Here is a 57147-nt window from a genome sequence, read left to right on the forward strand (position 1 = left end):
CCGAACTCAGCAGTGAAACGATGCATCGCCGATGGTAGTGTGGGGTTTCCCCATGTGAGAGTAGGTCATCGTCAAGATTCATTTCGCAAAACCCCTATCTGCGCGAGCAGGTAGGGGTTTTGTCTTTTAGTAGAGAGACCAGAGATTCGCTGGCACGTCCTCCACGACGGTCCGGCACACAGAATTTCTTGACGACCATAGAGCGTTGGCACCACCTGATCCCATCCCGAACTCAGCAGTGAAACGACGCATCGCCGATGGTAGTGTGGGGTTTCCCCATGTGAGAGTAGGTCATCGTCAAGATTCAAATCCAAAGCCCCTGTCCGCGATGCGGACAGGGGCTTTGTCTTTTCCGGCCCTACGCCATTGTCGCCTTGCGCGCTTTCCCGATCCGGCGTGCCTGCAACTTGCGCCACCAGATATAGACCCCGGTAAACGAGAGCACCGCTATCGCCACGCCCAGGATGGCGATCAGCACCTGGCCGGTCGTTCCGATGATCCGTCCACCATGGATGGGTAGCTGCAAGCGATAGAACTGTTCGCCCAAGGTCCCCTGGCCCGCTATCTCCTGGCCCAGCAAACGCCCATCGGTGCCGTGGAAGAACAGCCAAGACTTGCCGTGGGCATCGGTGTCATGCTGGCCGAAGCCGGCGCCATAGAAGTTGTACTCGAAGCTGTAGTAGAGCTCGCCGATCGGTGCGGACAACCCAAGCCTTGCCCCTTCCTCCTGGGCCCTCTGGTAGGCCTGTTGATAGGTCAGCAGGGTCACCCCCAGTTCGTCCTTGGGCATTGCTCCACGGGCCTCGTAGACGCTTGGCGCGACGGGTGAGAACAAGGATACGGCGGGCTTGAACACCTGTGCCGGCAGGTTCATCGCCACGCTGCTGATGGCGATGGGTAACAGCAGCAGCCACAGCCACAATCCGCCGGCCCTGTGGATATCCAGGTTCAGGCGATAGGCGTGCCCGCTCTTGATCTTCCAGGCGGTCGCCCATTTGCGCCAGAACGGCCGCCCGCGGGGCAGGGTGAGCAGCACGGCGATGAAGCAGTCCAGCACCCAGAGGATGGCCACCACTCCCATCAGCAGGATGCCCCAGTTGCCTGGCAGGGTCAGGCTGTAGTGCAGCTCCAGGATGAACGGCATGAAGTTCTCGCGAGAGAAGCAGCACTCGCCCCAGTAGCGCTGGCCGAGGGTCTCGCCGCTCACGGGGTCGAGATAGAACACCGTGTTCTTTTCGGCATAGGGCTGGTCAGTGCGCGGGTCGTTGCGCGGCACCATGGCCAGCAATGCGGAATGTCCGGCTTCCTGTGGATATTCCATGTACCAGACCTGCAGGCGCGGATGCTCGGCTTGCAACTTGTCCACAAGCGCGCCGGGTTGCTGCGGCGTGCCGAGCGCCGGCGCTTCATAGAAGCTGGGGTTGAGCCATTCGTCCAGCTCGTGGTGGAAAGCCAGCAGGCTGCCGGTGAGGCCAGCCAGGGCCAGGAACACAGCCGTCACCAGGCCCAGGTAGCGGTGCAACAAGACATAGCATTGACGCATCGGTCGGGACTCCAGGAAAAACGCCAGAAACGAAAAAGCCAGCACCTGGTTTCAGGCGCTGGCCTCGAGCACATGGAGGGAGTGGTCAGAACTGGTAGCTGACCGTGGCGCTGACATTGCGCTCCTCGCCCATATAGCAGTAGTTCAGGCTGGCACAGGAGGCGATGTAGCTCTCGTTGGTCAGGTTGTTGGCGTTCAGGCGCACATCCACGCCCTTGAGCCCGACCTTGCCCAGGTCGTAGCCGACCGAGGCATCGAACAGGGTGTAGGAGGGCACCTTCATGCTGTTCTCCGCATCCACCCAGCTGTAGCCGACATAGCGCACGCCGCCGCCCAGCCGCAGGCCGTCGAGCGGGCCCTGGCGAAAATCATAGTCGGCCCACAAGGAGAACATCTGCTTCGGCGCCTGGGTCGGCGAGTTGCCCTTGTTGTCGAGGTTGCCCGACACCAGACTGGGCATCGACTTGGCGTACTCGACATCGGTGAAGGTGTAGCCGCCCAGTACCCTGAGGTTGTCGGTCACCTGTACGTGGGCCTCCAGCTCCAGGCCCTGGGAGCGCACCTCGCCGACGGCGCGGTAGAACTCTTCGTCCGGTTGCTTGGACGCCAGGTTCTCTTGCTCGATGCGGAACACCGACGCCGTGAACAGGTTGTCGCTGCCCGGCGGCTGGTACTTGATGCCCGCCTCCCACTGGGTGCCCTCGGTCGGCGCCAAGGGGCGGCCGTCCTGGTCGGATACGGTGTTGGGGTTGAACGACTCGGAGTAGCTCACATACGGCGCGATGCCGTTTTCGAACAGGTAGAGCACCCCGGCGCGGGTGGTGAACTTGGAGCGATCATCGCTGACCCTGCTGTCGGTGTCGCGGTTTTCCTCGGACACCTTCACCCAGTCCTGGCGCAGGCCGAGGGAGAAGCGCCACTGGTCCAGTTCGACGAGGTCCTGCAGGTACACGCCGGTCTGCTGCAGGCGGCGCAGGTAGCGGTTTTCGCCGAGGACCTGCAAGTTGCCGTTGCCGTACTGCGGGTTGCCGGCATCCAGCGGATCGACAGTGCCATAGCGCCAGGCCACATCCGCCTTGCGCCGCTGATAGTCGGCACCGAGCAGCAGGGTGTGCTTGGCCGAGCCTGTGAAGAATTCCGCCTGGAGCATGTTGTCGACGATGAACGAATGCAGGCGCTCGTCACCGCCGGTATAGGCGCGGTTGAGGATCGTGCTGGTACTGTCTGCCCAGCCGGCCGAGTAGACCTGGTCCATCGACACGTCCGAGTCCTGGTAGCGGAAGTTCTGGCGGGCCGTGAAGACATCGTTGAAGCGATGCTCGAACTGGTAGCTGAACGACTGTTGGGTACGCTCGTAGTTGTCGATGTCCGGCTCGCCTTCGAAGAAGTGATCGGACAGGCGCAGGCCGTTACGCGGGTGCAACATGCCGTCCGCCGGGTTGCCGCCGTGATAGCCGCCATTGGGGTCGTGCTGCAGGTAGGCCTGCAAGGTCAGCGAGGTGTCCTCGCTGAAGTCGATGCTGACGGCCGGCGCGATGGCATAGCGCTCTTCCTTGTTGTGGTCGAACTGGGTGTCGGAGGCATCTGCCAGACCCGTCAGGCGGTAGGCGATGCGCTTGTCGTCGTCCAGCGGGCCGCTGAAGTCGAAGCCCATGCCGCGCTGGCCCTGGGTACCGACCGTGGCCTGGACCTGGCGATATGGGTCGAACAGCGGTTTCTTGGTGGTCAGTGCCACCAGGCCGCCGGGCGAGCTGCGGCCGTAGAGCACGGAGGAGGGACCCTTGAGGATGTCGATGCGCTCGAGGAAGTACGGGTCGACCTGCATGGTGCTGTAGGTGCCGTTGTCACCCATGGACTTCAGGCCATCGACGTAGATGTTGTCCACCGAACCATCGTTGAAGCCGCGCATGGCCACGTAGTCGTAGCGGTGGGTGGCGCCGTAGGGGTTGGTCAGGACGCCCGGCGTGTAGCGCATGGCCTGTGCCACGGTCTGCGCGCCCTGGTCGTCCATCTGTTGGCGGGTCACCACCGAGACCGACTGGGATGTCTCCAGCAGCGGCATGCTGGTCTTGGTGGCGACCTGGCTGTGGGTGGCGTTGTAGCCCTCCATACTGCCTAGCGCGTTACCCAGGGTGAAGCTGCGGATATCGGTGCTCGGCAACGATAGCGCCGCGTCTTCCGGCAAGGGATGCAGCACATAGCTGCGGCCATCCTGGCTGACAGCCTCGAGCCCTGTGCCATTGAGCAACTGGCGCAAGGCCTGGTCGGTGGAGTAATGCCCCTGCAGGCCGGGCGACTCTAGTGCGCCAGTCAGTTGCGGGGTGCTGGACAGGGTGATGCCAGCCTGGCGGGCGAACTGGTTGAGCACATCGTCGAGGTTGCCGGCAGGGATCGCATACTGCTGGCTGACCTCGGTCGGCTCCGCGGCCTGAACCAGCAGCGGCGCGCTGCCGAGGCCGAGGGCCGTGCCGAACAGCGCGGCGCGTACCGCCTTGCCAAGGCGAGCTGAATTGAGGACAGGTCGAAAATCATTCGTACTCGCGAGGGGCAGCGAGGGCAGAGCGTCAGGCATGGAGAATATCCGTCGGGTCGAAAGGGCTGGTAGGAGTCGCTTACTGTCCTAGCCGGACGCTCGAGAAAAACCCGCCAGAAAAATCTGCAAAAAAGAGCAGACTCACCCCATCCGCTCCACCCGGACCCACCAGCGGGTGCGTTGGTGGAGCCTGACCGGCAGTGTCTGTGGCAGCAACTCCAGCAGCCCGTCGGTGTCTTCCAGGCGGAACACACCAGACAGGCGCAGGTCGGCGACTGCCTCGCTGCAGCCGAGATAGCCGTGGCGATACCGGCCCACTTCGGCGAGGAAATCGGCCAGGCGCATGTCACGGGTGACGATCAGCCCTTCGGCCCAGGCGCTGGCATCCATGGCTTGCTGCTCGACCTGCTGCGCGCCCTGGGTATCCAGACGCCAAGCCTGGCCGCTGGTGATCCACTGCAACTGGCCATGGCCAGGGCGGTGGATGGCCACTTTCCCCTGGCTGACGCTGACCCGCGTGCAATCGGCGTCCTGGCGTACCACGAAGCGTCCGTCGAAACCCTCCAGCAAGGCATCGCGGGTTTCCACCAGCAGGGGACGTCCCTGGCCTTGCAAGGCATTGCAGGTGAGCATCAGCTCGCCCTGCCTGAGACGAATGAGCCGCTGCCGCTGGTCGAAGGCCAGGTCCGCGGCGCTGCGGGTATTGAGTTGCAGCAGCGAACCATCCGGCAGTTGGAAGCTGCGGCGCTCGCCCGTGCCGGTGGCGTAGTCCGAGGTCCAGGCGTGCAATGCATCGAGGTCCTTGCCCAGCCAGGCTGCGGAGCCCACTAGAGCGACCCCGCCCAGCAGCTTCAGGGCCTGGCGCCGGTGCAAGCGACGCTGGCTGGTCTCCAGGGTCCGCAGGGCCACACCGGCGGCGGGGAGGGCGCGCAGGTCAAGGTCCTGGTGCAGGCTGAGCACCCGTTGCCAGGCCAGTTCATGTTCATGGTGGGTGCTGCGCCATTGTTCGCATTGCTGCGCCAGCGCCGGGTCGTGACCGCTTTCGCGCAGCCTCAGCAGCCAGTGGATGGCCTGCTTGACGACCTGTGGCGGGGGATGTGCTGGGCCCATCGTCTCAGCAGCCGTCTTCGTAGCGCAGCAGGTAGCAGTGGTACAGCGCCTCTGCCACGTAGCGTTCCACGGAGCGCAGGGAGATGCCCATCTGTTCGGCGATCGCCTTGTGGCCCAGCCCTTCGCACTGGGCCAGCAGGAAGGCGCGGCGGACCTTGGGCTTGAGACCGTCGAGCATGTGCGCGATGCGTTCGAGCAACTCCAGCATCAGTTCGCGGGTTTGCGCTGACGGTACCTGGGCTTCCGGCAGGTGGGCCAGGGCCTCGAGATAGGCGCGTTGCAGCTCTTCGCGCCGCCAGTGATCGATCACCAGGCCCCGGGCGACCGTGCGCAGGAAGGCGCGTGGGGCGCTGAGTTCCAGCTGCTCGCGTTGTAGCAGGCGCACGAAGGTGTCCTGGGCCAGGTCCGCCGCGTCGGCGGCGTTGCCCAGTGTGCTGCGCAGCCAGTTGTATAGCCAGCCGTGATGATGGCTGTAGAGCGTGTGCACGGAGTCTCTGGAGGGCATGGAGAGGCGCTGGCGTCAAAGGGTATGAATGATAATTAGTCTCATTGTTTGCGGGCTGGCATTATTTTGCAACTGTCACTGATCGATATCGAGCCTGGGGAGACAGGGCTGCCTTGCAGCCCATCGCCGGCAAGCCGGCCGCCACAGATACTCCACCAGGCCCGAGGGCAGTGGTGAACCTGGGAGCCGGCTTGCCCGTGATAAGGCCGGTACAGACGCACCCCATCTGTCTCATGTGGCCTGTAGCCAGCCGAGCTGCATTCAGCTCAGCAGCGTGCGCACATTCCCCATCGCCTCATCGGCAAAACCCTGCAGGAATGCCTGGAACCCAGGCAGCGCCTCGGCGCCGCCCTCCCAGGGTTCGGCCTGGATGGTCCAGGTGGCCCGGCTGTGCTGGCCATCGAGCGCCTCGACCTGCATCGCCGCCCACAGGTTGCCGATGTTCAAGCTGGTGTAGATCAGGCTCCAGGTCATGGTCATGGCTTGCTCGTCGCGTGAATTCAACTGTTCGATGACCACGTTGCCATCCTTGAACAGCTTCTTGCGTACCGAGCGCACGCCACTGCCGGTCATGTCGATGTGCGACAGCGCTGGGATGAACACCGGGAAACCGGCGAAGTTGCCGACGATGTTCCACACGCTGGCGGCCGGGGCGGCGATTTCCACGCTGGAAACCACCTGGCAGCCATGCGGATTACGGATCAGGGTATCGGGTTCGAGAACGTGCATGTCGTGTTGCTCCTGTCGTGAATGAAGGGGGTCAGATGAAGCCGATGTCGCTCAGGTAGCGGCAGCCACGACGCAGCAGCTGCGGCGTCTTGGCCGGGTAGCTGGCGCCCATGCGCCGTACCCCCGCGCGGGCGTTGTGGTGCTCGATGGCGCTGATATCGCCGATGTCTTCCTCGAAGCCATCCAGGTAGAAGCCCAGGACCTCGAACAGCGCGTTGTCGCGATCGACATGGCCGAGTTGGCGCTGCCACTGTCGGATACCCACCAGCTCGAACACATGGCCCTGCGCGCGGAATGCCGCCAGGTAGTCGCGCCAGCGCAGCGGCTCGGGGTTGTGCAGGTTGAATACCCACTGCCGAGGCTGGTGGCCGCTGGCGTGGAAGGCGATGAAGCGGGCCAGGAAGTCGACCGGCATGAGGTCGAAGTCGATGTCCAGATCCGGCACCTGGCCCAGTTGCAGCGAGCCTTTGAGCATCAGCATCAGGCGATTGTGTTGGGGTTGGCAGACGCCGCTACGGCTGTCGAAGGTGATGTTGCCCGGGCGGAACAGGTTGACCCATACGCCCTGCTCACGCGCCCGTTGGAGGATCCGCTCGCCGACCCATTTGCCCAGGTTGTAGCCATTGCGGATGTAGACTGGCGGCGTCGCTGCCGGGCCTTGCTCCAGCACGCGGCCGTCACTGGACACCGCGCTGCAGGCCGAGAGGGTCGAGACGAAGTTGAAGACCTTCTTGCGCTTGCCTTCGCACAGGCGCAGGCACTCGAACAGCGGCTCGATGTTGTCGGCGGCCAGTGCCTGGTAGTCCAGCACGTGGTTGACCTGTGCGGCGTTGTGCAGCAGGGCGCCGTATTCGCGGTCCAGGTAGTCGTAGTCCTGCTGGCACAAACCCAGGCGCGGTTGGCGCAGGTCGGCCTCGAACACCCGTATGCGGCCCCGGTCCAGGGTCAGGCGATTGTCCGCCACGGCCTGGGCGAAACGTTCGGCGGCGCCCTGGCCATCGCGGCTGCGCACCAGGCAGGCCACCTCGCTGGCTCCCCAGTCGAGCAGCGCCTCGACCAGGTGCACGCCGAGGAAACTGTTGGCGCCGGTGACGATGACCTTGTGCACATCACCCAGGCACTCCACGGGTAGCACCTCCAGGCCCAGCTCGCGATTGGCGTCCTGCTCCAGGCGCACCAGGGGCGTTGCCTGGTCGCGCCCGGTACCGTCGAGCAAGGCGCCCAGGCGCTGCAGGGTCGGCTGTTCGATGAAGTGGTTGATCGCCACACCCTGGTCGAACTGCTCGCGTATCTCCAGCAGCAGGCGCGAGAGCAGGATCGAGTGGCCGCCGAGGTTGAAGAAGCTGTCGTCGATGGAAATGTCCGCCTCCGGCAGGTCCAGCAGGCCACTCCACAGGCTGCGCAGGCGTTGTTCGGTGGGCGTGCGCGGCACGACCCGATGGCTACCGGGCAGGGTGCGCGGCAATGCTTGCAGGGCGTGTCGGTCGACCTTGCCATTGGCCGTGTAGGGCATCCGCTCCAGCACCTGGTAGAACGTTGGGCACATGTAGTCGGGCAAGTGCTGCTCGGCATGGGCGCGCAGGGCCGTCTCGGCGTCTTCCCGGGCCGGTTGTGCGGTGAAGGCCAGGATCCGGCGCTGGGCGTCGATCACTACCGCGACCTGGGCGAACAGGTGACTTTCGCGCAGGCAGTGCTCGATCTCCTCCGGCTCGACCCGGAAGCCACGGATCTTCACCTGGTTGTCACGCCGGCCGCACAGTTCGATGCCATCCACGCCCCACTTGGCGATGTCCCCGGTGCGATAGGCGCGCAGGCACTGGCCGTCGGGCAAGGCCAGCTCGACGAAGCGCTGCGCGGTCAGGGCCGGGTTGTTCAGGTAGCCCAGGCCCACACCCGGGCCACTGATGTACAGCTCGCCCGGGGTCTGCTCGGGCACTGGGCGCAGGTCCTGGTCGAGGATCAGCACCTGGGTGTTGGCGATCGGTGTGCCGAGGTTGCGATTGCTGTCGCCAGCAGCGAACAGCCGGGTGGTCGCCAGTACCGTGGTTTCGGTCGGGCCGTAGATGTTGTGCATCCGGCACTGCGCGGCCAGGCGGGCGATGACCTCGGGTTCGCAGACATCGCCGCCGGTGACCAGGTGGCGCAGGCCCAGCTGCTCGTCACGGGGCAGGATGCTCAGCAGGGCCGGTGGCAGGAAGGCATGGCTGACCTCCTGGGCATGGATCAGCCGCACCAGCTGTTGCGGGTCGCGGCGCTGGTCGTCGCTGGGGATCACCAACTGCGCTCCGCAGGCGAAGGTCGGCAGGATGTCGAGCAACGAAGCGTCGAAGCCGATGGTCGAGAACTGCAGCACGCGACTGTGGGCGTCCAGCGATACGTGCTCGGCGTACCAGGTCATGAAGTGAGCAAGGTTGCGCTGGCTGAGCAGCACGCCCTTGGGCTGGCCGGTGGTGCCGGAGGTGTAGATGGCCACGCATGGCGCATCCGCCGAGGCCTTGCGCAACTGCAATGAGGGCAAGGGATGTCCGTGCGACTCGCCCAGCGTGCGTACATCCAGGCCGGGCAGCCCCGGCTGGTCCTGGCCGTCATGCAGCAGGACGCAGGCGCCGGCATCCTCGAGGATGCGCTGGCGCCGTTCGGGCGGGGTGGCCGGGTCCAGTGGCAGGTAGATGGCCGCGCAGCCGAGTACCGCCAGCAGGCTGGCATAGAGTTCGGGCGACTTGGCCATGCACACCGCGACCACTGCAGGCTGTCCATCGGCCTCCGGCAACAGGGGCAGCAAGGCGCGCTGGATACCGACGACGCGGGCATGCAACTGGTGATAGCTGTGATATTGGCCGTCACGGTTGAGGGCAGGGTGGTTGGCGAACTGGCGCAGGCGCTGTTCCAGGCCTTCCACCAGGCCTGCCCCGGCCTGCTCCAGCAGGTCGGCGCGCTGCGTGTGGTTGAACGGGTGCCGGTAGGCCAGCGATTCCAGCCACCCCAGGTCATGTTCGCGTTCTTGCAGGCCGGGGCCGACCGTGGGCGCCTGTTGCAGGTACTGGGGATTGCGGGCGAAGCGGGTGACCTGCAGGGCCAGTAGCTCGCGCAGCGCTTGCAGGGCGTCTTCACGCAGCTGCTGGCCATTGCCGGAGGCTGGCGGCTGCAGCGGCACCCACTCGATCAGGCGCTGGGTGCTGGCACTGGCGCACCAGCACAGCAGTTCCAGTCGCGGCAGTGGTTCGGCGCAACGGGCGCCCAGGCGCAGCCTGAGCAGCGGTGTGCCGCCCAAGGGCTGCCAGATGGCGCTGTCCAGCGCCAGGGTGCCGTCTTCTACCACCAGCAGTGACCTGGCCAGGGACAGGGCGTCCGGGATTTCGACCAGGGTCGCGCCGTGGCCGTGTTCGTCGAGCATCTTGGCAAGCTGGCGCAATGCGGGGCTGGTGCCCACCAGGAGTATGTCGAGGCGTCTCATGGCGGTCTCCTCAGGGCAGGTAGTCGCGCAGCGCGGTTTGCACGCAGGCCGACTCGAGCATCGAGCTGCTGCGCAAAAAGCGCAGGATGTTGCCCAGCAAGGGGTGCTGGTGGTTGATCGGGTAGGCCAGCGCCCGGGCCTCTTCGCGCAGGGCCTGGCGTACCGCCTGGCTAACCGGCAACGCATCGATCAGGCTGAAGTCGAAGGCCTGCTGGATGTCGCTGGTCAGGTACTGGCCGAGAAACACCGGCAAGACCTGCGCGATGGCCTCGCGATCGGCCTGCGGCGCGGCCTGCCAGTAGATACGCGCCAGGCGTGCCCAGAAGCTGGAGTGACGCCCTTCGTCGAGCAGATGGTCGGCCATCAGCCCCTTGACCGAAGGCTTGACCGTGTCATCGCGGGCGAAGGCGGCGACATCGTCGGTCAGGGTGTTCTCGGCGATGCCCACGCAGATCAATTCCATGGCATCGCGCAACACCACTGGCACCTGCGCCAGCGCCGCGGGGATGGCGCGGCTCAGCTCGATCTCCCGAGGCAGGTCGATCGGTTCGATGCCAGTCAGGGCGATGGTCTGCTGCAAGAAGTCCATGGCCACCAGGGCGTGGTAGTCCTCGTCCACCACCACGGTCATGGCGTCGTAGCGGCAGGCGAAGGGGAACGGCACGGCGAAGCGGTCCTTGGCGATGCGCCGGGCCGTGCGGTCGACGATCTCGGTTTCGAAGATCACCACGTCGTTGATGAACTTGTAGAGGCTCTGCACCAGCACGAAGTCGCGCAACTGCGGGCATTCGCGTTGGAAGGTGGCGCCGAGCACCAGGGGCTGGCGGTTCAGCGGATAGATGAGCCGTTTATCGTCTTCCACCCGCCGGCGTGGCCGGGTACGGATGGTCGCGCGTTCTTCCCAGGCCTCGGCGAAGGAGCGGTATTCGTGGGCTTTCATGGCGCGACCTCGGCGATTTCCGCCTGCAGGGCGGCACGCAGCCGGTCCCACAGGGCCATGCGGCTGTCCACGGCGGCGATGGCCGCCTCGTAGACCTCTTGCTGACGCTGCGGATCGTGCGCGACCAGTCGTGCCAGCAAGTGCTCGGCCGCCGGGCCGTGGTCCTCGGCGTCGACCTCGATGTGCCGTTGCAGGTAGTAGCGGAAGGTTGGCGCCTGGTCGCTGCCGATGCCCCAGGCGTCGAGGATCTGCTGGAACATCGTCGGGATCACGCTTTCCCGGCCATGCAGGAAGGCGGCGGCGACGCGATGGGCAGGCGCCTGCAAGGCGACCTGCAGGGTGTCGCTGACGAAACGCCGGGCCGCTTCGCTGGCGCCTGCGCGCTGCAAGGCCGTGGCAGGGTCGACGCCTTGTTGCTGCAGCTCGATGAAGCGTTCGATGGCCTGGGTGCTGGCGCCGACTTCGCGCATGGCGTCCAGGTACAGCTCGAAATGGCTGTAGTGGCCTTGGCCCAGACGGTCATCGGACTCCTCGCCCAGGACGATCTCGTTGATCAGCCTGGCAGCGGCCGGGTCGGCCGGCGGCAGCCAGGGCAGGCTGACGCAGGTCAGCTCCCGTTGCAGGCGCTTGGTCAGCGACATGAAGTCCCATACGGCGAATACATGGGTTTCCATGAAGCGGCGCAAGGTATCCAGCGAGTCGATTTCGGAAAATAGCGGGTGCCTGGAAAGTTCGGCTTTCTTGTTGGAAAGTGTGCTCTTCAATGTGCTCATGGCAAATGTCCATAACGAGGTGGCATCGGGTGGATTGTTCCTGCGTGTCGAGCGTCGACGTTTATTCAGGCGAGCGAATGCCTCGATTGAAGTTTCGATGCTGAGCGATATGCAGAAGGCCTGCAGGGCATGAGCGCCTTGGTTTCAGGGTGCATGGCTGCTGGCGTTTGAAAAGTTAGAGCAAACTTAAAGTTGTGCGCAATCGTTTTTTTGATATTTTTATTTTTTCAACTTTATTGGCGAAAAGAGCGTGTCGATAAAACTTCTGGAAAGTTTTATTGGGCACGAGTGTACTCCCTCCGATAAATAAGATCGGAAAAACTTAAAAGAGTGAATGCCTCACTCGGGAGCACTGGTGAACTGGGATATGGGGTATTCGACTATCGAGGGGGCGGCTGATGCTTTTCGGCGCGTGCCCCGGTGGCAGACTCCTTCTGCAGGTGGGAGAAAGGCGAACGATCCGGCCTGCCAGATGGCGATCAGCGACCGTTGCCGGCCCTAGAGTGTGCCGAAACGGCTGGGGGTGCCATGGTCAATGGCAGAAAGGCGGGGGAGTCGTAGGAGTGGGCAAGCGCCAATGCTGGTCGCAGCCATCATTCGGGGCTGCGAAGCGGCCCAGGAGGACAACGTGCCAAGCCCCACACCGGGGGCGTCCGTCAGTTGGCCGGCTGCTTGTCGAGGTAGTTCCTGATGGTGCGCGCCGCATTGTTCAGGTGGCGCTCCAGGACCCTGATGGCTTCGTCCACCAGTTTGTCGCTGGCCGCATCCGCCAGGGCGATATGGTCGTCCTGGGTCAGCTTGCCCAGCCCCATCGAGGACAGGTGGAAGCGCAGGAAGCGTTCCTCCTCGTTGAGTTCCACCTCGATCATGCGCAGCAGCTTCTGGTTCTTCGCCTTGCTGTAGAGCGCCATGTGGAACAGGCGATTGAGACGCCCGATCTCGGCATGACGGGTCTCATGTTCCAGCTGATGGATATAGCCACGGGCGAGGGCGATGTCGCTGGCATCGAGCAGCGGGATCGACTGACGCAGGGCCTCGGACTCCAGGAGCACGCGCAGCGCATAGGTGTCGACCGCATCCTCGCCGATCAGCGGCGCGACCACCGCTCCCTTGTGCATGACCACCTGCAGCAGCGATTGCGCCTCCAGTTGACGCAGCGCCTCACGCACCGGCATGCGGCTGACGCCGAACAGCGTGGCGATCTCCTGCTGGCGCAGGGCGGTGCCTGGCGGCAGACGGCCGTCGAGAATGGCGCTGCGCAAGCGTTCCTCGATCACGCTACGCGCCAGATGCGGTGGTACCTGTTCGCTGCCCAGCACAGTACTCAGGAGTCTGGTTTTCTCGGCCACGCGGGGTCTGCCTCGATGATGTCCAAGATTGGATCCAATTAAACTAGTTATTCGCGAGAGGGGTGTCAAACTGTCACGATGACAAGCACGCCACGTGCCAGGAACGTGCAGCTATCGTGAAGGAAGTCGTTGGTCAAAGGAAGCCGTACATTCCCTTCGATGGTTGGGAAATTCATCCCACCTCGTTCGTCGAGCAGTGATTGTACGGTGCCATTGTCTTTTCGTCCCCCAGGCAGCACCATCGCTGCTTTCGATTGGTCTGAGCAGGTCTTCGCAGTGGCGATACCCCGGATGCTCACACTGGCCGCACGGCGTCTCGGCCTGGCCCTGTTGCTGGGTGGCCTGCTGCTGGGCGGCCTGCGTGCGGAATGGGACTTTTCCCAGATCAGCCGGCGTGCGCAGGGGCTCTATGGCCCCCTTGGCCCTGGCCAGGCACGCATCGATGCCTGGCAGGCGCTGTTGTCCACCCACGGGCAGGGCAGCGAGATGGCGCGCCTGCAGGCGGTCAACCGCTTCTTCAATCAGCAGCTGCGCTACGTCGAAGACATCGACCTGTGGCGCGAAGTGGACTACTGGGCCACGCCCATCCAGGCGTTGCTCAAGGGGGCTGGCGATTGCGAGGACTACGCCATCGCCAAGTATTTCAGCCTGCGGCGCATGGGCATCCCCCGCGACAAGCTGCGCATCACCTACGTCAAGGCGCTGCAGCAGAACCGGGCGCACATGGTCCTGACCTATTATTCAAGCCCACAGGCCCAGCCGCTGGTCCTCGACAGCCTGATCGACGCCATCCGGCCGGCCAGCGAGCGTACCGACCTGTTGCCGGTGTATGCCTTCAACGGCGAGGGCCTGTGGCTGACCGGTGCCTCCGGCAACCGGAAGGTCGGCGACACCAAGCGCCTGTCCCGCTGGCAGGATGTGCTGAAGAAAATGCAGGCCGAAGGGTTCCCGGCCGAACCGGTCTACTGAAGGAGCACAGATGTCATTGTTCAAACAATTGCTGCTTGCCATTTGCCTGTTCCTGGTGGTCGCCTTCAGCGGCAGCTTCGTGGTCAGCCTGGAAAGCTCGCGCAGTCAATACGTCAACCAGTTGCGCTCCCATGCCCAGGACGCGGCGACCGCGCTGGCCTTGTCGCTGACGCCGAATATCGATGACCCGGCGATGGTCGAGCTGATGGTCAGTTCCATTTTCGACAGTGGCTACTACGCGAGCATCAGGGTCATCGACCTGGGCTCCAACGCCGTGCTGGTGGAGCGCCATGCCGAGCCTGACCGTGATGGCGTGCCGGCCTGGTTCGTCCGCTTGATCGGGCTGGAGGCGGCCGCTGGCGATGCCATCGTCAGCCGTGGCTGGCAGCAGGCGGCGCGGGTCGAGGTGATCAGCCACCCGATGTTCGCCCTGGCCAAGCTCTGGCAGGGTGCGCTGGGCAGCCTCGGCTGGCTGCTGCTGTGCGGTGCGCTCAGCGCAGCCCTCGGTGCCCTGTTGCTGCGTCGCCAATTGCGGCCGCTGGACTACATGGTCGCCCAGGCCCAGGCCATCGCCCGCCGCGAGTTCCTCAGTGCGCAGCAGCTGCCGCGCACGCCGGAGCTGCGCCGGGTGGTGCTGGCGATGAACCAGATGGTCAAGAAGCTCAAGGCGCTGTTCACCGAACAGGCCGAGCGCAGCGAGAAGCTGCACGCCGAGTCCTACCAGGACAGCCTCACGGGGCTCGCCAACCGGCGCTATTTCGAGATGCAACTCAATGCCCGGGTCAGCCATCCGGAGGAGGCGCGCGCCGGTTACCTGCTGTTGCTGCGTGTCCAGGACCTTACCGGCCTCAATGCCCGCCTGGGCGGCCCGCGCACCGACCAGTTGCTGCAGGCGGTGGGGGAACGACTGCTGAGCATCTGCGCGAGCTACCCACAGACCAACGACCTGATCACCCGCAGCCGAGGTGGCGAGTTCGCCGTGCTGGCGCCGGGCATGGTCCACGATGAAGCCGTGCAACTGGCCCAGGCCCTGGAGGCCAGCCTGCAGAGCCTGCACACGACTGGCGCCAGCGACGTCGACCCGGTGGCCTGCATCGGCCTTGCGCCCTATAGCCCCGGCGATGCGCCGCATGCCCTGCTCACGCTGGCCGACGAGGCCCTGGCGCGGGCCGAAAGCCAGCCGGAGCCAGGCTGGGTCTGCCTCGAGCAGGGCATCGCGGTCCAGGCCGCCGACAGTCATCATGCCTGGCATACGCGGCTCGACCAGGCCTTGGCCAAAGGGCAGTTCGAGCTGTTCTTCCAACCCGTGGTGGACAGCCAGGCGCCTGGGCGGGTGCTGCACTACAAGGTCGTCTCGCGGCTGCACGACGAGCACGGCGAGACGCAGGCCGCCGGCCGCTTCCTGCCCTGGCTGGAGCGCTTCGGCTGGATGCCACGCCTGGACCTGCTGGTGCTGGAAAAGGTGCTCGGGCACCTCCAGGGTCATGACCAAGCCTTGGCGTTGAACCTGTCGGCCGAGACCCTGGCCGACGACAAGGCGCTGCGGCGGGTCTATGAGCTGCTGGGCCAGAACGCCGCGCTGGGGCCTCGGCTGACCTTCGAGATTGGCGAAGAGCAATTGCCGGAGCAGGACTTCCTCGAACACCTGACCCGACGCCTGCGCAGCCTGGGCTTCGGCCTTGCATTGCAGCGCTTCGGTGGCCGCTTCAGCATGATCGGCAACCTCGCCCACCTGGGGCTTGCCTACCTGAAGATCGACGGCAGCTACATCCGCAACATCGACCGGGAGCAGCACAAGCGCCTGTTCATCGAGGCGATCCAGCGGGCGGCGCACAGCATCGACCTGCCGCTGATCGCCGAGCGGGTCGAAAGCGAAGGGGAGGTGCAGGTGCTGCGGGAGATGGGGGTGCAAGGTATCCAGGGGCAGTGGGTCGGCGAACCTGCGCCTTGGCGCTGACCGGGAGAAGGCCCTCTGCCTGGCAGCGCAGCCAGCGTTGTACGGACAAGCCCGCTCCTCCAGTCGTCAGATCAAGCCGCCTCCCTCATCTTCCTCGATCAGATTGTTCAGCCCACCCAGCGCCTTGCGCGCCGAGGAGCGGCTGAGCAGCTTGGCCTGGGCATCGGCGGGCAGGTCGGTGATGCTGATCACCCCCTTGGTGGTCAGTACCTCGATGAGGTCCTCGAGCACGCGGATCATGTCCAGGTCGCTCTGCTTGAGCTGCCGGAGGCTGTTTTCCACCACGTCGTCGGCGAACCACGCCTGGACCCGGGCATCGTCAGGCGGGAGGATTTCCGTGTACCCGGCATACGGGGCAGCCTCTACCCGCAGCAGCTGACCCGCGGCGTCGCGTTGCACGTAGAACATGGCGTCGATCCTCGTCTGGTTGCCCCTTCATCGTAGGCAGCATAGGCAAGGATCCCAAGACCTGTTGCGCTGGCCTAACAAATGTCATCTTGACATTATTTTTTCAGACTGCTGTAGAATTGACGTAATTCGCAAGATTCTTTCTTTTCTGATGTTTTTTTGACGTTTTTCTGCGTCAAAAATCTTGCCCCTTTGACCCTTCAGGCGAGCGACGCCTACCGCAATCGGTAGGCGTCGCTCCCGAATTTTTAGAGTCACGGTTTTGGCGAAAAATATTCTCTCTTCAGCCATACCCGGCCTTGATGCCGAGCATGGCCGGTTCCATGAACAGGGTGTGTACTGGCTGGCGTGCGATACGGCCGAAGATGCCGCCATGGTCTGCCGTCAGGTCGTCAACGCCATGGCAGAGGACGCCAAGGCCGCCTTCATCAGCGATGCGCGAGGCATGCGTGAAGTGCTGGATGCGCTCGATCCGGATCTCGGCCCGGGCGAAATGGCGTTGTATGAGGCCGACCGGCAAGCCGCCCTGCACCTGGCCGAGGACTTGTCCCGCATAGAGGCGTCCGGGCGGCTTGTTCTTGCCTTCCTGCCTGCGGCTGTCTGGGAGGGCGGGGACATAGGCCAGTGGTGCCACGAGGTCCGAGACCGCGTGCGCGACACTGGGGCAGTCCTGCTGGTGGTCAGCGAAGGCCAGAGTGTCTGGCTGGTCGAGCAATTGAGAGCGCACAACCAGAATCTCGATGGCATGGCGCAACTGTATCGCGGCCAGGGTGGCATGCGTTACCTGCTGCATTTCTGGAGCAATGCACTGGGTGTCGTCGGTACCGAGGATGTCGAACTCACCCATGATGCCGGTGGTTTCGCACTGGCTGGCCGTCCTCATTCGCTGGGCAGGACCGGGGGCGATGAACTGCTTTGCCTGGCGCAGCGCAAGGTTCTGGAGGGCGCACCGGCCTTCTCCGAGCATTGGCAGTTGTTCGACAGTGTTTCCGAACTTGGCGTCAGGGCCGGCGTGGCGGTATCGGCGACGGTGATCTTCGCCATGGAGGGTGGGCAGCGGCTCGACATCCTGGCCCAACAACTCCATACCCTGCGCCAGTTGCGCGGCAATGCGTTGAAATTGGTGGTCCGCGAGATGGCGCCCACCTTGCGATACCAGGACGAGCAACTGTTGCTGGCATGTGGCGCCAGCCTGATCGTACCCTTCGGTGCCAGCCTGTCGCGCTTCCTGACGCAGGTCGACAGCATTCAGGGTTATGCCTGGCGCCGACGCCTGCCCAGCGATTTCGAGGCACTGCTCACTCGGCTGAGGCCGCTACCGGTGTGTGGCCTTGTGGCGCCGCGGGTGTTCGCCGAGGCGGTACAGCAGATGTGGCAAGGCCGGCGCAATGGCGAGATCGTCCATCAGTTGCTGGTGTTGCGCCCTGCACCCGGCTTGTCGCCGTTGCAGGCCTGCTCGCGTAGCCTGTTCCGCCGCGATGGCGATATCGCGTGCATCGCCAATGGCGTGTTGTACCTGTTCCTGTTCGCCTGCCGGGCGGAGGGTGTCGAACAGGCGTTGGACTATATCTTCCAGTTGTCCTGGCGGGAGCTCTTCATCGGCCAGGAGCTGCTCGATGACCTCGGTGCCTTGGAAGCCCCTGCATTTCTCGACGAGACCGTGCCGGAATCGCCAAGCGTCGAGTCGGCCAGCATGCCGCTGTCGCAGGTACGCCCGGCGCTGAACCCCCGGCGGATATCGCTGCAGCAGTGGGAAGCTGCATGAATTTCTCGCAACTGCTGCAGGTCATGGCCATCACCGCGCTGGTCACATTGATCCTGGTGCTTTCCATCCTGCACCTGAAGACCCTGATCCAGGGTTGGCTCAAGCACCGCCTGGTGCCCCGACGCCTGAAGGCCCTGGGCGTGCGTAGGCGTGGGGAGAGCCGGCATGAATAGCCCGGCATCGATCGCCAACCCGCTGGCCCGTTGGCCGGGGCTGGGCCTCTGGAACCTGTATTTCCTGGCGAAGTTCCTCATGCTCGGTGCAGGCTTGCTGGATTTCCAGGCATTGCCCAACCTGCTCTTCGCCGCGTTCTTGCTGGTGCCGCTGCCATGGCGCTGGCTGCGCATCGGGCGACAGCTGCTGGCGGTGCCGATCGGGATCGTGCTGTTCTACCAGGACACCTGGCTCCCGCCGTTCCAGCGGCTGCTGGCACAGCCGGGTGTGTTCGACTTCACCGCAGACTACCTGCTGGAGCTGCTGGGCCGTTTCATCAACTGGAACCTGTTGGGCACCCTGCTGCTGTTGGTGGTGGCTTACTTTTACCTGCGTCACTGGTTGCGCCTGAGCACCCTGAGCCTGGCCGGGCTGTTGTGGCTGGCCGCGAGCGGGTTGTCATCGATCGCGCCGGTCGTCTCGCGGCAGGCGACGGCCGAGGTCACCACGCAACAGGCAACTGTTACGGTGGCCGACAATGCCACCCTCGATGCCAAGCTGAAAAGCTTCTTCGACAGCGAGCGCCAGCGTGCCACCCTGTTCCCGGCTGCAAGGCCCGACGAGCAGCCCTTCGACCTGTTGGTGATCAACGTCTGTTCGCTCGCCTGGGATGATCTCTCGACCGTAGGCCTGCACGACAACCCGCTGTTCGCACGCCTGGACGTGATCTTCGAGCAATTCAACTCGGCCACCTCGTACAGTGGGCCGGCGGCCATTCGCATGCTGCGCGCCAGCTGTGGCCAGGCCTCGCACGACATGCTGTACCAACCGGCGCCTGAGCAGTGCCTGCTGTTCGAGAACCTCGCCAGGCTGGGCTTCGAGCGCGAGACACTGCTCAACCACAGCGGGCATTTCGATGGCTTCCTGGGCGATATCGTCAACCAGCGCATGCCGCAGCCGGCGTTGACCAATGCCGACTTTCCCCGCGCGCTGGTCGGCTTCGATGGCTCGCCGATCGCCAGTGACCTGGCTGTCCTGCAGCGCTGGTGGGAGCGCCGCCTGGCTTCCGGTGAGGCGCATGTCTCGCTGTTTTATAACACCATCAGCCTGCATGACGGCAACCGGGTAGTGATGGCCGATGGGGGCACGCGTGCCGCCGACTACGGTAGCCGAGCGAACCGCCTGTTCGATGAGCTTGGCAAGTTCCTCGATGAGTTGCAGCGCAGCGGCCGGCGTGTCGTGGTGGCGATCGTGCCGGAGCATGGCGCGGCGCTGCATGGCGACCGCATGCAACTGCCCGGCATGCGCGAGATCCCTACGCCGTCGATCACCCACGTGCCGGTGGGCCTGAAGTTCATCGGCATGGACCAACCCGATCGCCGCGAGCCGCTTCGCGTTGCGGCGCCCTCCAGCTACCTGGCCCTGTCCGAGCTGGTGTCCCGGATCTACGCCAACCAAGGCGCCGGGCAAACGCTGGACGTGGCCGGCCTGCTCGAGGGCCTTCCCACCACCGAGCACGTGGCTGAGACCTCCGGTGCACAGGTAATGGATTTCCAGGGCAGCACCTACATGCGCCTGCAAGGGCAGCGTGACTGGCAGCCATTACCCAAGGAGAGCAATCGATGACGAGCAAAGCCGACCCGGCCAACCGTAGCGATGACATCACCCGGCTGCGTCAGCACCTAGGCCTGCCAGAGCTGCATTACCAGGACATCTCCATGATGGTTGGCGTGCGCCAGGCGCTGGAGCGTTGGCCACTGCTGGGCGAAAGCTGTACGCGGGCGCTGGGTGAACTCGGCAACCCAGCAGCGCCCGCTCCCAAGGCGACCGTGCCATGACCAGCCTTGCACTGCACGGGCTGCGTGGTGGCCTGGGTCGCAGCGCCCTGCTCGCTGCCCTGGGATATGCCCTGCGGGAACTGGGTGAGCGGGTGTTGCTGGTCGACCTGTGCCCGGACAACCTGCTGGGGCTGCACTTCAACCTGCCGCTCGCTGGCGGTGACGGCTGGGCGCGTGCCGAGTTGGATGGGCGACCGTTCGACGATCCGGTGTACGAAGTACTCGACGGCTTGTGCGTGATGCCATTCGGCGATCTCGACGAAACGGCCCACGCCAGCCTGGCAGGCAAGATCACGCCCGGTGCCTGGCGTCCACGCCAGGCACAATTGGCCCGGCACTTCGACTGGGTGCTGTTCGACCTGCCCATGGCTGGCCCGTTGAGTGCCCTCGAAACGGACGTGCGCGTGCTGGTCGCCGAGGCCGAGATGGCCAGCCACGTACTGCTGGGGCGTCGGGCGCTGGAGCGCTACGACTTGTTGCTGGTCAACCGTTTCGACCCGGCCAGCCGCTTGCAGAGTGATGTGCTGATGGTCTGGCGCAGGCTCTACCACCGCCGCCTGCCCTTGCAGGTGGTGCACCGTGACGAGGCCTTTGCCGAGGCATTCGCCAGCAAGGCGCCGGTCGGGCACTACGCGCCCCAGAGCCTGGCCACCCGTGACGTGCAGAGCCTGGCCGTGCGCTGCCTGACGAGGCGGCAGTCATGAAGCTGTCGCCTTCGAATCCCTACGGCTACTTCATCGCTCAAGGCGCAAGCTGGCCAACGGCCTTGCTGTTCACCTTGGGCACGTGGCTCGCTTTTCTCCTGTTGCGCCTGGAGTCGCCAGCCTGGCAGGCGCTGCTGGCTGACCGTCGGCGGCTGTTCCCGCAGGTGGCCGGCAAGCGGCCGACCCTGGGTGACCCGCTGCGCCTGCTGATCCAGGGTGCCTGGCTGCTCATCCGGCGTGAGCCGAGGCCACGCAGCCCAGGCCTCCTGGCGCGTGCCGGGCAGGCCCTGGGTGGCATCGCCGGTGGCTTGGCCAGACGTGTGCGTTCGTACCATGCGTGCCTGATCGAAGGATTGCAGCAAGTGCCCAGGCGCATGCGCACCAACGCCTTGCAACGCGAGGCGGCCCAAGGCCTGCAACGCCTGAGCGTTGGCGCCCGACGGCTGTTCTATACGGTGCTCACCTTGTGCGCACTGGCGTTGGCGCTGCTGTGCGTGACCGAGCCGTTCGGCTATCTGGCGCAGTTGGTGTTCATCTTGCTGCTATGGGGCATCGCCCTGCTGGTGCGCCACATGCCTGGCCGCTTTCCGACACTGATGCTGATCGTGCTGTCGACGATCATTTCCTGCCGCTACCTGTGGTGGCGCTATACCTCGACACTGAACTGGAACGACACCACGGACCTGGTCTGTGGGCTGATCCTGCTGGTTGCCGAGACCTATTCCTGGTTCGTGCTGATCCTGGGGTATATCCAGACCTGCTGGCCCCTGGAGCGCAAGCCGGCGGCCCTGCCGGCCGAGCCTTCGCACTGGCCGACGGTGGACCTGATGATCCCCACCTACAACGAGGACCTCGCGGTGGTGCGTACCACCGTGCTCGCGGCCCTGGGCCTGGACTGGCCGAGGGAGCGCCTGCGTATCCACCTGCTCGACGACGGACGCCGGGAAGCCTTCGCCGCCTTCGCCGCCGAGGTAGGCGTCGGCTACATCACCCGGCCAGACAACAAGCACGCCAAGGCCGGCAACCTCAACCATGCCCTGGGCGTCACCGATGGCGAACTGGTTGCGATCTTCGACTGCGACCATGTGCCGGTACGCTCCTTCCTGCAGATGACGGTCGGCTGGTTTCTCAAGGACCCGCGTCTGGCGCTGGTGCAGACGCCCCACCATTTCTTCTCGCCCGACCCGTTCGAGCGCAACCTGGGGACCTTCCGCCGCCGGCCCAACGAAGGCGAGCTGTTCTACGGCCTGATACAGGACGGCAACGACATGTGGAACGCCGCCTTCTTCTGCGGCTCCTGCGCCGTGCTGCGACGCAGCGCCCTGGAGAGCATCGGCGGTTTCGCCGTGGAGACCGTGACCGAGGACGCCCATACCGCCCTGCGCCTGCATCGCCAGGGCTGGAACTCAGCCTACCTGCGTATCCCACAGGCTGCCGGGCTGGCCACCGAAAGCCTGTCGGCGCATATCGGCCAGAGGATCCGCTGGGCACGCGGCATGGTGCAGATCTTCCGCACCGACAACCCGCTGTTCGGCCGTGGCCTGAGCCTGTTCCAACGGGTCTGCTACGCCAACGCCATGCTGCATTTTCTGGCGGGCCTGCCACGGCTGGTGTTCCTCACCGCGCCACTGGCATTCCTGTTCCTGCATGCCTACATCATCTACGCACCGGCGCTGATGATCCTGCTCTACGTACTGCCGCACATGATCCATGCCAGCCTGACCAACGCCCGCATGCAGGGCAAGTACCGGCAGACCTTCTGGGGCGAGGTCTACGAGACGGTACTGGCCTGGTATATCGCCCGGCCCACCACGGTCGCCCTGCTGGCGCCGAAGAAGGGCACGTTCAACGTCACAGCCAAAGGTGGGTTGATGGAGCAGAGCCAGTTCGACTGGCGTATCGCCCGGCCGTACCTGTTGTTGGCAGTGCTCAATTTCGCGGGCCTCGGTTTCGCCGCCTGGCGCTTGTTCACAGGCCCGGTCGATGAGATCGGCACGGTCATCGTCAGTTCGCTCTGGGTGATCTACAACCTGCTGATCATCGGCGCGGCGGTGGCCGTGGCGGCCGAGGTTCGCCAGGTGCGCCGCGCACATCGGGTACGGATGCACCTGCCGGCCGCCTTGGTCCTGGACAACGGGCACGCCTACCCGTGCACCTTGGTGGACTACTCCGATAGCGGCATCGGCCTGGAGCTGGGCGATGGCCTGGCACCCATGCCTGGCGAGCGGGTGCGCCTGCTGCTCAGCCGTGGCGAGCGTGAGTTTGCCTTCGGTGCACGGGTCAGCCGCCGTGTTGGCCGGCACCTGGGCCTGACCTTCGATGCGCTGGATGTGCAACAGCGCATCGACCTGGTGCACTGCACCTTCGCCCGCGCCGATGCCTGGCTGGGCTGGCAGGAGCAGCACCAGCCCGACCGCCCGCTGCGCAGCCTGGTCGATGTCCTGAAACTGGGCGGTGTCGGCTACCTGCAGTTGCTCGAGCACGTCCCGGCCCGCCTGCTGGGGCCCCTGCAACCCCTGGTCCTGCTGGTGCGCTGGCTGGCCAGTTTCATGCCGCGTACCCCGCGCCCACTCCCTTCCACGAACCTTCTGACCCGAGACGCATCATGACCCGTTACTGCGCACATGCCTGGGGCATGGCGATGGCGCTGCTCGCCTCCGTGTTCCAGGTAACCGCTGCCGCGACCCCGGCCACCCTCGATGCGCCTGCCGAGCCGGTGGTACCCAACTGGCCTGTGTCGAGGACGTTCGAGCAGCTTGGGCACCCAGCCGATACGTTGTTGCTCGGCGTGCGCAACAACGAGCAGGTCGAGTTCGGCGTGCGCCGCGATCGGCTGGCCACCGAGGCGCTCCTGCAACTGGACTACACCCCGTCGCCAGCACTGTTGCCGACCCTGTCGCACCTGCGGGTCTACCTCAATGACGAGCTGATGGGCGTGCTGCCAGTGGAGAAGGAGCAGCTTGGTCAGCGCGTGCAGCGCCAGTTGCCCCTCGACCCCAAGCTGATCGGCGATTTCAACCGGGTGCGCCTAGAGTTCGTGGGTCACTACACCGACATCTGCGAAGACCCTGCACACAGCGGCTTGTGGCTGAACCTCAACCGCAAGAGCGAGGTCCGCCTGCGCGAACAGGCGCTGGCGATGGAAAACGACCTGGCCTTCTTCCCGCTGCCGTTCTTCGATGCTAGGGATACCGGCAAGGTCGACCTGCCGGTGATCTTCGCCGCGACCCCGACCCTCGGCGAGCAGCGTGCCGCTGCGATCCTGTCTTCGTACTTCGGCAGCCAGGCCGGCTGGCGCAAGGCGACCTTCCCGGTGCTCTTCGATCGCCTGCCAGTCGCTGGCGAGCGGCCGAAACCGGCCATCGTCTTCGCCAGCAATGAACGCCGTCCCTCGTTCCTGGCCGATTACGAGCGGTTTCCACGCGTGGATGGCCCGGTGGTGCAGATGATCGACCACCCGCAAGACCCTTGGAGCAAGTTGCTGCTGGTACTGGGCCGCGACGACGCCGACCTGGTCAAGGCCGCCTCGGCGCTGGCGGTGGGCAACGAACTGTTCCGCGGCGCCCGGGTGGCGGTCGAGCAGATGAGCGAGTTGCAGCCACGCAAGCCCTACGATGCACCGAACTGGACCCGCACCGACCGCCCCGTTCGCTTCGCCGAATTGCTCGACTACCCCCAGCAACTGCAGGTCAGTGGCTTGCAGCCGAGGGCGATCACGCTCGATGTGAACCTGCCGCCGGACCTGTTCGTCTGGCGTAACCAGGGTATTGCGCTGCGCACCTTGTATCGCTATACACCGCCAGCGGTCACCGACGAGTCGCGCCTGAGCATCAGCGTCAACGACCAGTACATCACCAGCATGCCGCTGGTCGGTAACGATCGCCGTGGCGGCACGCTGGAAGAGCTGCGCCTGAGTGTCCTGTCCAGCGACAGCACCGCGCTGAGCGAGCAGGCGCTGGTACCTGCGCTGAAGATCGGCGACCGCAACCGCCTGCGTTTCGACTTCAGCTTCGCCAGCAAGCTCGGCAGTGCCCAGCGCGATCACTGCCAGACCTCCTTGCCGGTGGACGTGCGTGCAGCCATCGACGAGAACTCGACGATCGACCTCTCCGGCTACCACCACTACATCGCCATGCCCGACTTGCGTGCCTTCGCCCGCAGCGGCTTCCCTTTCAGCCGCATGGCCGACTTGTCCGAGACGCTGATCCTGATGCCCGCCAAGCCCACGCCGATGCAGGTGGGGACCTTGCTCGACGTGGTGGCGGGTGTGGCCGGCCATGTCGGTTATCCGGCCCTGGGCGTACGCATTGTCGATGACTGGAAGCAGGCCAGCACCGTGGATGCCGACCTGTTGGTGATCGGCACGTTGCCGCAGGCGCTGGGCCAGGAGCGCAACCTCGGCCTGCTGCTCGATGCCCAGCGTGATTGGCTGTTGCAAGGGCGTGCGTCGGGGCTCCCTGGCAGCTACCGCTTCGACACCGCATCGGTATTGCCCAGCAGCCGCGTGGACGTCAGTGCCCAGGCGCCGATCGCCGCGATCACCGGGCTCAAGTCACCGTTCCATGAGCAACGGAGCGTGGTCGCACTGTTGGCCAATACCGACGCCGACCATGCGCTGCTGCGTGATGTCCTTGGCGATGTCGGCAAGCTCGACGCCGTGGCGGGCTCGGTCACCCTGGCGCGCAGCAGTGGGGTGAGCAGCCAGTTCGTCGGCGAACATTATTTCGTCGGCCAGCTGCCCTGGTGGCTGCTGCTGTGGTTCCACCTGTCCGAGCACCCGGTGCTGCTTGCACTTGTCGCTGCCGTCAGCGTGGTGCTGTTCGCCTTCTTGCTGTGGCGCGCGCTGCGTTGGGCCGCCCGGCGCCGACTGGGCGAGGCAGGCTGAACATGCGGCGGCTTGTGCTACTGCTTTTGGCGCTTGCCCTGCCCACGGTCGCCGGTGCAGCGCCAACCTGCGCATGGCCGGCCTGGGAGCGCTTCAAGACGGCGCTGGTGAGCGGGGACGGGCGGGTCATCGACCCCAGTGACGCGCGCCTGATCACCACCTCGGAAGGGCAGAGCTACGGCCTGTTCTTCGCCCTGGTGAACAATGATCGGGCGACCTTCGCGCAGTTGCTGCGCTGGACCACCAACAACCTGGCCCAGGGTGACCTGGCCCGTCATCTGCCGGCCTGGTTGTGGGGACGCGACGCCCAGGGGCAATGGCAGGTGCTCGACGCCAACAATGCCAGCGATGCCGACCTGTGGATCGCCTACAGCCTGCTCGAAGCCGGCCGACTGTGGCAGGCGCCCGGCTATACCCAGCTCGGCCAGCACCTGCTCTGGCGCATCGCCGCCCAGACACTGCGCAAGCTGCCCGGCCTGGGGGTGATGCTGCTGCCGGCCGACCATGGCTTCGAGGATGCACAGGGCTGGCGCCTGAACCTGAGCTACCTGCCCCTGCAACTGCTCGACCGATTCGCCCAGGTCGACCCGCTGTGGGGCGAGCTCGCCGGCAATACCCGCCGCCTGCTGCGCGAGGCCTCTGCGAAAGGGTTTGCGCCGGACTGGTTGCTGTGGACCGCTGCCGGCACCATCGCGCCGGACCCGCAGCACGGCAATACCGGTGCCTATGACGCCATCCGCGTCTACCTGTGGCTCGGCATGCTCGCCAAGGATGCTGCGCAACGTGTCGAACTGCAGCACCACTTCGCGCCGATGGTCGCGCTGACGGTGCGAAACGGTCAGCCACCGGAAACCGTGGATGTGCGCAGTGGCCAGGCGAGCGGTGCCGGGCCGGGAGGCTTCTCGGCCGCGCTGCTGCCCTTGCTGGCCGTGGCGCCTGACGCCGGCCCAGGCCTGAGGGCCCAACGGCTGCGTCTGCAAGAGCAGGCGATCGAGCCCCGTGCCTACTACAACCAGGTGCTGGCGCTGTTCGGCCAGGGCTGGGATGAGGCGCGTTATCGCTTCGACAAAGCGGGGCGGCTGCTGCCGGCCTGGAGTGCGTCATGTACCGATTGATTGGCATCGTGTTGCTGGCAGGGCTTTCCAGCCAGGTCGCGGCGCAACCGAGCGACCGCAACGAGCAGCGTCAATGGCTGCTCGAGCAGATCCGCATGGGCGAGGCGTTGCACCGCGATGACTTGGTGCGCGATGCCTTGGGTCGCTTGCGTCTGCTTGAACCGGGCGATGCCGAGGTGTTGCTGGCGTCGTTGCGCCTGGCTCTGCGCGAGCGCGACGAGGCACAGGCCAGCCAGTTGCTGGCGCGTATCAGCCAGGTGGCGCCTGGCAGTGTGCAGGAACGCAATGCCAGGCGTCTGCTCGAGCTGCAGCAGCCTGAAGGCAACCGGCGCCTGCAGCAGGCTCGCCTGATGGCGATCACTGGCCGCAATGTGGAGGCGGCCGCTTTGTACGAGCAATTGTTCGCCGGTGATCCGCCGAGCCTGGACCTGGCGCTGGACTACTGGCGCGTGCGCAGCAACGTGCCCGGCCAGCGCCTGGAAGCGATCGACCGGCTGCAGGCGCTGGATCGCCAGTACCCAGGCAATGCCGCGTTGCGTCAGACGCTGGTGGGGTTGTTGTTCGCCGAGAACCGCGATACCGAGGCCCTGGCCGTGCTGGAGCAATTGTCCCGCGACCCAGGTGCACGCGATGCGGCTGCCCAGCGGGAGTTCGACTACCTGTCCGAGCAATCGGTGAGCCGTGACAGCGTTGCCGCCTGGCAAGCGTTCGTCCAGCGCTACCCGGCCTCACCGCTGCTGCCCAAGGCCGGTGAAGTACTGGCACAGCAGCGCCGCCTGGTCGCCGATCCCGCCTGGCAGGCGGGCCAGCATGGCCTGCGCCTGCTCGAGCAGGGACGCTACATCGAGGCCGAGGCCCAGTTGCGCCGGGCCCTGCGCCAGTATCCTGGCGATGCCAGGCTGCACGGCGCCTTGGGTTCGACGTTGATGGGGCAGCGCCGCTATGAGGACGCCAATGCTGCCTTCCGGCTGGCCGCCAGCAAGGAGCAGGACACCCACTGGATGAGCAAATGGAACGACCTGGAAGCGTCCAGTCGCTACTGGGGCCAGCTCAAGAAGGCCGACCTGGCCCTGGAGCAGGGCAATGTCCCGCTTGCCCGGTCGCTCTACCAGCAGGCGCGCAAGCAGCGCCCTGGGGATGAGTTCGCCGTGCTCGGGCTGGCCGATGTCGCCGTGGCCGAAGGCGACCAGGCCACGGCCGAACGCCTGTTCCTCCAGGCGCGGCGCCTGGCACCGGACAACGAGAGCGCCGTGCGTGGCCTGTTGCGGATCTACCAGGCGCAATCGCCGGACAAGGCCCGAGCCTACCTGGACGGGCTGCCGCCCCGGCAACAGGCAGCGTTCGCCGACCTGCGCCGTGGTCTGGAACTGGAGCGGTTGCGTGGCGAGGGTGACGCTGCCATGCAGCGGCAGGACTGGCTCGCGGCGAGCCAGGCCTTGGACCGGGCCGTCGAGCTCGCGCCCGATGAGCCGTGGCTCGTTTATTCGCTGGCCGGCAGCCTGCATCAACAGGGGCGCCTGAGCGAGGCCGATGCCGCATTCGCCAGGCTGCTGCGGCGTCACCCGGCTGCCCCGGCGGCCCGTTATGCCCATGGCCTGTTCCTGGAATCCACTGATCGCGATGCGCTGGCATTGGACAGCCTGGCTCGCGTACCGAAGGGCGCCTGGAGCGACGACATGCGCACGTTGGATCAGCGCGTGCGTCGCCGCGTGACCCTGGCCAAGGCCCGGCAGCTGCGCGACCAGGGGCGCGAAGCCGAGGCTACGGCACTGCTGGAGGCCAGCCTGGCCGGCGGCGAGGGCGACCCCGATGACCTGCTGACGTTGGCCGACTGGGCCATGACCCGCGGTGACCACAAGGCTACCCAGGCGTATTACGCGCGCGTGCTGGCGCGTCAGCCGGAGCAGCCCGAGGCGCGTCTTGGCCTGATCGAAAGCTGGATCGCCGAAGGCGACCTGCCGCGAGCTCGCCAGGCGCTTGAGCGACACCCGGTGCACTTCCCTGCTGGGCAGAATGACGCCCAGCGCCGCCTGGCCAATGCCTGGCTGGCGGTCGGCGAGCGAGACAAAGCCGCGACGCTGCTCGACCGGCTGCTGGCCGAGCAGACGCAACCTGACCCGCTGCTGCGCCGCGATGCCGCGCGCCTGGCGAGCGCGCAGGCGCCACAGCGGGCACTGGACGTGTACGCCGCGGCGATGGCCGATGCCGACCTGCTGGACCGCCACGCGGTGGCACCGCGTGACGACCGTGCCTTGACCTTCGCCAGCCGGGCGCGTGATGAGGACGACTGGCTGGCGCGCAGCCTGCGCAGCGATGTCGACGAACTGTATCGACGGCACAACCCCAGCATCACCCTGATGCACGACTATGGCTGGCGCAATGACAGCGGTACCGCCGGGATTTCCAGGCTGGCCACCCAATCCACCCTGCTGCATGCCGACGCACCTTGGCAGGACGGCAAGGCGTTCGTCCGGCTCGAGCGGATCGGCCTGGATGCCGGGCGCTTCGACCTGGATGACGATGGCCTGCATCGCGAGGCCTTCGGCACCTGTCAGGTCTCGGGCGAACAGCTCGAGTCGGGGTGTGTCGGCGGTAGGCAACGCGCCAATGGCCGGATCATGGCGCTGGGCTGGGAAGGTGAGCGCTGGGCCGCCGACCTGGGCACCACCGATGGCTTCGAGGTCGACAACTGGCTCGGCGGCGCTACGGTCAATGGTGACCTGGGGCAATACGGCTGGTCGCTGACCGCCTCGCGGCGGCCGATGAGCAACTCGCTGCTGTCCTTTGGCGGCGCCAAGGACCCGCGTACCGGCATACGCTGGGGGGGTGTCACTGCCAACGGCGCCACGTTTGGCCTGAGCTGGGACCAGGGTGGCGATGATGGCGTCTGGGCCAGCCTCGGCCATCACTGGCTGCGTGGCGAGAACGTTGCCGATAACCAGCGGACCCGGGCCATGGCGGGTTATTACTACCGCCTGGTGGAAAGGGCTGATGAGCGCATGCGCATCGGCCTTACCGTGATGCACTGGCGCCACGACAAGGACCTGGGCGACTACACCTTGGGCCAGGGTGGCTACTACAGCCCGGAGCGCTACAACTCCATCGGCGTGCCGTTCAGCTACGCCTGGCGCAACTACGATTGGTCGGTGCTGCTGGAGAGTTCGGTCAGTTGGTCCCAGGCCAGGAGCGGCAGCCGGCCGCGTTACCCGAAAGGTTCGCTGAACGCCAAGGCGCTGGATCGCTATGACATCGCCACCTCGAACATCGGCGACGTCAGCGAGGGGAGTACCAGCAATGGCCTGGGCTACCACCTCAGGGGGTTGTTCGAGCGGCGCTTGAGCGACCACTGGGCGCTTGGTGGCGGCTTCGACTGGCGATACAGCGACGACTATGCGCCGAGCCACGCCATGCTCTACGTGCGCTACCTCTTCGACCCGTGGCGCGGCAACCTTCTGCTGCCGGTGCAGCCCCTGGAGCCTTACAGCGAGTGGCGGTGAGTGTAGTGGGGCTGCGAAGCAGCCCAGAATCTGCTGCATGACACCTGCTCTGCGAACACCGCTGAGCCCGATCGGCATCTCGAAAGGCCATGAAACCCGCCATATCAATATTCTTTAAAGATATTTAAAGAATATTTCTTATGCTTTTATAGTTACTCCCACTGCGTACCTGCCGACCAATCGGCGCGCCGCACGACCTGAACCCACACGGGAAATCCCCGTGCGTTTCTAATCGTTGCGCGCCCTGAAGTCGCGCACTGCGTGGGAGTGAACAATGCCAGCCGCCTCGAACGCCTTGTCGTCCATCGACAGCGCCCAGCCGCAATCCTTTGAAATCCGCCCGTTCGCCGGTGCCGTCGGCGCCGAGATCGTCGGCCTCGACCTGGCCAGGCCGGTCAACACCGAGGATTTCAGCCGAATCCATCGCGCCCACCTCGGCCACCACGTCCTGGTGTTTCGCGACCAGCGCATCACTCCAGAGCAGCAGATCGCCTTCAGCCGCCGTTTCGGCGAGCTGCAGATCCACGTGCTCAAGCAGTTCCTGCTCGAAGGGCACCCTGAGATCCTCATCGTTTCCAACATCATCGAAGACGGCCGCAACATCGGCCTGGGCGATGCCGGCAAGTTCTGGCACTCGGACCTCTCCTACAAGGAGCTCCCAAGCCTTGGTTCCATGCTGCACGCCCAGGAGCTGCCCAGCGAAGGCGGCGACACCCTCTTCGCCGACATGCACAAGGCCTGGGAGGCGGTGCCCGAAGCGCTGCGCAAGGTGGTCGAGGGGCGCAGTGCGGCACACTCCTACACCGCGCGTTACGCCGAGACCCGGTTCGAGGGTAACTGGCGACCGACCCTGACCGCCGAGCAGCTCGCCCAGGTCAAGGAAGTCATCCACCCCATCGTGCGCACCCACCCGGAAAACGGCCGCAAGGCGTTGTTCGTCAGTGAAGGCTTCACCACGCGCATCGTCGGCCTGCCGGAGGACGAAAGCCGCGATGTGCTGCAGCAGCTCTACGCCCTGAGCGTGCTCGAAGCGAACATCTACCGCCATCAGTGGCAGCCCCATGACCTGGTGTTCTGGGACAACCGCTCGCTGATCCACCTGGCCACCGGCTGCCCCGCACACCTGCGGCGCAAGCTGTACCGCACCACCATCCAGGGCGATGCCCCGTTCTGACCTCATCAGGAGAGTTCCCATGCGCAAATCCATCAGCCGCCTGGCGGCGAGCATCGGCCTGGGCGCCAGCCTGGTCGTCGGCAGCCTGGCCGCCCCCAGCGTGGCCCAGGCCGAAGGCAAGATCCGCATCGCCGAGCAGTTCGGCATCGTCTACCTGCTGCTCAACGTGGTCCGCGACCAGCAGTTGATCGAGAAACACGGCAAGGAGCAGGGTATCGACATCCAGGTCGACTGGGCCCAGCTCTCCGGCGGCGCGGCGATCAACGACGCGCTGCTGTCCGGCTCGGTGGACATCGCCGGTGCCGGCGTCGGGCCGCTGCTCACGGTCTGGGACCGCACCCGCGGCCGGCAGAACGTCAAGGCCGTGGCGTCGCTCGGCAACTTCCCGTACTACCTGGTCAGCAGCAACCCCAACGTCAAGACCATCGCCGATATCAGCGACAAGGACCGTATCGCCGTGCCTGCCGTGGGCGTGTCGGTGCAGTCGCGTTTCCTCCAGTACGCCGCCGCCCAGCAGTGGGGCGACAAGGAGTACGCGCGCCTGGACAAATACACCCTGGCCGTGCCGCACCCGGACGCCACCGCGGCCCTGCTGGCCGGCGGCACCGAACTCAACGGGCACTTCTCCAACCCGCCGTTCCAGGACCAGGTCCTGGCCAACAAGGATGTGCATGTCGTGCTGAACAGCTACGACCTGCTCGGCCCCAACTCGCCGACCCTGTTATTCGCCACCGAGAAATTCCGCAAGGACAACCCCAAGACCTACAAGGCCTTCGTCGATGCCCTGGCCGAGGCAGCGGACTTCGCTCAGAAGGACAAGGCCGCCGCGGCCGACACCTACATCCGCGTGACCCAGGCCAAGATCGACCGCGACGCGTTGATTCGCCTGATCGACAACCCTCAGTACGAGTTCACCGTCACGCCGAAGAACACCTACAAGCTGGCCGATTTCCTCTACCGGGTCGGCGCCATCAAGCACAAGCCCGAGTCGTGGAAGGACTACTTCTTCCAGGACGAACGCCCGCTGCAGGGGAGCTGATCGCCCATGACCGCCCCATTGCCAGGCCACACGGCCAGCAACCTGAGCCATGTCGCCACACCACCGCTGCTGCAGGTGGACAACCTCAGCCTGGAGTACCGCACGGCGCAGCGCGTGGTGCGGGCCACCCACCAGGTCAGCTTCGAAGTCGACCGTGCCGACCGTTTCGTCCTGCTGGGGCCTTCCGGTTGCGGCAAGTCCACCTTGCTCAAGGCCGTGGCCGGCTTCATCGAACCGCGGGAGGGCCAGGTCCTGTTGCAGGGCCAGCCGGTGCGTGGCCCCGGTCCTGACCGCATCGTGGTGTTCCAGGAGTTCGACCAGTTGCCGCCCTGGAAGACGGTGAAACAGAACGTCATGTTCCCCCTGCTGGTGTCCGGGCAGCTCAAGCGCGTCGAGGCCGAGGCGCGGGCCCTGCACTACTTGGAGAAGGTCGGCCTGGCGGCGTTCGCCGATGCCTACCCGCATACCCTGTCCGGCGGCATGAAGGCGCGGGTGGCGATCGCCCGGGCCCTGGCCACCCAGCCGAAGATCCTGCTCATGGACGAGCCGTTCGCCGCGCTCGACGCCCTGACCCGACGCAAGATGCAGGAAGAGCTGTTACTGCTCTGGGAGGAGGTGCGTTTCACCCTGCTGTTCGTCACCCATTCCATCGAGGAAGCGCTGGTGGTGGGCAACCGCATCCTGCTGCTCTCGCCCCATCCCGGGCGGGTGCGTGCCGAGGTGCACAGCCACCAGTACGACCTGGGCAGCCTCGGTGGCGTCGACTTCCAGGCCAGCGCCCGGCGCATCCACCGCCTGTTGTTCGACGAGGCCAGCGAGCCTGAACAGGCGGGCGAGCTGGGTTTCAACGATATTCGCATCGCCTACTGACAGGAGCCTCAGCCATGACGACCACACCTGCACGGCAGGAATACGAGGTGCAACTGGCGCCGCTGCCAGGGGTAGCGCTCGAGCGCGAACTGCCCATCGTCCAGCGCTTGTGGCAGCAGGGCTGGCTGCGCAAGGCAGTGATCCTGGTGCTGCTGGCCGCTCTCTGGGAGGCAGCCGCCCACTACACCGGCAACGACTTGCTGCTGCCCAGCTTCCTGCAGACCGCTACGGCACTGTGGGATGGCCTGCTCAGTGGCGAATTGCTGGCCAAGGTCGGGGTTTCGCTGGTGGTGCTGCTCAAGGGCTATGTGTTGGGCATTGTCCTGGCCTTCGGCCTGACCAGCCTGGCGGTGTCGACCCAGCTCGGCCGCGACCTGCTGGGCACCCTGACGTCGATGTTCAACCCGCTGCCGGCGATCGCGCTGTTGCCGCTGGCCTTGCTGTGGTTCGGCCTGGGCGACAACAGCCTGATCTTCGTGCTGGTGCACTCGGTGCTCTGGGCCCTGGCGCTGAACACCTATGCGGGGTTCCTGGGGGTTTCCGAGACGCTGCGCATGGCCGGGCGCAACTATGGCCTGCGCGGCCTGCGGCTGGTGCTGCACATCCTGGTGCCGGCGGCGCTGCCGTCGATCCTCTCGGGGCTGAAGATCGGCTGGGCCTTCGCCTGGCGCACGCTGATCGCCGCCGAGCTGGTGTTCGGCGCCAGTAGCGGCAAGGGCGGGCTGGGCTGGTACATCTTCCAGAACCGCAACGAGTTGTACACCGACAAGGTGTTTGCCGGGCTGGCGGTGGTGATTCTCATCGGGCTGCTGGTGGAGGGGCTGGTGTTCAATACCCTGGAGCGGTTGACCGTGAGGCGTTGGGGGATGCAGCGGTAGCTGCCAGGTGGGGCCGCTTCGCGGCCCATCGCCGGCAAGGCAGCCCCTAGTCCCGATACAACGCCGCCGCCTTGGCCAACGTCCTGGCAATCTCCTCGCGCAACTCCCGCGGCTGCTCCACCACCAAGCCATCCCCCTGGCTCAGCAACCACCAGCGCAGCGGCCAGCCATCGCTGACCGTAGCCCGCAACCGGTGCCCCTGTTCCTGCGCGGTGAGCTGCATGTCGGCGGTCAGCGGCGCCTCCCGCAGTTGGCGTGCCAGGGCGTCGCTGATCCAGGCCTGCAGCTCCAGGCCTTCACCCTGGGGCGGCTGCAGTGTGTCGCTGCGCAGATACCCCTGCAGGTCGAAATTGCCCCGCAATTCGCCCACGGCACTGGCCGACCAGTGCCAGCCGAATGGAATGCTCTTGTCATTGCGCTCCAACGGGAAGATCAGCGACAGCTCATTGAGGTCGCGCTCGACCGTGCGCTTGCTGACGTTGAAGCCTACATCGCGCAGGCGCCATACCAGTTCGGCGCTGGTGATGCCTGGAGAGCGGCTGGGCAGTTGGCGCAACAGCGCCCACTGACGGCTGAGGGTGGCTCGAGTGGTGGCGAACGGCAAAAGGTAACGTCCTTGTCTAGGCTTGCCGCAATAGCATGGCGGCAATGATAGGGGCATGGCAATTAGCCATGCCGTGCTCAGATCAAGGAAGACGCAATTGGTTGCCCTGGATCGAATCGTTCGCGACAGGTTTTGTCGTGGCGTCGCGCAGAATCTCGCCTCATCAGGGTCGCAGCCGGGGCTGTGGGTCGTTCAATGAGGATGAACATGTCTGCTGCCAGCAACATCCACCCGCTGCTTGCTCGCCTGCTGCCCGAGCGGATCGCTTCGGCGCCAGCCTGTGCCGCTCGCCAGAGGTATTTCGCCAGCATCGGCCTGCCCAGCCAACAGGCATTGCCGGGCGAGCGCTTCAGCCTGGTCGATCGCCTGGATGAGGCTGTCGACCTGCAGGCGGTGTACGCCGACCTGCGTGGCCAGGCCCTGGAGGGCAGCGTGGCGGCGCTCAACGACCTCGGCTGGATCTGGCTCAACGGCAAGTATTGGCGCGCCGACCCGGTGCTGGCCGGGCACCTGCTGCGCATGGCCGCCCTGCAAGGCAGTGCCACGGCTTGGTTCAACCTGGGCCAGCAGCACTATTTCGGCAAGGGTATGGAAATCTCCTATACCCAGGCTGCCGAATGCTATCGCCAGGCGTTCGAGCGGGGTATGTCGCATGCCGCGGCGGCGCTGGGCGATCTCTACGAGGAGGAGGTCTGCGACGCGGCGCTGGGCTGGCAGGTCGACTCGCGGGCGGCTTACCAGTGGTTCCTGCGAGGAGCCCAGCACGGCGAGGCGCGCTGCCGCTTCGAGGTGGGCTATCGGCTGTTGCATGGGCTTTACGTGCAGGCTGATATCAAGGCCGCGTTGTACTGGCTCGAACTGGCCGCCGCCGCCGGGGTGATGCAGGCGGCCGAGGAGCTGGCGGTGCATTTCAGCAGCCGTGATGGTGCACGTTATCTGGCCTGGCGTGACCAGGCGATCCAGATGGGCAGCAGCCTGGCGTTGACCATGAAGCTGGAAGACCAGATCCAGCCCTGAATAACCAGACCACCACGCAGAGGCCAGCCCCCCCTTGGATGAACAACCTTTCATCCAATCTCTGCGTCACCTCCTGTTGACGACAGGGGGAGGGCAAGGCGTATATTGATAGTTAGCAAACTATGAATATCCTCGGTTCCTCACATGACGCTTGATGCACTGCACCTGAAAGTCAGCAGCGGCATGGTCGTGGCCGCTCGTCATTGGCGGCGCATCTGCCATGCGGCCTTGACCAGCTACGGTATCTCCGAGGCCTGCGCCGTGCCGTTGCTGATGATCGTGCGCCTGGGCGATGGTGTGCACCAGGTGGCGGTGGCCCAGGCCGCCGGCCTGGAGAGCCCATCGCTGGTGCGCCTGCTCGACCAGCTGTGCAAGGCCGGCCTGGTCTGCCGCAGCGAGGACCCGCTGGACCGCCGCGCCAAGGCCCTGAGCCTGACCGCCCAGGGTCGAACCCTGGCCGAGTCCATCGAAGGCGAGCTGGTACGCCTGCGCCGCGAAGTGCTGCACGGCATCGACCAGGCCGATCTGGAGGCCACCCTGCGGGTGATCCGCGCCTTCGAGGACGCTGGCCTCGGGACCTCAGGCGGGGTCGCATGAACGGTTTCTTCAGCTCGGTACCACCGGCCCGCGACTGGTTCTACGGCGTGCGTACCTTCGCCGCCTCCATGATCGCCCTGTACATCGCCCTGCTCATGCAGTTGCCTCGTCCGTACTGGGCCATGGCCACCGTGTACATCGTCTCCAGCCCCTTCGTCGGCCCGACCAGCTCCAAGGCCCTGTACCGCGCCCTGGGCACCCTGCTTGGCGCGGGTGGGGCCGTCCTGCTGGTGCCGCCCTTGGTACAGTCGCCCTTGCTGCTGTCCATCGCCATCGCCCTGTGGACCGGTACCTTGCTGTTCCTCTCGCTGAACCTGCGCACGGCCAACAACTATGTGCTGATGCTGGCCGGCTACACCCTGCCGATGATCGCCCTGGCGGTGGTCGACAACCCGCTGGCGGTGTTCGACGTGGCGTCCTCGCGCGCCCAGGAGATCTGCCTGGGCATCGTCTGCGCAGCGGTGGTCGGGGCGATCTTCTGGCCGCGTCGCCTGGCGCCGGTGGTGGTGGGCTCGACCAGCAACTGGTTCAACGAGGCGATCCGCTACAGCGACACCTACCTGGCCCGCGAGGTCGCGGCCGACAAGGTCGGCGGCCTGCGTGCCTCGATGGTCGCCACCTTCAACAGCCTGGAAATGATGATCGGCCAGCTCGGCCATGAAGGCGCCGGCCCGCATACGCTGAAGAACGCCCGCGAGTTGCGCGGGCGGATGATCCACCTGCTGCCGGTGATCGATGCCCTGGACGACGCCCTGGTCGCCCTGGAAGGCCGCGCCCCGGCCCAGTTCGCCCAGTTGCAGCCTGTGCTGGCCGAGGCTCGCGCGTGGCTTGAAGGCACCGCCGAGGATGCCTCGGTGGCGCGCTGGACCACCTTGCGCGAGCGGATCGACCGCCTGCAGCCCAGCGCCGCCGCGCTGGACCAGCGCCCCGAGCTGCTGCTGTCCAACGCCCTCTACCGCCTCACCGAGTGGATCGACCTCTGGCAGGACTGCTGCACCCTTCAGCACGCCCTGCGCAAGGACGACGCCACGCCCTGGCGCGCGGTCTATCGCCATTGGCGCCTGGGCCGCCTGACGCCATTCTTCGACCGTGGCCTGATGCTCTATTCGGTGTTCTCCACCGTCACCGCGATCGTCGTCGCCAGCGGCCTGTGGATCCTGCTCGGCTGGAACGATGGTGGCAGCGCGGTGATCCTCGCCGCCGTGGCCTGCAGCTTCTTCGCTGCCATGGACGACCCGGCGCCGCAGATCTACCGGTTCTTCTTCTGGACGCTGATGTCGGTGATCTTCTCCAGCGTCTACCTGTTCCTGGTGCTGCCCAACCTGCACGATTTCCCGATGCTGGTGCTGGCCTTCGCCGTGCCGTTCATCTGCGTCGGTACCCTGACCGTGCAGCCGCGTTTCTACCTCGGCACCTTGCTGACCATCGTCAACACCGCCACCTTCATCAGCATCCAGGGTGCCTACGACGCGGACTTCCTGACCTTCATCAACGCCAACATGGCTGGCCCGGTAGGCCTGCTGTTCGCCTTCATCTGGACCCTGCTGCTGCGCCCGTTCGGCGTGGAGCTGGCCGCCAAGCGCCTGACCCGTTTCAGCTGGCGCGACATCGTCGAGATGACCCAACCGGCGACCCTGGCCGAGCACCGTCAGGTCGGCGTGCAGATGCTCGACCGCCTGATGCAGCACCTGCCGCGCCTGTCGCAGACCGGCCAGGACAGTGGCGTGGCCCTGCGCGACCTGCGCGTGGGCCTGAACCTGCTCGACCTGCTGGCCTACCTGCCACGGGTCGGCCAGCAGGCCCGTGAGCGCCTGCAGACGGTGGTCGAGGAAGTCGGCGCGCATTACGCCGCCTGCCTGCGTGCCAATGAGCGTCTGCACGCGCCGGCGGCGCTGCTGCGCAACATGGAGCGTGCCCGCCAGGCCCTGGCCCTGGACGCGTTCCATGATCGTGGCGATGCCCGCGTTCACCTGCTGCATGCCCTGAGCGGCCTGCGCCTGGCCCTGTTGCCTGGGGTGGAGGTGATGCTCGAACCCGCTGACCAACCGCAACTGCCCCATGGCATCGATGGAGCGCCCCTGTGATCGGTGATCTGGATATCAGCGGGGTGTTCCTGCCTACGCTGCTGGTGATGATGGTGTTCACCTACCTGTTGTTCCTGGGCGTGCACGCCGTGCTGGTGCGCCTGCATTTCTACCGCCTGGTCTGGCACCGGGCGTTGTTCAACGTTGCTCTCTACGCCGTGCTGCTCGGTGCGGTGGATCACTTTTGCCGAAACCTGATGCTGACATGAAAAAACCTTGGTTGACCCTGGGCCGTGTGGTCCTGACATTGCTGGTGGTGACGTTCGCGGCCGTGCTGGTCTGGCAGATGGTCGTGTACTACCTGTTCGCGCCCTGGACCCGCGACGGCCACATCCGCGCCGACGTGATCCAGATCGCCCCGGATGTCTCCGGGCTGATCCAGAAGGTCGAAGTGCGCGACAACCAGATGATCAAGCGCGGCGACGTGCTGTTCACCATTGACCAGGACCGCTTCACCCTGGCCCTGCGCCAGGCCCAGGCGACCCTGGCCGAGCGCCAGGAGACCCTGGCCCAGGCCTCCCGCGAGGCCCGTCGTAACCGCAAGCTGGGCAACCTGGTGGCGGCCGAGCAGTTGGAAGAGAGCCAGTCCCGCGAGGCCCGTGCCCGCTCGGCGGTGAACGAGGCGCAAGTGGCGGTCGATACCGCCCAGCTCAACCTCGACCGCTCGGTGGTGCGCAGCCCCGTGGATGGCTACCTCAACGACCGCGCCCCACGTGCCCACGAGTTCGTCACCGCTGGCCGGCCGGTGCTGTCGGTGGTCGACAGCGCGTCCTATCACGTCGACGGCTACTTCGAGGAAACCAAGCTCAGCGGCATCCACATCGGCGATGCCGTGGACATCCGCGTGATGGGCGACAACACCCGCCTGCGCGGCCATGTGCAGAGCATGGCCGCCGGTATCGAGGACCGCGACCGCACCAGCGGCGCCAACCTGCTGCCCAACGTCAACCCGGCCTTCAGCTGGGTGCGCCTGGCCCAGCGCATCCCCGTGCGCATCGCCTTCGACGAGGTGCCCGAGGACTTTCGCATGATCGCCGGGCGTACCGCCACGGTGTCGATCATCGAGGGGCAGCACCCATGAAACGTCTGATGCTGGTGGGGCTGGCGCTGTCCCTCGGTGCCTGTGCGATGGTCGGCCCGGACTACGAGCTGCCGAAAGACGCAGCCGTACAGCGCAGCGACCTCAACGGCCCGCTGCGCCAGGATGCCGACAGCGTGGTTTCGGCGCCGGTGCCGGAGGACTGGTGGCAGCTGTACCAGGACCCGCGCCTGAACGAGCTGGTGCGCCAGGCCCTGGCCGCCAACACCGAGCTGCGCGTAGCCGCGGCCAACATCGCCAAGGCCCGTGCCCAGGTCGAGGTGGCCGAGTCCCAGGGGGGCTTCAGCGGCGGTGCCAAGGTGGCTGCCCAGCGCCTGCAGGAGTCTGGCGAAGCCTTCCTGTTGCCGGAGAAGGTACCGGTGGCCAATATCGGCGAAGCCATCCTCAGTGCCTCCTACCAGTTCGACCTGTGGGGCACCTTCAAGCGCGGCACCGAGGCGGCCCAGGCCAACGCCGATGCCGTGCAGGCCGCGGCCGACACCGCGCGCATCACCCTGGTGGCCGACGTGGTCAAGGCCTACACCCAGGTGTGCTCGGCCAACGAGGAGTACCACATCGCCCGCGAGTCCCTCGACCTGCAGGAGCAGAGCGTGCAACTGACCCAGCGCCTGCGCGATGCCGGCCGTGGCGACGAAACCCAGGTCACCCGCTCGCAGACCCAGTTCAAGTCGCTGCGTGCCGAGCTGCCGCGTTTCCAGGCCGAGCGCGAGGCGGGCCTGTATACCCTGGCCGCGCTGCTGGCCAAGCCGGTCGAGCGACTGCCGGCTGGTACTGCTGATTGCGCCGAGCTGCCACATATCGCCCAGTTGATCCCGATCGGCGACGGCGCCGCGTTGCTCAAGCGCCGCCCCGACGTGCGCCAGGCCGAACGCCAGCTGGCCGCTGCCACCGCGACCATCGGCGTGGCCACCGGCGCGCTGTACCCGAATATCAGCATCGGTGCCCAGGTCGGCACCATCGGTATCCTCGAGAACCTCGGCGAACCTTCGACCAACCGCTGGGGCTTCGGCCCGTTGGTGAGCTGGACCATCCCCACCAACGGCACCCGCGCCCGCATCCGCGAAGCCGAGGCCTCCACGCAGGCCGCCCTGGCGCATTTCGATGGGGTGGTGCTCAACGCCATCCGCGAGACCCAGACCCGCCTGGCGCAGTACAGCGCACTGCTGGAGCGGCGCGATGCCCTGGCCGAGGCCGAACGCTCGGCGAAGGAGGCGGCCGACCAAACCCATCGCTATTACCAGGCCGGGCGCGAGTCGTTCCTGGCGGACTTGCAGGCGACCCGGACCTATACCGACATGCGTGCGCAGTTGGCGGCGGCGAATAGCCAGGTGGCCATGGGGCAGATCGGGGTGTTCCTGGCGCTGGGTGGGGGGTGGAAGGAGGCTGCCCAGCCTTAGGCCTATCGACCAGCAAACCGGCCACAGCTAGCACTGCGTCAGTGTGGATGATCCTCCTCGCGGAGCTGGCGTCAGGTTTGCTCCTGATCGGTGTCGGCCCGTTGTACCGCGAGCATGCGCTGGGCCTGCTGTTCGATGAAATCGAACACTTCCGCTGGCACCGAGTACCGGTACTGCTTGCGTCGGTGTTTCGAGACGATGCCGTCGTTGGTCAGGCACATCATCACCAGGTTCGCCAGATCGCTTCCCCTGACATCGTATCGCTCATCCACCGCTGGCCCAGATTTTCCTCACTCTACAAGGAAAATTCTCATTTTTAGGCTTTTCACGCATTTTTTTCTCACGTCGGGTAAGGGTTTTCCGAACCTGAAACCAAAGGGTTCGGTTTCCGAGCGCTTGGGAAGTATCCTACGCATCTTGCGGAAGCTTCTGTGTTGTCGGGGAAATGCCTCACGGATAACGTCGTCGGGTCGCCTTCGGGCGATCGGGCGTGAGACACCCGAGACAATATGCGCCGCTCTATGGCAGCCGCGCGTGGGCAGGCTTCGGCCTGGCCGGGTTTTCCTATTGTCCCGGGTCTCACCCCGCGCGTGGCTGCCACCCAATTCCGTGAGACGAGGAGGAAGGCAGTTCCTGATGGCCTCTCAATAGGAACTTCACGATGAAAAAGCTCGTTCCCGACCCACACCATTTCAAGTCCCTCCTCCGAACCCACTTCTTCATCCATTCCGACCTGACCCTGCCATACGCCCATGTCGGTGCGCAGAACCGAATGTGAGTCGATCACGTCAAGGAGTGATGAAATGAATAATGATCCGAAAGCCTGCACCACCGCAGGCGTCGAAACCTTTCTGGAGCTGTTCCGGGTACAGCCTGGCGTCCCTCTGGACCGGGCCCTCGATGAGCTGTCGATGCTCCTGGGCTGTATTCGTCACCTGACCACCGAGGCGGAGATGGAAGGCGATTTGCTGGCCGGCAGTGCGGCGCGGGTGCTCAGCAGTATGGCCAAGGCATTGATCAATGACGTGGAGTTGGGGATGAACCGCGCTCGGTAGCCGGGAATGCCGGTCAGGTAAGGCATCCAGCCGCCATGTGGGGCGCTTCGCGTCCCACTTCCACAGGATCCTTCGTCAAACCGCATCAACGTCTGAGTCGACTTTTCTCTCTGTCGAACATGCGATTTACCCTGTTGCGGATCTCGAATTGGTATCGCCGAATATCTGCAACCTGTTGGCTCCAAGGTAATTGACCAATCTCATGCAGGAGCAGGATGTCGTCTCCAAGATCACGGATCCTTATCTGGTTATTCCGCCACTCTTGATAGCGGTAGGTGTCGGTGGGGTACTCAGCCCACTTGGCATGAAAGGCCCAGCCATCATATGTGTCTCGCCATGTTCTCTCCTGTAATGGAGGGAGCGAGATGTATTTCCAGCGTTGTTCAACCTGACCATCATCCCTGATGAACAGTGGCTCGGTGTATGTCCAGCTGTTTGAGCGTTGTCTGGTTGGAGAGGTGTCAGTCCGGGCGGGGGCTGAGGTGATTGCAGGCGCCGAGTTCCGTTTCGTATGCGTGATAGGTGGAGGAAGGGTGTCGAGCGTTTTCGAGATTTTCGGCTGAAACCGGGTCCTTCGGTAGTTCATGTCGTATTTCCAGCGCAAAGCCGAGCTGAGGGGGATATGGCCCGAAGGATCACCGTTGTTTACTGGATTTCCCAAGCAATAGGCGTAGCTGTTTATGCCGCCCCTGAAGAAGGGGCTCCAACTGTCGGGTGAACGAAATCGCATCAGGCTCGGGCTGTAGGCTCGATAGCCATTGCCGAGCAAGTAGCCGTCGGCCAGCCTGTCCCGGCGTTCTCCGTTAAAACCTGGCAAAAGACGGTTTGTCAGGGGGCTGTAGCCATAGGGGCTGTAGCTCAGGTCATGGGTGTTGTGAGGCTGAACGCTCAGTATCGAGCCCGATAAGTCTGTCGCAAAAAGGGTAGCAAGGCCTTCGCCTGGCTGCTGTTGTGCATGGACTCTGTTCTGATGGCGCAAGAGGATGTGGCTTTCACTGCCGATGAGCTCAAGGTACAGGTGGTTGTTCTGGTAGAAGAGCAATCTCCGTCCTTTGTTTTTTTTCATGATGAAAGTCTTTAGAAAGTGACTGAGCAGCGATGAGCATGCTGGCATCGGTGGACGTTGCCAACTGGTAGAAATGTCAGGTAGGGACAAATATTCAAGAGCGCTGAACCTCTGGAGGCTGGCTCGCCAGCGATCAAGAGCGAAGCCCTTGTGGGAATCAAATGACACACGAGGTGCCAATTCATCCCTGTCCGAACGAAGCCGCAGCCACTAGCCGGGCCTGCAAAAAGCAGGAGCTGGGCACATGGATCGTCCCCATTCCAATCAGTTGAGACTCGGCCGATTCTCCGAACCGGGCAGGTTGTACCTGCTGACCAGCACGACGCTATACAGAGCCCCGGTACTGGGAAATCTGCAGGTGGCTCGTCTGCTTATCACTCAGCTGCGCAAGGCGCATGAAGAAGGAGACGCCCGATCCCTGGCCTGGGTGGTAATGCCTGATCATTTCCACTGGCTGGTGGAGTTGGGTGCGGTGGATCTGAAGACCCTGATGCGACGGGTGAAGTCACGCAGTACCCAGGCAATCAATGCGCTTCAAGGGCGAAGCGGACGATTCTGGCAGCAGGGATTGCATGATCGGGCTTTGCGTCGGGAAGAGGATGTGCAGGCTGTGGCGCGCTATATCGTCATGAATCCGAAGCGGGCCGGCCTGGTTGAGAGGATTGGGGATTATCCGCACTGGGATGCTGTCTGGCTTTGATCGGTACCGTGCCCCTCTTGCGAGTGGCTCGGTATCGCAGGGGCCGCTTCGCGCCCCATCGCCGGCAAGCCGGCTCCCACAGTTTTCTCTGCATGACACATGATTTGTGAACCCCGCAGGACCCTGTGGGAGCTGGCTTGCCAGCGATTGGGCTGCAAAGCAGCCCCCAAGGCTCAGCGCAGAATTTGCGCCGGCTCATCAGGCGGCAGGTTGCCGCCGCCCGTTGGCCGCGTGGGTTGCCCAGGCAACGGGCCTCCCAGCTGCTCGGCCAACTGCTGCGCCACATCCAGGCCTAGCTCTTTCGACGCCTCCCGTACCACCCGCGGCCGGTTCAGGGTCACCCGCGCATCCTGGCTTTTCACCAGCTTGGTGTCCTGCCCCTCACCCATGGCGGTGAACGCCGAGGTGATCTCGTAGGTGCGGGTGTCGATCAGGCTGAAGTCCGCCACCACGCTCAGGCCCAGCACCGCCGAGTAGCTGTCGGTATGGTCCAGCGAGGTGATGTCGCGCTGGAAGTCGATGTCCGACAAGGTGCCGAACAGCACGTAGTCGGCCCCCTCGAAGGCACCGCTCCTGATCCGCGCGATCACATCGTAGACGTTCTCGCTGGACGAGGCGGTGTAGGGCGTGCCCTGCACCAGCTGGAACATCCCGCTCTTGAGGATCTCGCCTTTGATATCGCCACTGAACTTGCGCAGTTCGGTCTGCTCGATATAGCTCTCCAGGCTCACATGCTCGCTGTAGCTCGCCGAGCCGCTGGCGTGGTACAGGCCGGCCTGGTGGTTGCTCTGGGCGTTGATGGTGTGGATGTACTGCTCCACACGCTCCTGGTAGGCCAGGTCGGTGACCGCGACCTTCGGGGCCGCCTGCGCGCTGAACGCACAGGCCAGGCCGATCATTGCCATCCATGCACGCATCGGTCAGCGCTCCGTGGTCTTGCGGATTTCTTTTTCGTCCATCCACTCGGCCAGGCCGCTTTCCACGTCCACCAGCTGCAGGCTGAACTTGTAGAACACGTCCTTGTAGTCGCTGCTGCGCTTGACGATGGAGCTGATCGAGCCTTCCAGGCGGTACTGGGCGGCGATCATGTTGCCGGTCTTGGCCACGGTGTTCTTCTTGTACAGGCCGCTCTGGTTCTGCAGCTTGAGCTGGTCGACCTGGCTCTGCATGTCGGTGTTGTCGCTGGCGAAGCGCGCCACGCCGGACTTCATCAGCTGGGTCTTGATCGAGGTGGTGATTTCGCGGGTATCGATGTACTCGCTGGTCTTGTTCTTCACGTCGTACACCTGCACCACCGGGCGGCCGTGCAGCACGCCGGACTGGGCCAGGGAGCGGGTCATGCTCTCGGCGATCATCTGCAGGTCGGTGGAGCCGAACTCGTTGGTCACCAACTCAACGGCCTTGCTGTCGCCGTAGCTGATGTTCTTGCCGCCAAGAACCGGCGAGGTGGTGCTGCAGCCGCTGACCAGGGCGATAGAGAGGGCGGCGAGGGTAATGCGTGCAAACATCGAAAATGCTCCTGAAAGGGGTTACCGGGTGTGGACTTCGAGGCGGAAGTCAGTCGCCTGGGGCACCGGGGCGATGGCCGGCAGGAAGCTCGCCTGCTTGCCGTACAAGGTGAGGGTTTTCCAGCTTTCCTCGTCGGCCACCGGGAACCCGTCGTTGCCCAGCCAGGCGAAGCGGTAGTACAGGGTCTGGGTACTGCGGCTGGTGTTGTTCAGCCCCACTTTGACGGTGAGGAAGCCGTTCTCGCGGGCGACGCGCATCGGGCCGATGTCGAAGTCATCCAGCTGGCCCATGGTCACCACCTTGCTGGCGGCGCTGCCCGGGGCCGGGGGCGGGGTGGCGCAGCCGGCCAGGAGGGCGGCTGCGACCAGGGCGAGGCATGTTCTGCGCATGTTCGTTCCTTGAGGTTACTTGAGGCTGGCGATGGCCTGGTCCTGGGCTTGCGGCGCGACTTCCACGGCAGGGCCGCCGGCGAAGACCTGGTTGCCGACCACGCGCAGGCTGACCACCTGGTAGGGGCGCTCGATCTTCACCTTGATCTGGCTGCCGCCGAGGCTCGACGGCAGGCTCAGACGGTGTTCGCCCTGGGCCAGGCGCACGCGGGCGACCTGGGTTTGGTTGGGCAGGGTGCGCCAGGTGCGGGTGTCGGCACCCTCGACCACGGCCGAGGCGATACCCATGGCCAGACCGGCCAGCGGGTTGACTTCGTTCATCTTCTTCTGCGCGACGCCACGGGTGATGGCACGTACGCTGGTGCGCAGGATGATGCCGGGCATGTCGTCGCGCAGGGCGCGGCGGGACATGGCGCTGGTGCTGTTGAGGGCGGTCAGCGGCTGCGCCTTGTCGTTCAGGTAGATCTCGCTGAAGTGGGCGGTGGAGGTGTCTTCCTTCATCACCGGGAACGACAGCGGGGTGATCACCAGGTTGCCATCGATCGGCAGCGGCAACGGAATGCGCACGGAGTCACGCGCCGGGGCCAGGCCGCTCTGGACCACGATCAGCACGTCGCTGTCGGTGGTCTTGGCGTCGTGCTTGTCCAGGTCCAGCAGGGCCTGCTCCAGCAACGGGGTGTTCGGGCGCAGCTCGGCGGCCTTGCGGTAGCCTGGTGCGGCCAGGCCTTTTTCGCCCAGGGCCTCGTAGACGAAACCGGAGAGGTAGTGGCTGAAGGCGCTCTGGTAGCTGTTCTTGAGGTTGACCACTTCCGGGTCGTCGAGGCTGGCGACCGGGTAGCCCTGCAGCTCCTTGAACTCGGTCTTGACCCCTTCCTTCTCGGCCTCTTCCTCGCGCTTGAGGTATTCCTTGTCGCGCAACTCGGCGATCACCGCTTCGCGCTCGTGGGTTTTCTTGATTTCGGTGCGGGCCCCTTCGAAATCGTTCTGCGCCAGCAGGTTCAAGGCCATCTGGGTGGTCAGCATGACCTTTTCGTAGTCGTAGCCTTCGTAGCGGCGCACCTTGTCGTTGACCAGGTAGCTGCCGAACTGGCTGAGGTACTTCTCGGTGTCCAGTTTTACCGACTCTTCCCAGCGGAACACCACATCGTCGGCGGCACGCCAGGCATCCTGGCTGCCTTGCAGGTCGCCCTTGGAGCGCAGCAGTTCGCCTTTTTCGAAGTAGTAGAGCAGGTCCTTGTCCTCGCCCTTGTTATTGCTTTCCAGCACGGCCAGGGCGGCATCGACGTTGCCGGCCACCAGGTGCTGGTTGGTTTGCTGCAGTTCGCTGTCGTAGCTACGGAAGGCGGCGCAGCCAGTCAGCTGCAAGGCGGCGAGCAGGGTCGCCAAGGGGAGGGCGCGTACCATCGTTGATCTTCTTTCCCTGGAACAAATGAAGGCGCTGAGCGCCGTGATTTCAAATGGCTATCAAAAAGCGGCGGGATTATAACGAAGGTTATGGCTATATGATGGCCCGTTGATCTCATTTTTTACTCGAGTGCCATCACTCAGAGAATTGTCTCAAGATTTTTCATGAAATCTGCCCGGGAGCCTTGAGCCGGGGAAAGTGGAAGTGAACAATGTTCGCTTTCGTGTTTGCGTTGAGATTGGCCATGATTTCCCGTTCCCGACTGTTCGCCTGGCTGCTCTGGCCGGTGCTGGCGCTGTGCAGCACCCTGGTGCTGGCAGAAACCCCTGCCGAGGCGACCAAGGCCTTGCACCTGCTGGGCTACATCGGCGCCGACTACCCGCCGACGGTGCGCGACGGCAAGGTGCTGGACGAGGGGGAATACCGCGAGCAGCAGGAGTTCAGCGCGGTCCTGGCCGGCCTGGTCGACGGCCTCCCGGCCCATGCCGAGCGCGAGGCATTGGTGCAGGGCGTCCAGGCGCTGCGCGAGACCATCGACCAGCGCCAGGACGGGGCCAGCGTCGCCCGCCAGGCGCGTCAGCTGGGCGCCCGCCTGGCCGTGGCCTACGAGGTCAGCCAGGCCCCGGTGATCACGCCGGACCCGGCCCGCGGCGCGTCGCTGTATGCGCAGAACTGCGCGATCTGCCATGGCGACAGCGGTGCTGGCGACGGCCCGGCCGGTGTAGGCCTGGAGCCGCCGCCGGCCAACCTGCGCAGCACCGAGCGGCTCGACCAGCTGAGCCTGTTCGACCTCTACAACACCCTGGGGCTGGGCATCGATGGCACCGAGATGCCGTCGTTCGCCGACCAGCTCGACGAGCGCCAACGCTGGGACGTGGCGGCCTATATCGCCAGCTTCACTGCCGACCCCGAGGCGGCCAAAGGTGACCGGGCCTGGAACCTGGCCGACCTGACCCGCCAGACCCCAGCCGAGGTCGCCACCAACGAAGGTGCCGAGGCCGTGGCGGCGTTCCGCGCCCAGCGCGCCCAGCCGCCGCAGGTCAAGCGCGGCCCGGCGCAACTGCTCGAATACACCGCCAGCACCCTGGACAAGAGCCTGGCTGCCTACCGCGAGGGCGACCACGACCAGGCCTACGACCTGTCGGTGGCAGCCTACCTGGAAGGCTTCGAGCTGGTGGAGAGCTCCCTGGACAACATCGACACCCAGGCCCGCAAGGACACCGAGAAGGCGCTGATGGCCTACCGGCAGTCGCTGCAGGACGGCCTGCCGGTCGCCCAGGCCGAGCAACGCCTGGCCGAGGCCAAGGCCAAGCTCGACGAGGCGGCCAAGCGCCTGGGCAGCGATGGCTTGAGCTGGTCGCTCAGCTACATCTCCGGCCTGCTGATCCTGTTGCGCGAAGGGCTCGAGGCGATCCTGGTGCTGGCGGCGATCCTCGCCTTCCTGCGCAATACCGGGCAACAGTCGGCGGTGCGCAGCGTCAACGTCGGTTGGGGCCTGGCGCTGGTCGCCGGTTTCGCCACCTGGGCCCTGGCGGCCTACGTGATCGATGTCGGCGGCGCCCAGCGCGAGCTGCTCGAAGGCTGCACGGCGCTGTTCGCCAGCGTGATGGTGCTGTGGCTCGGCGTATGGATGCACGACCGGCGCCACGCCGCGGCCTGGCAAGACTACATCAAGAGCAGCCTGCTCAGCGGCGGTGGGCGCTTCGGCTTCGCGGTGCTGGCGTTCTTCTCGGTGTACCGCGAGTTGTTCGAGGTGATCCTGTTCTACGAAACCCTGTGGCTGCAGGCAGGGCCTGCCGGGCACCGGGCCGTGCTGGCCGGCGGCGCCACGGCGCTGGTGCTGCTGGTGGGCCTGGCCTGGGTGATCCTGCGGGGTTCGGCCAAGTTGCCGCTGGCATTGTTCTTCAGCATCAATGCGGCGCTGTTGTGCGCGCTGTCGGTGGTGTTCGCCGGGCATGGCGTCAAGGCCTTGCAGGAGGCCGGTGTGCTGGGCACGCGGCCGGTGGCGTTCTTCGAGTTCGACTGGCTGGGGATCCATGCCGATGCGTATTCGTTGGCGGCGCAGGTGGTGGCGTTGCTGGCGATCATGGTGCTCTATGGACGTAGTCGTCTGGCGCAGAAGCGGCGCGCGGCAGCCGGCTAGGAGTGGGCTTGCCCGCGAATGGGCCGGACCTGACACAATATCGGCAGTGGTCCCACCCGGGGGCCTGGCTGCATAGGAATCACAGAGATGCGTGTATGGATCGATGCCGACGCCTGCCCCAAGGCGGCCAAGGACCTGATCGTCAAGTTCGCCCTCAAGCGCAAGTTCGAGGTGGTACTGGTGGCCGGCCAGGCGCAGATCAAGCCGGCGTTCGCCTGCGTGCGGCTGATCGTGGTGCCCAGCGGCATGGATGCGGCCGACGACTATCTGGTCGAGCACGCCGTGCCGGGCGAGCTGGTGATCTGTAGCGACGTGCCCCTGGCCGATCGCCTGATCAAGAAGGGTGTGGCAGCCCTCGACCCGCGCGGGCGCGAGTTCGACGAGCGCAACATGGGCGAGCGGCTGGCGGTGCGTAATCTGTTCACCGAGCTACGGGAGCAGGGCCAGGTCGGTGGCGGGCAGGCACCCTACGGGGATCGGGAGAAGCAGGCGTTCGCCAATGCCTTGGACCGGATCCTGACCCGGTTGGCCAAGGTCTAGCCTGACTGGCGCATTGAACCCAAGCCGCTATTGGGGCGCGAAGCCGCCCCAATATTTGCAAGGCAGGCTGCGGGGGCTTACTGCTCACCCTCGTGAGTCAGCTCCAGCACCCGGTCCACCAGCTTGTAGATCCCGCTGGCCGCCTCGCTGATCGACTGGGCGAGCATGTACGCCGGGGTGGTCACCAGCTTGCGCTGGGTGTCCTCGACGATGTCGTGCACATCGCATTCCTCGTGGGTGGCGCCCATCTTCACCACGGCTGCGCTGGTGTCGGCATCGGTACCGATGGTGCAGACCACGCCTGGGCCATAGATCTTCGCCGCCAGGGCCGGCGAGATGCAGATCAGGCCGACTGGCTTGCCGGCCTCGGCGAAGGCTTCGGCCAGGGCCAGCACGTCAGGGTTGACGGTGCAGTTGGCACCCTCGACGGCAAAGTTGGACAGGTTCTTCGCTGCGCCGAAGCCGCCCGGCACGATCAGCGCGTCGAAATCCTCGGCCTTGGCCTCGCGGATGTCCTTGACCTCGCCACGGGCGATGCGGGCCGACTCGACCAAAACATTGCGCGACTCGGGCATCGGCTGACCGGTCAGGTGGTCGATCACGTGCATCTGCGCGATGTTCGGCGCGAAGCACTGCACCTGCGCGCCGCGCTGGTCGAGGCGCAACAGGGTGATCACGCTTTCATGGATCTCGGCGCCGTCGTACACGCCACAGCCGGAAAGAATCACCGCAACTTTTTTCGTCATGCTCATTACTCCAGTGTCGAGGCGCTAAATGTCCTCTAGTTTGGCAGATGTCGCCATAGGGTTCTCTGTGGGCAGCGCCTAATCTTCATGGACCACCCTGGAGATCGTTGCCCATGGACCTGATCCTGCTGGCCGTACCGTTCTTCTTCGTGCTGATCGCCGTGGAACTGCTCGCCGACCGTGTGCGCGGCCAGCGCAACTACCGCCTGGCCGACTCGATCAACAGCCTGAGCACCGGCGTGCTGTCGACCAGCACGGGGCTGCTGACCAAGGGGGTGGGGCTGGTGACCTATGCCCTGGCCTGGGAGCACCTGGCGCTGCTGCCGCTGCCGGGTACGGCCTGGTGGGTGTGGGTGCTGGCCTTCGTGCTCTACGACCTGTGCTACTACTGGCTGCATCGCTTGGGCCATGAGCGCAACGTCCTTTGGGCCGCGCATTCGGTGCACCACCAGAGCGAGGAATACAACCTCACCACGGCCCTGCGCCAGACCAGCAGCGGCTTCATCTTCTCGTGGATCTTCTACCTGCCGCTGGCGCTGCTCGGCGTGCCGCCGCTGGTCTTCGTCACCGTGGCTTCGCTGAACCTGCTGTACCAGTTCTGGGTGCACACCCGGCATGTGCCCAAGCTGGGCTGGTTCGAGTGGGTATTGATCACGCCGTCCAACCATCGCGTCCACCATGCGCAGAATCCTGTGTACTTGGATCGCAACTACGGCGGCGTGTTCATTATCTGGGATCGCCTGTTCGGCACCTTTCAGGAAGAAGACCCGCGCGAGCCGGTGGTGTTCGGCGTGACCACACCCCTGGCCAGCTGGAACCCGCTGTGGGCCAACTTGCAGTTCTATGCCCAGCTCTGGAACGACGCCCGGCGCACGCGCCGCTGGCGCGACAAACTGCGCATCTGGTTCATGCCCACCGGCTGGCGCCCGGCGGATGTGGCGGCACGTTATCCACAGGCCAAGCCCGACCTGGCGCGCTTTCGTAAATTCGAGATTCCCCTCGGGCGGGCGCAGCAGGTCTATGTGACGGCGCAGTTCGCCGCCTACGTCGCCTTGGGCAGTTACCTGATGGACGTGGACGGGCAGGTGTCGGCGGCGGCCCTGGTGCTGGGCTGGACGGTGATGGTGTTCGGCTTGTTCGCGCTCGGCGCGGCGCTGGAGAACCGGCCCTGGGCCACGCGCCTGGAGCTGCTGCGCCTGGCGTCGAATGCGCTGGCGCTGTACCTGGCCGGCGCCCTAGGGCTAGGGACGGTCACGCTCCTGGCCTGGGCCCTGCTGCTGGGCTACAGTCTGCTCAGCCTCTGGGCCCTGGCCCTCTGCCGCCGCCTTGCGCTCCGCGCGCAGGGTGCGGAAACGCCGGCGCAGCCAGAGCAGGCCGCCCAGCACCAGCAGGCCACCGAGCACCCATAGCTCGTATTTCTTCACGTTGCCCAGCAGGCCTTCGAGGATGGCGCCGAAATGGTAGGCGGCTACGCCCAGGGCCAAGGCCCAGACCGCGGCGCCGATGCCGTTGAGCAGCAGGTAGCGTCGCGGTGAGTAGCCCGACAGGCCGATGGCCACGGGCATCACCGTGCGCAGGCCGTAGACGAAGCGAAAGCTCAGTACCCAGATGTCGGGATGGCGGCGGATATGGTCCAGCGCCCGGTCGCCCATTGCCTGCCAGCGTGGCTTGCGCGCGAGGATGGCGCGGCCGTGGCGGCGGCCCATGAAGTACCAGAGCTGGTCGCCGGCATAACTGCCGAAGAAGGCTGTCAGCACCACCAGGTTGATGTCCATGTATCCGCGGAACGCAAGGAAGCCCGCGAGAACCAGGATGGTCTCACCTTCAAAAAACGTGCCGAGAAAAAGGGCAAAGTAGCCGAAATCCTGCAGGAATTGTTGAAGCATTTTCTGGGGTGCTGGCGAAATGAACGCGCAGCCTACTCCGTCATGCGCGTTCGGGAAAGTGTCCAAATGTGTCTCGACGTGAACAATTCCTACAAGGACAATGGCTGCGGCCACGGGTCACAGGGTTGCCCCAGCCTGTCATCCAAGCGTCATAATGGCCGCTTATAACTGTCGCGCTAGCCCGCCTGCGCGGGCTCAGGAGTCTGCCGTGAGCTTTACCCCCGCCAACCGCCTGTTTCCTGCTACCCGCCTGCGTCGCAACCGCCGGGACGAATTCTCCCGTCGGCTGGTTCGCGAGAACACCCTGACCGTCGATGACCTGATCCTGCCGGTGTTCGTGCTCGATGGCCAGAACCGTCGCGAAGAGGTGCCGTCCATGCCGGGCGTCGAGCGCCTGTCCATCGACCTGCTGCTGGAGGCCGCGCAGGGCTGGGTCGAGCTGGGGATCCCGGCGCTGGCGCTGTTCCCGGTCACCCCGGTGGAGAAGAAGTCCCTCGACGGTGCCGAGGCCTGGAACCCGGACGGCATCGCCCAGCGCGCCACCCGCGCCCTGCGTGCACGCTTCCCGGAGCTGGGTGTGATCACCGACGTTGCTCTCGACCCGTTCACCACCCACGGTCAGGACGGCATCCTCGATGAAGAAGGCTACGTGCAGAACGACATCACCGTCGATGCGCTGGTACGCCAGGCACTGTCTCACGCCGAGGCCGGCGCCCAGGTGGTCGCCCCCTCGGACATGATGGACGGCCGCCTGCAGGCGATCCGCGAGGCCCTGGAACTGGCCGGCCACGTCAACGTGCGCATCATGGCCTACTCCGCCAAGTACGCCAGTGCCTACTATGGCCCGTTCCGCGACGCGGTCGGCTCGGCGCTGAACCTGGGCAAGGCCAACAAGGCTTCCTATCAGATGGACCCGGCCAACAGCGACGAGGCCCTGCACGAAGTGGCCACCGACCTGGCCGAAGGCGCCGACATGGTCATGGTCAAGCCGGGCATGCCGTACCTGGACATCGTTCACCGGGTGAAGGCCGAGTTCAAGGTGCCGACCTTCGCCTACCAGGTCAGCGGCGAATACGCCATGCACATGGCCGCGATCCAGAACGGCTGGCTCAGCGAGGCCGTGATCCTCGAGTCCCTCACTGCTTTCAAACGGGCAGGCGCCGATGGCATCCTGACCTACTTCGCCGTCCGTGCCGCTCAATTGTTGAGAGGGCAATAAGGCCCTCCAGGAACGTCAGATGAATAATGAAGTGCTAACCCCTGTCGAGATCAAGGACGCCCAGGCGATCCCCGAGGAGATGGTACAGACGCCGCCGGACCTGCCGACGGCTCCGGAGCCCGCCCCCGAGGCACCGGCGCCCGCACCGGCTCCGGCGATCGCCATCCCGAGCCTGGACGACAGCAGCCTGTACATTCATCGCGAGCTTTCCCAGCTGCAGTTCAACATCCGCGTGCTGGAACAGGCGCTGGACGAGTCCTACCCGCTGCTCGAGCGTCTGAAGTTCCTGCTGATCTTCTCCAGCAACCTGGACGAGTTCTTCGAGATCCGCGTCGCGGGCCTGAAGAAGCAGATCACCTTCGCCCGCGAGCAGGCCGGCGCCGACGGCTTGCAGCCGCACCAGGCCCTGGCGCGGATCAGCGACCTGGTGCATAGCGAGGTGGAGCGCCAGTACGCGATCCTCAACGATGTGCTGCTGCCGGAGCTGGAGAAACACCAGATCCGCTTCATCCGCCGTCGCTACTGGACGCCCAAGCTCAAGACCTGGGTGCGCCGCTTCTTCCGTGACGAGATCGCGCCGATCATCACCCCGATCGGCCTCGACCCGACCCACCCGTTCCCGTTGCTGGTCAACAAGAGCCTGAACTTCATCGTCGAACTCGAGGGTGTCGATGCCTTCGGCCGTGATTCGGGCCTGGCCATCATCCCGGCGCCGCGCCTGTTGCCACGGGTGATCCGTGTGCCGGAGGAGGTCGGTGGCCCGGGCGATAACTACGTGTTCCTGTCGTCGATGATCCACGCCCATGCCGACGACCTGTTCCAGGGCATGAAGGTCAAGGGCTGCTATCAGTTCCGCCTGACCCGTAACGCCGACCTGGCGCTGGATTCGGAAGATGTCGAGGACTTGGCCCGAGCCCTGCGCGGCGAGCTGTTCTCGCGCCGCTATGGCGACGCCGTGCGCCTGGAGGTGGCTGACACCTGTCCGAAACACCTGTCCGACTACCTGCTCAAGCAGTTCAGCCTGAGCGAGAGCGAGCTGTACCAGGTCAACGGCCCGGTCAACCTGACCCGCCTGTTCAGCATCACTGGCCTGGACAGCCATCCGGAGCTGCAGTACACCCCGTTCACCCCGGGCATCCCCAAGCTGCTGCAGAACGCCGACAACATCTTCAGCGTGGTGAGCAAGCAGGACGTGCTGCTGATGCACCCGTTCGAGTCCTTCACCCCGGTGATCGACCTGCTGCGCCAGGCCGCCAAGGATCCGCACGTGCTCGCCGTGCGCCAGACCCTGTACCGCAGCGGCGCCAACTCGGAAATCGTCGACGCCCTGGTGGATGCGGCGCGCAACGGCAAGGAGGTCACCGCGGTGATCGAGCTGCGCGCGCGTTTCGACGAAGAGTCCAACCTGCAGATGGCCAGCCGCCTGCAAGCGGCTGGCGCGGTGGTGATCTACGGTGTGGTCGGCTTCAAGACCCACGCCAAGATGATGCTGATCCTGCGCCGCGAGCAGGGCGAGATCGTGCGCTACGCCCACCTGGGCACGGGTAACTACCACGCCGGCAACGCCCGCCTGTATACCGACTACAGCCTGCTCACCTCCGACGATGCCCTCTGCGAGGACGTCGGCAAGTTGTTCAGCCAGCTGATCGGCATGGGCAAGACCCTGCGCATGAAGAAGCTCCTGCACGCCCCCTTCACCCTGAAGAAGGGCATGCTCGACATGATCGCCCGGGAGACCCAGTTCGCCCAGGAAGGCAAGCCGGCGCACATCATCGCCAAGTTCAACTCGCTGACCGACGCCAAGGTCATCCGTGCGCTGTACAAGGCCAGTCAGGCCGGCGTGCGCATCGACCTGGTGGTGCGTGGCATGTGCTGCCTGCGGCCGGGCATCCCCGGGGTGTCGCACAACATCCAGGTGCGCTCGATCATCGGCCGCTTCCTCGAGCACACGCGGGTGTTCTACTTCCTCAATGGCGGCGAAGAACAGATCTTCCTGTCCAGCGCCGACTGGATGGAGCGCAACCTCGACAAGCGTGTCGAGACCTGCTTCCCGGTGGAGGGCAAGAAGCTGCTGCTGCGGGTCAAGAAGGAGCTGGAAAGCTACCTGACCGACAACACCCACGCCTGGATCCTGCAGCCGGACGGCCGCTACGTGCGCAGTACGCCGACCGGCAACCAGAACCCGCGCAATGCCCAGGCGACCCTGTTGGAGCGCCTGAGCAACCCGGTCCTCAACGTACGCTGAGGACGAAGCCGACCCGGTCCAGCCACTGCGCCTCGTTGGCGAAGTCGGCCTGGGTCAGCGGGTGCTGTTCCAGCCAACCGTCGGGGAAAACCACGTCCAGGCTGCCTTCGCCGGCCTGCAGCACGACCTTCGGCATCTGCTGGGTACCGCGGATGTGGTGGAAGAGGATGGCGAAGCGCAGCAGCACGCACAGGCGGATCAGCTGGATGCCTTCGTCGCCGAACTCGGCGAACCGGTCCTTGGGGATGTTGCGGCGGTGGCCGCGTACCAGCAGGGCCAACATCTGCTGGTCCTCGCGGGAGAAGCCGGACAGGTCGGAGTGCTCGATCAGGTAGGCGCCGTGCTTGTGGTAGTGGTAGTGGGCGATGTCCAGCCCCACTTCGTGGACTTTCGCCGCCCAGCTCAGCAGGTCACGCCAGTTGCCTTGCTCCAGCCCCCAGGCCTCGGCGACCTGGTCGAAGGCATGCAGGGCCTTGCGCTCGACCCGCGCCGCCTGGCCCTGGTCGACGTGATAGCGCTCCATCAGCGAATTGAGTGTGCGCTCGCGCACGTCCTCGTGGTGGTGACGGCCCAGCAGGTCGTACAGCACGCCTTCGCGCAGGGCGCCCTCGCAGTGATCCATGCGTTGCAGCTCGAGGGCGTCGAAGATCGCCTCGAGGATCGCCAGGCCCGCCGGGAAGATGGCGCGGCGGTCTGGCTTGACGCCGTCGAAGTCGATCTTGTCGGTCTCGCCGAGCTTGAACAGCTTGCGCTTGAGCCAGACCAGGCCTTCGGCATTGACCTCGCCGTTGCCCAGGCCACCGGCCTTGATGGCGGCGCCGATGGCACGAATGGTGCCGGAAGAGCCGATGGCCTCGTCCCAGGTCAGGCGGTGCAGGGCGTTCTCGATGCTCATCAGTTCCAGGCGTGCGCAGGTGTAGGCCTGGGCGTAGCGCGCCGGGGTGATCTTGCCGTCGCGGAAATAGCGCTGGGTGAAGCTGACACAGCCCATCTGCAGGCTTTCGCGCAGCAACGGCTCGAAGCGCTGGCCGATGATGAACTCGGTGCTGCCGCCGCCGATGTCGGCGACCAGGCGCTTGCCAGGGGTATCGGCCAGGGTGTGCGACACGCCCAGGTAGATCAGGCGCGCTTCCTCGCGACCGGAGATGACCTCCACCGGGTGGCCGAGGATGGCTTCGGCGCGCTGGATGAATTCGTTGCGGTTGCGCGCCTCGCGCAGGGCGTTGGTACCGACGATGCGCACGGCGCCGGCGGGCAG

General features: G+C 65.2%; 46 protein-coding genes, 1 rRNA gene and 2 pseudogenes (1 of these 49 only partly in view). 29 read left to right on the forward strand and 20 right to left on the reverse strand.

The window, feature by feature from the left end:
- Nucleotides 1–187: 187 nt before the first annotated feature.
- Nucleotides 188–303 (forward strand): 5S ribosomal RNA (gene rrf, locus WCE05_RS17000).
- 55 nt (nucleotides 304–358) lie between these two features.
- On the opposite strand, the gene WCE05_RS17005 is transcribed toward rrf, so the two are convergent.
- The 9 genes from WCE05_RS17005 to WCE05_RS17045 form a co-directional block, all read right to left on the reverse strand.
- Entirely contained in the window at nucleotides 359–1543 is a 1185-nt protein-coding gene (locus WCE05_RS17005; RefSeq protein WP_225787712.1) for a PepSY domain-containing protein, read from the reverse strand.
- 85 nt (nucleotides 1544–1628) lie between these two features.
- On the reverse strand, nucleotides 1629–4115 hold the full coding sequence (locus WCE05_RS17010; protein WP_225787711.1) for a TonB-dependent siderophore receptor: 2487 nt from the start codon (nucleotides 4113–4115) through the stop codon (nucleotides 1629–1631).
- Nucleotides 4116–4217: 102 nt separating this feature from the next.
- The gene (locus tag WCE05_RS17015; protein ID WP_253091487.1) at nucleotides 4218–5186 is read right to left on the reverse strand and encodes a FecR domain-containing protein; all 969 of its coding nucleotides are present in this window, start codon (nucleotides 5184–5186) and stop codon (nucleotides 4218–4220) included.
- A gap of 4 nt (nucleotides 5187–5190) precedes the next feature.
- Entirely contained in the window at nucleotides 5191–5691 is a 501-nt protein-coding gene (locus WCE05_RS17020; RefSeq protein WP_225787709.1) for a sigma-70 family RNA polymerase sigma factor, read from the reverse strand.
- Nucleotides 5692–5952: 261 nt separating this feature from the next.
- Nucleotides 5953–6420, reverse strand: coding sequence for an SRPBCC family protein (locus WCE05_RS17025; RefSeq protein WP_225787708.1), 468 nt, complete (start codon nucleotides 6418–6420; stop codon nucleotides 5953–5955).
- A gap of 31 nt (nucleotides 6421–6451) precedes the next feature.
- On the reverse strand, nucleotides 6452–9874 hold the full coding sequence (locus tag WCE05_RS17030) for an amino acid adenylation domain-containing protein (RefSeq protein ID WP_368816203.1): 3423 nt from the start codon (nucleotides 9872–9874) through the stop codon (nucleotides 6452–6454).
- Nucleotides 9875–9884: 10 nt separating this feature from the next.
- Nucleotides 9885–10814 carry a diiron oxygenase gene (locus tag WCE05_RS17035; RefSeq protein ID WP_368816204.1) on the reverse strand — a complete coding sequence of 310 codons (930 nt, stop codon included), beginning with the start codon at nucleotides 10812–10814 and terminating at the stop codon, nucleotides 9885–9887.
- Nucleotides 10811–11587 carry a DUF3050 domain-containing protein gene (locus WCE05_RS17040; protein WP_368816205.1) on the reverse strand — a complete coding sequence of 259 codons (777 nt, stop codon included), beginning with the start codon at nucleotides 11585–11587 and terminating at the stop codon, nucleotides 10811–10813. The genes WCE05_RS17035 and WCE05_RS17040 overlap by 4 nt, the downstream gene beginning before the upstream one ends.
- Nucleotides 11588–12243: 656 nt before the next feature.
- The gene (locus tag WCE05_RS17045; protein WP_225787704.1) at nucleotides 12244–12936 is read right to left on the reverse strand and encodes a GntR family transcriptional regulator; all 693 of its coding nucleotides are present in this window, start codon (nucleotides 12934–12936) and stop codon (nucleotides 12244–12246) included.
- Nucleotides 12937–13143: 207 nt separating this feature from the next.
- Between WCE05_RS17045 and lapG the strand changes: the two genes are divergently transcribed.
- Both lapG and lapD read left to right on the forward strand, forming a co-directional pair.
- Nucleotides 13144–13905: a cysteine protease LapG gene (gene lapG, locus WCE05_RS17050; protein WP_225787703.1), complete on the forward strand. Its 762-nt coding sequence runs from the start codon at nucleotides 13144–13146 to the stop codon at nucleotides 13903–13905.
- Nucleotides 13906–13915: 10 nt separating this feature from the next.
- Complete coding sequence (gene lapD / locus WCE05_RS17055) at nucleotides 13916–15862, forward strand: cyclic di-GMP receptor LapD (RefSeq protein WP_368816206.1); 1947 nt, start codon at nucleotides 13916–13918, stop codon at nucleotides 15860–15862.
- Nucleotides 15863–15928: 66 nt separating this feature from the next.
- Here lapD and WCE05_RS17060 read toward each other — a convergent pair whose 3' ends face one another.
- The gene (locus WCE05_RS17060; RefSeq protein WP_368816207.1) at nucleotides 15929–16270 is read right to left on the reverse strand and encodes a tryptophan synthase subunit beta; all 342 of its coding nucleotides are present in this window, start codon (nucleotides 16268–16270) and stop codon (nucleotides 15929–15931) included.
- A gap of 334 nt (nucleotides 16271–16604) precedes the next feature.
- Between WCE05_RS17060 and bcsE the strand changes: the two genes are divergently transcribed.
- The 13 genes from bcsE (at nucleotide 16605) to WCE05_RS17125 (ending at nucleotide 34188) form a co-directional block, all read left to right on the forward strand.
- Nucleotides 16605–18035, forward strand: coding sequence for a cellulose biosynthesis protein BcsE (gene bcsE / locus WCE05_RS17065; protein ID WP_368816208.1), 1431 nt, complete (start codon nucleotides 16605–16607; stop codon nucleotides 18033–18035).
- A complete protein-coding gene (bcsF, locus tag WCE05_RS17070) occupies nucleotides 18032–18208 on the forward strand; it encodes a cellulose biosynthesis protein BcsF (protein ID WP_368816209.1) in 177 nt (58 codons plus the stop codon). Before bcsE ends, bcsF begins: the two co-directional genes overlap by 4 nt.
- Nucleotides 18201–19814 (forward strand): cellulose biosynthesis protein BcsG, encoded by a 1614-nt coding sequence (bcsG, locus tag WCE05_RS17075; RefSeq protein WP_368816210.1) that lies wholly within the window; start codon nucleotides 18201–18203, stop codon nucleotides 19812–19814. Before bcsF ends, bcsG begins: the two co-directional genes overlap by 8 nt.
- The gene (gene bcsR / locus WCE05_RS17080) at nucleotides 19811–20026 is read left to right on the forward strand and encodes a cellulose biosynthesis protein BcsR (protein ID WP_225787698.1); all 216 of its coding nucleotides are present in this window, start codon (nucleotides 19811–19813) and stop codon (nucleotides 20024–20026) included. Before bcsG ends, bcsR begins: the two co-directional genes overlap by 4 nt.
- Entirely contained in the window at nucleotides 20023–20730 is a 708-nt protein-coding gene (gene bcsQ / locus WCE05_RS17085; RefSeq protein ID WP_253103458.1) for a cellulose biosynthesis protein BcsQ, read from the forward strand. Before bcsR ends, bcsQ begins: the two co-directional genes overlap by 4 nt.
- The gene (bcsA, locus tag WCE05_RS17090) at nucleotides 20727–23339 is read left to right on the forward strand and encodes a UDP-forming cellulose synthase catalytic subunit (RefSeq protein WP_368816211.1); all 2613 of its coding nucleotides are present in this window, start codon (nucleotides 20727–20729) and stop codon (nucleotides 23337–23339) included. Before bcsQ ends, bcsA begins: the two co-directional genes overlap by 4 nt.
- Entirely contained in the window at nucleotides 23336–25615 is a 2280-nt protein-coding gene (bcsB, locus tag WCE05_RS17095; protein WP_368816212.1) for a cellulose biosynthesis cyclic di-GMP-binding regulatory protein BcsB, read from the forward strand. Before bcsA ends, bcsB begins: the two co-directional genes overlap by 4 nt.
- Nucleotides 25616–25617: 2 nt before the next feature.
- Complete coding sequence (gene bcsZ, locus WCE05_RS17100; protein ID WP_225787694.1) at nucleotides 25618–26730, forward strand: cellulose synthase complex periplasmic endoglucanase BcsZ; 1113 nt, start codon at nucleotides 25618–25620, stop codon at nucleotides 26728–26730.
- A complete protein-coding gene (gene bcsC, locus WCE05_RS17105; protein WP_368816213.1) occupies nucleotides 26718–30227 on the forward strand; it encodes a cellulose synthase complex outer membrane protein BcsC in 3510 nt (1169 codons plus the stop codon). Before bcsZ ends, bcsC begins: the two co-directional genes overlap by 13 nt.
- A gap of 274 nt (nucleotides 30228–30501) precedes the next feature.
- On the forward strand, nucleotides 30502–31401 hold the full coding sequence (locus tag WCE05_RS17110; RefSeq protein ID WP_368816214.1) for a TauD/TfdA dioxygenase family protein: 900 nt from the start codon (nucleotides 30502–30504) through the stop codon (nucleotides 31399–31401).
- A gap of 19 nt (nucleotides 31402–31420) precedes the next feature.
- Nucleotides 31421–32440 (forward strand): ABC transporter substrate-binding protein, encoded by a 1020-nt coding sequence (locus tag WCE05_RS17115; RefSeq protein ID WP_253103454.1) that lies wholly within the window; start codon nucleotides 31421–31423, stop codon nucleotides 32438–32440.
- A 6-nt stretch (nucleotides 32441–32446) separates the two neighbouring features.
- Nucleotides 32447–33310, forward strand: coding sequence for an ABC transporter ATP-binding protein (locus WCE05_RS17120; protein WP_225787690.1), 864 nt, complete (start codon nucleotides 32447–32449; stop codon nucleotides 33308–33310).
- A 14-nt stretch (nucleotides 33311–33324) separates the two neighbouring features.
- On the forward strand, nucleotides 33325–34188 hold the full coding sequence (locus WCE05_RS17125) for an ABC transporter permease (protein WP_225787689.1): 864 nt from the start codon (nucleotides 33325–33327) through the stop codon (nucleotides 34186–34188).
- Nucleotides 34189–34234: 46 nt separating this feature from the next.
- Here WCE05_RS17125 and WCE05_RS17130 read toward each other — a convergent pair whose 3' ends face one another.
- Nucleotides 34235–34792, reverse strand: a complete 558-nt coding sequence (locus WCE05_RS17130) for a WYL domain-containing protein (protein ID WP_225787688.1) — start codon at nucleotides 34790–34792, stop codon at nucleotides 34235–34237.
- A gap of 207 nt (nucleotides 34793–34999) precedes the next feature.
- Between WCE05_RS17130 and WCE05_RS17135 the strand changes: the two genes are divergently transcribed.
- From WCE05_RS17135 to WCE05_RS17160, 6 genes are all read left to right on the forward strand, one after another.
- Entirely contained in the window at nucleotides 35000–35809 is an 810-nt protein-coding gene (locus tag WCE05_RS17135) for a tetratricopeptide repeat protein (RefSeq protein WP_225787687.1), read from the forward strand.
- A 144-nt stretch (nucleotides 35810–35953) separates the two neighbouring features.
- Nucleotides 35954–36406, forward strand: coding sequence for a MarR family winged helix-turn-helix transcriptional regulator (locus WCE05_RS17140; RefSeq protein ID WP_225787686.1), 453 nt, complete (start codon nucleotides 35954–35956; stop codon nucleotides 36404–36406).
- Nucleotides 36403–38490, forward strand: coding sequence for an FUSC family protein (locus WCE05_RS17145; RefSeq protein ID WP_225787685.1), 2088 nt, complete (start codon nucleotides 36403–36405; stop codon nucleotides 38488–38490). Before WCE05_RS17140 ends, WCE05_RS17145 begins: the two co-directional genes overlap by 4 nt.
- On the forward strand, nucleotides 38487–38699 hold the full coding sequence (locus tag WCE05_RS17150) for a DUF1656 domain-containing protein (RefSeq protein ID WP_225787684.1): 213 nt from the start codon (nucleotides 38487–38489) through the stop codon (nucleotides 38697–38699). The genes WCE05_RS17145 and WCE05_RS17150 overlap by 4 nt, the downstream gene beginning before the upstream one ends.
- On the forward strand, nucleotides 38696–39571 hold the full coding sequence (locus tag WCE05_RS17155; protein ID WP_225787683.1) for an HlyD family secretion protein: 876 nt from the start codon (nucleotides 38696–38698) through the stop codon (nucleotides 39569–39571). The genes WCE05_RS17150 and WCE05_RS17155 overlap by 4 nt, the downstream gene beginning before the upstream one ends.
- Nucleotides 39568–40986 carry an efflux transporter outer membrane subunit gene (locus WCE05_RS17160; RefSeq protein ID WP_368816215.1) on the forward strand — a complete coding sequence of 473 codons (1419 nt, stop codon included), beginning with the start codon at nucleotides 39568–39570 and terminating at the stop codon, nucleotides 40984–40986. Before WCE05_RS17155 ends, WCE05_RS17160 begins: the two co-directional genes overlap by 4 nt.
- Nucleotides 40987–41057: 71 nt before the next feature.
- On the opposite strand, the pseudogene WCE05_RS17165 reads toward WCE05_RS17160, so the two are convergent.
- Nucleotides 41058–41261 (reverse strand): annotated as a pseudogene (locus tag WCE05_RS17165) (cell filamentation protein Fic); the annotation flags it as partial.
- 528 nt (nucleotides 41262–41789) lie between these two features.
- On the opposite strand from WCE05_RS17165, the gene WCE05_RS17170 reads away from it, so the two are divergent.
- The gene (locus WCE05_RS17170) at nucleotides 41790–42041 is read left to right on the forward strand and encodes a DUF3077 domain-containing protein (RefSeq protein WP_368816216.1); all 252 of its coding nucleotides are present in this window, start codon (nucleotides 41790–41792) and stop codon (nucleotides 42039–42041) included.
- Nucleotides 42042–42126: 85 nt separating this feature from the next.
- On the opposite strand, the gene WCE05_RS17175 is transcribed toward WCE05_RS17170, so the two are convergent.
- On the reverse strand, nucleotides 42127–43107 hold the full coding sequence (locus WCE05_RS17175) for an RHS repeat-associated core domain-containing protein (protein WP_368816217.1): 981 nt from the start codon (nucleotides 43105–43107) through the stop codon (nucleotides 42127–42129).
- A 244-nt stretch (nucleotides 43108–43351) separates the two neighbouring features.
- Here WCE05_RS17175 and WCE05_RS17180 point away from each other — a divergent pair, with 244 nt between their 5' ends.
- On the forward strand, nucleotides 43352–43807 hold the full coding sequence (locus tag WCE05_RS17180) for a transposase (RefSeq protein WP_368816218.1): 456 nt from the start codon (nucleotides 43352–43354) through the stop codon (nucleotides 43805–43807).
- Between the two features lie 173 nt (nucleotides 43808–43980).
- On the opposite strand, the gene WCE05_RS17185 is transcribed toward WCE05_RS17180, so the two are convergent.
- Genes WCE05_RS17185 through WCE05_RS17200 form a run of 4 tightly spaced genes read right to left on the reverse strand, consistent with a single transcriptional unit; the run spans nucleotide 43981 to nucleotide 47109 of the window.
- A complete protein-coding gene (locus tag WCE05_RS17185; RefSeq protein WP_368816219.1) occupies nucleotides 43981–44724 on the reverse strand; it encodes a penicillin-binding protein activator LpoB in 744 nt (247 codons plus the stop codon).
- Between the two features lie 3 nt (nucleotides 44725–44727).
- Complete coding sequence (gene lpoB / locus WCE05_RS17190) at nucleotides 44728–45315, reverse strand: penicillin-binding protein activator LpoB (protein WP_225787678.1); 588 nt, start codon at nucleotides 45313–45315, stop codon at nucleotides 44728–44730.
- A gap of 21 nt (nucleotides 45316–45336) precedes the next feature.
- Nucleotides 45337–45705 (reverse strand): YcfL family protein, encoded by a 369-nt coding sequence (locus tag WCE05_RS17195; RefSeq protein WP_225787677.1) that lies wholly within the window; start codon nucleotides 45703–45705, stop codon nucleotides 45337–45339.
- 15 nt (nucleotides 45706–45720) lie between these two features.
- A complete protein-coding gene (locus WCE05_RS17200) occupies nucleotides 45721–47109 on the reverse strand; it encodes a COG3014 family protein (RefSeq protein ID WP_225787676.1) in 1389 nt (462 codons plus the stop codon).
- 212 nt (nucleotides 47110–47321) lie between these two features.
- On the opposite strand from WCE05_RS17200, the gene WCE05_RS17205 reads away from it, so the two are divergent.
- Nucleotides 47322–49253, forward strand: a complete 1932-nt coding sequence (locus tag WCE05_RS17205; protein WP_368816220.1) for an FTR1 family protein — start codon at nucleotides 47322–47324, stop codon at nucleotides 49251–49253.
- An 87-nt stretch (nucleotides 49254–49340) separates the two neighbouring features.
- On the forward strand, nucleotides 49341–49793 hold the full coding sequence (locus WCE05_RS17210) for a YaiI/YqxD family protein (RefSeq protein ID WP_225787674.1): 453 nt from the start codon (nucleotides 49341–49343) through the stop codon (nucleotides 49791–49793).
- 77 nt (nucleotides 49794–49870) lie between these two features.
- On the opposite strand, the gene elbB is transcribed toward WCE05_RS17210, so the two are convergent.
- Nucleotides 49871–50539, reverse strand: a complete 669-nt coding sequence (gene elbB, locus WCE05_RS17215; RefSeq protein WP_225787673.1) for an isoprenoid biosynthesis glyoxalase ElbB — start codon at nucleotides 50537–50539, stop codon at nucleotides 49871–49873.
- 113 nt (nucleotides 50540–50652) lie between these two features.
- Between elbB and WCE05_RS17220 the strand changes: the two are divergent.
- Nucleotides 50653–51279: pseudogene (locus WCE05_RS17220) on the forward strand (sterol desaturase family protein); the annotation flags it as partial.
- A 501-nt stretch (nucleotides 51280–51780) separates the two neighbouring features.
- On the opposite strand, the gene WCE05_RS17225 reads toward WCE05_RS17220, so the two are convergent.
- Entirely contained in the window at nucleotides 51781–52425 is a 645-nt protein-coding gene (locus WCE05_RS17225) for a DedA family protein (RefSeq protein WP_225787672.1), read from the reverse strand.
- A 208-nt stretch (nucleotides 52426–52633) separates the two neighbouring features.
- Here WCE05_RS17225 and hemB point away from each other — a divergent pair, with 208 nt between their 5' ends.
- Together hemB and ppk1 are read left to right on the forward strand one after the other, a co-directional pair.
- On the forward strand, nucleotides 52634–53644 hold the full coding sequence (hemB, locus tag WCE05_RS17230; RefSeq protein WP_225787671.1) for a porphobilinogen synthase: 1011 nt from the start codon (nucleotides 52634–52636) through the stop codon (nucleotides 53642–53644).
- A 19-nt stretch (nucleotides 53645–53663) separates the two neighbouring features.
- Nucleotides 53664–55889, forward strand: a complete 2226-nt coding sequence (gene ppk1 / locus WCE05_RS17235) for a polyphosphate kinase 1 (protein ID WP_368816221.1) — start codon at nucleotides 53664–53666, stop codon at nucleotides 55887–55889.
- Here the strand turns inward: ppk1 and ppx are convergent.
- Nucleotides 55876–57147, reverse strand: the 3' portion of a protein-coding gene (ppx, locus tag WCE05_RS17240) for an exopolyphosphatase (protein WP_225787669.1). 231 nt of this gene lie beyond the right edge of the window; only the last 1272 of its 1503 coding nucleotides appear in the window; its start codon lies beyond the right edge, outside the window — the gene reads right to left on this strand; the stop codon is at nucleotides 55876–55878. The genes ppk1 and ppx overlap by 14 nt on opposite strands.

This window comes from Pseudomonas sp. I2, assembly GCF_040984075.1.
Taxonomy (GTDB): Bacteria; Pseudomonadota; Gammaproteobacteria; order Pseudomonadales; family Pseudomonadaceae; genus Aquipseudomonas; species Aquipseudomonas guariconensis_B.

Coding starts and splice junctions, on each gene's coding strand:
- WCE05_RS17005 (WP_225787712.1), bottom strand. CDS start 1,543: ATGCGTCAATGCTATGTCTTGTTGCACCGCTACCTGGGCCTGGTGACG.
- WCE05_RS17010 (WP_225787711.1), bottom strand. CDS start 4,115: ATGCCTGACGCTCTGCCCTCGCTGCCCCTCGCGAGTACGAATGATTTT.
- WCE05_RS17015 (WP_253091487.1), bottom strand. CDS start 5,186: ATGGGCCCAGCACATCCCCCGCCACAGGTCGTCAAGCAGGCCATCCAC.
- WCE05_RS17020 (WP_225787709.1), bottom strand. CDS start 5,691: ATGCCCTCCAGAGACTCCGTGCACACGCTCTACAGCCATCATCACGGC.
- WCE05_RS17025 (WP_225787708.1), bottom strand. CDS start 6,420: ATGCACGTTCTCGAACCCGATACCCTGATCCGTAATCCGCATGGCTGC.
- WCE05_RS17030 (WP_368816203.1), bottom strand. CDS start 9,874: ATGAGACGCCTCGACATACTCCTGGTGGGCACCAGCCCCGCATTGCGC.
- WCE05_RS17035 (WP_368816204.1), bottom strand. CDS start 10,814: ATGAAAGCCCACGAATACCGCTCCTTCGCCGAGGCCTGGGAAGAACGC.
- WCE05_RS17040 (WP_368816205.1), bottom strand. CDS start 11,587: ATGAGCACATTGAAGAGCACACTTTCCAACAAGAAAGCCGAACTTTCC.
- lapD (WP_368816206.1), top strand. CDS start 13,916: ATGTCATTGTTCAAACAATTGCTGCTTGCCATTTGCCTGTTCCTGGTG.
- WCE05_RS17060 (WP_368816207.1), bottom strand. CDS start 16,270: ATGTTCTACGTGCAACGCGACGCCGCGGGTCAGCTGCTGCGGGTAGAG.
- bcsF (WP_368816209.1), top strand. CDS start 18,032: ATGAATTTCTCGCAACTGCTGCAGGTCATGGCCATCACCGCGCTGGTC.
- bcsG (WP_368816210.1), top strand. CDS start 18,201: ATGAATAGCCCGGCATCGATCGCCAACCCGCTGGCCCGTTGGCCGGGG.
- bcsR (WP_225787698.1), top strand. CDS start 19,811: ATGACGAGCAAAGCCGACCCGGCCAACCGTAGCGATGACATCACCCGG.
- bcsQ (WP_253103458.1), top strand. CDS start 20,023: ATGACCAGCCTTGCACTGCACGGGCTGCGTGGTGGCCTGGGTCGCAGC.
- bcsA (WP_368816211.1), top strand. CDS start 20,727: ATGAAGCTGTCGCCTTCGAATCCCTACGGCTACTTCATCGCTCAAGGC.
- bcsB (WP_368816212.1), top strand. CDS start 23,336: ATGACCCGTTACTGCGCACATGCCTGGGGCATGGCGATGGCGCTGCTC.
- bcsZ (WP_225787694.1), top strand. CDS start 25,618: ATGCGGCGGCTTGTGCTACTGCTTTTGGCGCTTGCCCTGCCCACGGTC.
- bcsC (WP_368816213.1), top strand. CDS start 26,718: ATGTACCGATTGATTGGCATCGTGTTGCTGGCAGGGCTTTCCAGCCAG.
- WCE05_RS17110 (WP_368816214.1), top strand. CDS start 30,502: ATGCCAGCCGCCTCGAACGCCTTGTCGTCCATCGACAGCGCCCAGCCG.
- WCE05_RS17115 (WP_253103454.1), top strand. CDS start 31,421: ATGCGCAAATCCATCAGCCGCCTGGCGGCGAGCATCGGCCTGGGCGCC.
- WCE05_RS17120 (WP_225787690.1), top strand. CDS start 32,447: ATGACCGCCCCATTGCCAGGCCACACGGCCAGCAACCTGAGCCATGTC.
- WCE05_RS17125 (WP_225787689.1), top strand. CDS start 33,325: ATGACGACCACACCTGCACGGCAGGAATACGAGGTGCAACTGGCGCCG.
- WCE05_RS17135 (WP_225787687.1), top strand. CDS start 35,000: ATGTCTGCTGCCAGCAACATCCACCCGCTGCTTGCTCGCCTGCTGCCC.
- WCE05_RS17140 (WP_225787686.1), top strand. CDS start 35,954: ATGACGCTTGATGCACTGCACCTGAAAGTCAGCAGCGGCATGGTCGTG.
- WCE05_RS17145 (WP_225787685.1), top strand. CDS start 36,403: ATGAACGGTTTCTTCAGCTCGGTACCACCGGCCCGCGACTGGTTCTAC.
- WCE05_RS17155 (WP_225787683.1), top strand. CDS start 38,696: ATGAAAAAACCTTGGTTGACCCTGGGCCGTGTGGTCCTGACATTGCTG.
- WCE05_RS17160 (WP_368816215.1), top strand. CDS start 39,568: ATGAAACGTCTGATGCTGGTGGGGCTGGCGCTGTCCCTCGGTGCCTGT.
- WCE05_RS17170 (WP_368816216.1), top strand. CDS start 41,790: ATGAATAATGATCCGAAAGCCTGCACCACCGCAGGCGTCGAAACCTTT.
- WCE05_RS17175 (WP_368816217.1), bottom strand. CDS start 43,107: ATGAAAAAAAACAAAGGACGGAGATTGCTCTTCTACCAGAACAACCAC.
- WCE05_RS17180 (WP_368816218.1), top strand. CDS start 43,352: ATGGATCGTCCCCATTCCAATCAGTTGAGACTCGGCCGATTCTCCGAA.
- WCE05_RS17185 (WP_368816219.1), bottom strand. CDS start 44,724: ATGCGTGCATGGATGGCAATGATCGGCCTGGCCTGTGCGTTCAGCGCG.
- lpoB (WP_225787678.1), bottom strand. CDS start 45,315: ATGTTTGCACGCATTACCCTCGCCGCCCTCTCTATCGCCCTGGTCAGC.
- WCE05_RS17195 (WP_225787677.1), bottom strand. CDS start 45,705: ATGCGCAGAACATGCCTCGCCCTGGTCGCAGCCGCCCTCCTGGCCGGC.
- WCE05_RS17200 (WP_225787676.1), bottom strand. CDS start 47,109: ATGGTACGCGCCCTCCCCTTGGCGACCCTGCTCGCCGCCTTGCAGCTG.
- WCE05_RS17205 (WP_368816220.1), top strand. CDS start 47,322: ATGTTCGCTTTCGTGTTTGCGTTGAGATTGGCCATGATTTCCCGTTCC.
- WCE05_RS17210 (WP_225787674.1), top strand. CDS start 49,341: ATGCGTGTATGGATCGATGCCGACGCCTGCCCCAAGGCGGCCAAGGAC.
- elbB (WP_225787673.1), bottom strand. CDS start 50,539: ATGACGAAAAAAGTTGCGGTGATTCTTTCCGGCTGTGGCGTGTACGAC.
- WCE05_RS17225 (WP_225787672.1), bottom strand. CDS start 52,425: ATGCTTCAACAATTCCTGCAGGATTTCGGCTACTTTGCCCTTTTTCTC.
- ppk1 (WP_368816221.1), top strand. CDS start 53,664: ATGAATAATGAAGTGCTAACCCCTGTCGAGATCAAGGACGCCCAGGCG.